Source organism: Planotetraspora sp. GP83 (genome assembly GCF_041262585.1).
Classification (GTDB): Bacteria; Actinomycetota; Actinomycetes; order Streptosporangiales; family Streptosporangiaceae; genus JAOEGB01.
Window position 1 is genome coordinate 1 of record NZ_JBGCBZ010000016.1, and the last position, 57,378, is coordinate 57,378.

Genomic DNA, 57,378 nt, shown 5'->3' on the forward strand with positions numbered 1-57,378 from the left:
CACCACCAAGTCCTCGAAGGCCAGGGCCACGACGCCTCCCCCGAAGCCCTCGCCACCGCCATCACCGACTTCTTCACCACCCGCTGACCTGGCGTGGAGTCCCACGCGAACGGCCGCCAGAATTCTCTGGCGGCCGTTGTCGTGCGGGTGGCGCGGCCAGCCGTACAGGTCAGACGGTGCCGAGCGGCACGTCGAGGTCGGTGAGGACACGGCGCAGCGCCTCGCCGAACCCCGACACCATGTCGCTGATCGTGTCGTCGTCGAAGAGGTTGGTGTTGTAGGCCATCGACCCGACCAGCTCGCCGTTCCGGTCGATCTCCAGGTGCCACATGGCGCCGTCCGGGACGTCTCCGCCCACCGGCTGCGACAGGAGCCGCCGGCGGATCACCGCGTACTCCAGATCCCCCACCGTGTCGCGCTCGTCGGCGAACGGCGAGCGGAAGACCTGGAAGGCGACCAGAGCCATGTCGTCCTCCATGGCGGGCAGCATGAGCTCCGGCGCCTGCTGGAGCACCAGGCCGAACGGCATGTCGTGCGCGTACGCCTTGACGCAGCTGGTCCGGGTCTGGACGACGACATCGCGGAAGGTGGCGCTGCCGGCCAGGTCGAGCCGTAGCGGCATGAAGTTGAAGAACGACCCGACCGCGTTGTGGAACCGGGCCTGTCCGCGACCGGAAGAGAACGTCGGGATGACGAGGTCGGTCGTCTGGGCCCTGTCCCGGAGGAACACCGCGTACGCCGCCAGGAGCACCATGAACGGCGAGCTGTGCGTCTCCTTGCCGATGCGCAGGACCGCCGCGGTGAGGTCCCCCGGGAGCCGGAACCGCTGCCAGGCCGTCGCCTTGGGCAGGCCGGCCGAGTGCGGGTGGTCGGTCCTGATCGTCAGCATGCGGGCACCGCTCAGCTTCTCCCGCCAGTAGGTCTCGGACCGGCTGACCACAGCCGGGTCGATGCCCGACCGCTCCCAGTCCACGTAGTCCCGATACTGCAGCACCTCGGCCAGGTCGGGCAGGTCGTGTCCGGTCCGTACGGCATAGCGGTGCACCACATCGCGCATGATGAGCCGCATCGACCACTCGTCGGCCGCGACGTGATGGGCCATCAGCGCGAGCACCCCGTCGCGCTCGTCGAAACGGCCCAACACGGCGCGCACCAGCGGGATCTCGCGGAGCGGGAACGGCTCCGCCTCGACGGCGTTGAGCAGCTCCTCAGCGGCCCGGTCACGGTCGCGCGCAGCCACCCCGGACAGGTCGCGGATCGTCAAGGACGCCGGGCTGGGCGGGACCACCCGCTGGTACCCGCCGCCCTCCCCGCGGACGACCTCCGTGCGAAGGGCCTCGTGCCGGGCCACCACGTCGTCCAACGCCTCCTGGAGCACAGCGGGGTCGATGGAGCCGGTGATCCGCCAGCCGCAGACGATGGTGTACCGGGGACCGAACGGACCCTCCTCGTCGCCCCTGTCGAATGCACAGAGAAACTGCTGGTTGGCCGAGAGCGGAATTCGATCCAGCCCACCGTTCGGAATGTCGCCCAGTAAATCCTGCGCCTCGGAAACGCTCATGACTTTTGGCTCCTCATGCCGTGGTCAGATCGGTCGTGAGTCCGTCGTGATGTCGAGTTGCCGCAGCCTGTCGCGGTCGATCTTCCCTCCGGCCGTGCGGGGCAGGCTGCTGACGGTCGTGAAGGTCACGGGCGGCATGGCCTTGCCGAACCAGCGGCGCAGGGCGGCACGCCAGGCGGCCGGGGCCGCGCCGTCGGCCGCCTGGGTCCGCGGCACGACGTACGCCGCCAGGCTCGCGACCAGCCGGTGCCTGCCGGAGACGGCCACCACCGCACACTCGGCGACCGACTCGTGTGCGGCGAGCGCGGCTTCCACATCGCCCAGTTCGAGACGGATGCCGTTGAACTTCACCTGGAAGTCCTGACGTCCCTCGAACTCCAGCAGGCCGTCTCCGGTCCGGCGGCCGCGGTCGCCGGTCCGGTAGTACCGGCACGACTCGTCCGAGCCGGCCGGCGGCCGGAAGGCGGACCGCTCCCCCGCGGCCGCGCCGACGTACCCGGGAGTGATGTACGGGCTGCGGATGACCAGGCTCCCGGTGACCCCGTCGGGGCAGGGCCGGTCCAGATCGTCCAGGACGAGCACCTCCCGCCCGGGGATGGGCCGGCCGATCGGCATCCTGCCGTGGAGGTCGCCGGACGGTGTCTCCGCCACCTCGTGCCAGGTCGCCAGGATGGACTCGGTCGGCCCGTAGAGGTTGACCAGCCGAATCGCGGGCAGCGCCGTACGCAGCCCGCTCACCAGCTCGCCGCTCAGCGGCTCGCCCGCCAGCAGCAGATGACCGAGCTGGTACGGACGTCCCGCGGGTCCGAGGTCGTTGATGCCCTCCAGGAGACGGCGCGCGAAGCTGGGAACGGTCTGCAGGTGCGTGATCCGTTCCGCGGCGAGCCAGTCGACGATCTTCTCCGGATTCGCCCTGATCCGCGAGGGCACGGGGCACAGCGTCGCGCCCGACAGGAGCGGCGCGAACATCTCCACCAGGCTCGCGTCGTACCCCGGCGCCGCCCATTGCGCCACCCGGCAACCGGACCCGATCCGGAACTCCTCGACGAACCACGACATGAACTGCGCGAACGTCCGATGCGTCTGAGAGATCCCCTTGGGCCTCCCGGTAGACCCGGAGGTGTAGGTCACGTACATCAGATCGTCGAGCCCGCCGGCTGCCGGTGCGGGCGGCGGCCACGACTCGGCGACGTGCCCGTGGGTGGCTTCGCTGGGTGAAAGCAGGTCGTCTATGTGGAGGACCGACCCGTTGAGGGTGTCGCGATGCCAGGTGACGAGGTCGTCCTCTCCCTCAGCACGGTTCGCTCCGCCACCGTCGATCAGAAGGATGGCCGGGCGGAGGTCCTCCAGCACTGCCCTGCCCCGTCCCCCGGCGCCGCCGGTGTCGAGGCAGAGCAGGTAGGCGCCGGCCGCGAGCACTCCGAGGACTGCCGCGGCCTGGCCTGGGCCGGGGTCGAGCCGCACCGCCACCGGCCGGCCCTCGACGTCTCCAGCCGCTCGCAGGGCGGCGGCGACCGCTGCTCCCTGGCGCATCAGCTCCAGGTAGGAGACGTTCTCATCGCCCTGGGAGACCGCGACGGCGTCCGGACAGGTTCCGGCGCGCCGCCGTACCAGCTCATGGACCGGCCGCTCGACGGACGCGACGGCCGTTGCCGCGCGCTCGGTCACGACACCGATGCCCCCGCCGTCTTCGCCTTGCCGTTGGCCTCCGGCTTGCCCTTGGCCGGCGCCTGGCTCTTGTCGGACGGCTCCGCCTTCGGCGCAGGCGTTTCGGCGGCCACGACCGGCGTCTCGGCCGGCGCCCACGGCGGCGGGGTCTGCGGCGGCTCCGGCTTGTCCTTGGCCCAGGGCAGCGCGTTCAGCAGGATGCGCAGCAGCATCGGGGGGCGCATGAGGGCCTCGGGGCCGTCGATGAGACCGGCTCCGCGCATGTAGGCGGCCGCGACCACGCTGTCACGCGTGGCGGCGGTCTGCACCAGGCCGAGGAAGGCCTGGGCCATCCGGACCTGCAGCGGGCGCTCTCCCTCGACACCGGGGAAGCTCAGGTCCACGATGTTGGTCATCTCCCACGGCTGGTCGATGACGTTGCTCGCGAGGTCCTTGAAGTACTGGAACGGGTCGGGCACCGCGCCGGTGTGCAGGTGCTGGCGGATGACCAGGGCCCCGAGGGCCGCGACGGTCATGCCCTGGGCGTACACCGGGTTGAAGCAGCACACGGCGTCGCCGGTCACGAGCAGCCCGTCGGGGAAGCGGTTCAGCTTCTGGTAGTGGCGGCGCAGCGTCGTGGGGAAGCGGAAGGCCACCGGCTCGTCCAGGGGCTCGGCGTGCTGGAGCGCGTCGTAGATGTCCGGCACCGCCAGGGACTTGATCCACTCGTACAGGCCCTCCTGGTCAGTCGGAGGGTGGTCGCCGAGGATGCCGTAGGTCGTCAGCTCGACCCGGCCGCCGTCCGTCTTGGTGAAGATCGCTCCGCGAGGCAGCGCGGGTGACGCGACGGGGTTGATCGACAGGTCGCCGTGGTAGGGGTCGGCGGTCAGCCGGTAGTGCTGGGTCACGTACCCCAGGCCGATCTTCTTCCGCTCCTCCTCCACCCGGGGATAGCCCAGGGCCTCCAGCCAGATGGGGGTGCGCGAGCCGCGGCCGGTGGCGTCCACCACGAGGTCGGCGCTGATCACCTTCTCCGCGGCGCCGTCCTCAAGGGGCTGCACCCGCACGCCGGTGATCCGGCTCCGGTCGACAGTGGTCTCCAGGCCGAGGATGTCGTGCCGCTCGGCGAAGACGATGTTGGGGAAGGCCCTCGTCCGCTCACGGACGTGGTGCTCCAGCTTCGGCCGGCTGGCGGCCACGCAGACCAGTCCGGCCTGCTGCTGCTTGAGCCGCTTGCCGTTGAAGTACCACCGCACGTGGCCGGCGAGGTCCCCGGTCGGCACGCCGTCCGCGAAAAGCTCCTGGGTGATGCCGGGGTACATCTCCTCCATGGCCTGCTGACCGCGGGCGAGAAACCCGTTGATGTGGCGGCTCTGCGGGCAACCGCGCCGCGGGCCCTCCACGCCGATCAACACATCGCGGTCGACGATGAGCACTTCGTCATAGGCATCGGCGAGCACCCTGGCCGCGAACAGCCCGGCAAGGCTTCCACCGAGCACCACCGCACGGGTCTTTGCCACATCACCCATTTGAGGGCCTCCTCGGCTACAGATTTGGTTCCGCGATCTGTTGTCACCGGTGCCGCCGGCTGACCAGATGCAGCCGAATCGCATGCACAGCGACCGCCCAGTCGCCTTTCACAAGCGGTGGGACCGCTTTTCCATCCGCTTCAGCGTCACACCCGGATTGTTATCGGGCATCTTCTGGAATGCTGCCTGACCGGGTCTGATTCAATGGCAGGACAGCAATTCAAAGGATGCTCGCGATAAAACGCCGTGTGATCCTGACCGCATGACGGAGTTTGCGAACAAAACAGTTCTCATCACTGGTGGCGGCAGCGGCATGGGGCTGGCCACGGCGCACAAGCTCGTCGCCGCCGGAGCGCGGGTCGTCCTCGCCGGACGCAGCGAGGAGCGTCTGGAGACGGCGGTCAAGGAGCTGGACGCGGGCGACCGCGTCCTGGCGGTGCCTACCGACGTGTCCCGCGTGGCCGACCTCGACCTGCTCGCGTCGCGGATCGACCAGACCTTCGGACGGCTCGACGGCGTGTTCGCCAACGCCGGGACCGCCGACTTCGGCCGCACCGCCGACGTCACCGAGGAGAGCTTCGACAACGTTGTGGGCGTCAACTTCAAGGGCGTCTTCTTCACCATCCAGAAGGCGCTGCCGTTGCTCCGCGACGGCGGCTCAGTCGTGATCAACGGATCGTGGCTGGCCCACCGCGGACTGGCCTTCACCTCGGTCTACGCGGCGAGCAAGGCAGCCGTCATCAATCTGGTCCGCACCCTCGCCGCCGACCTGGCGCCTCAGGGCATCCGGGTCAACACCGTCAGCCCCGGCTACATCGTGACGGACATGTTCACGGCGATCACCAACACCCCGGAGGCCCAGGAGGTCTGCCGCAGCCACGTGGCGCTCGGCCGGCTCGGGACCGCTGAGGACGTCGCGGACGCCGTGCTGTACCTCCTGTCGCCCCGCTCCGCGTACATCACCGCCCAGGAGATCGGGGTGGACGGCGCGCTCACCACCTCCATCCCGCTCTGATCGGTCCCCCCGATCCGCCTTTTGAGGGCCGCCGGCACAGCCGGCGGCCCTCATTGGTGTTCCTGCCCGGATCGCGTGCCTGCCTGGATGGCCTGCCTGCCCGGTTTCCGTACATGACTGAGGGCACGCAAGAGGTCGCCACCGCCGCCTCGGCCGCGGCGGTGGCGACCAGTCAGCGCGGGGCTCAGCGCAGGGCGGTGGCGGACGCCATGACGTCGTCCCGGAACCTTCCCCGGGGGTCCACCCGCTCGCGGACGCGGTCGACGGCGGCGATCCGGTCGGCGCTGAGATGCCCCTGCGGCTGCGCGAACGTCTCCACGAACGTGGGGGTCGTCCGCCCGGTGTCCCACGGGGCGAGCGCGGCCCGGACGGTCGCGATGTGCCGCGTGATGGCCTCGGCCGTACCCGACAGGTCCGGGACGCCGCCTCCCGAGTAGGCGTAGCGAGCGTCGAGGTGGTCGAGCGCGCCTCCCCGGGGGTCCGCGACCGCGTACGCGCCGCCGAGCTGACGCAGCCCTGCCGCGATCAGCGGCGATCGCGACCCTTCGCCGAGCACGCGGAGCAGCTCGTCGATGCCCTCGTCGCCGATCTCACCCAGCAGCATGTGATCGCCGATCACCGCGACCGGGTCGGAGGGGTCCATGTGGGTGTCGAGCACGCTCATGGGGGCGGTGAGCTGCCACGTGTCCATCACCGGCTCGGCGACCGAACGCAGGGGGCCCAGCAGCTCGTCCGCGTACCGCTGGGCGGTGGTCACGTCATCGGCCGTCTCGGCGAGCACGGCGCCGTCCACGCAGAGGATGGGCCCGGCGGACAGCATCGGCGGCACCTCGGGGATGGCCGGCAGGTTCAGGATCCGCACCGAGGTCGCCGCCTCCCAGGGGGCGTCGAGGGTCCACCGGCGCCAGATCCGCAGCAGCCGGGGAGCATGGACGGCGGGCCAGCAGGCCGCTCCGGTGACGACCTGGGCCACGGGGAACAGGCCGACCTCGACGGCGGTCACGATGCCGAATCCGCCGCCTCCGCCGCGCAACGCCCAGAAGAGATCCGGATCGGACGACGCGTCCACCCGGCGAAGCTCACCGTCCGCGGTGACCAGTTCGATGGCCGTGACGCCGTTGCCGGCCAGGCCGGTCTTCCGGCCGTAAAAGCTGAGCCCCCCACCGAGGAGATAGCCGACGACGCCCACGTTCGGAGACGAGCCGTGGGCGACGGCCAGCCCCTGCTCGGCCGCCGCCTTGGCCACCACGCCCCAGCCCGTCCCGGCGGGGATGCGCGCGACCCGGCGATGGGGGTCGATCTCGACCTTGCCGTCCATCTCCGTCCGGACCAGCAGCGCGTCGCGCATGGGCCGCCCGGCTGGGGATGCGTGTCCTGTGGTGTGCACGCGCAGGGAGAGCCGTTCCCCGTCCGCGAACCGGATCGCCGCGCGGATGTCCTCGACGGTCCGCACGGTGACCGCGGCCGCCGGCGCCGGCGGCGCGGCGAGGTTGAAGACACTGGTCGCCGCCTCGTAGCCCGGCTCTCCCGGACGCGCGACGCCAGTGCCGACGTCATTCCCGACACTCATGAAGGAGTCGCCTCCACCCGGTCTCGAAGTGCCGCCACGGCTCAGGCCACGCGCTCGGCGGTGATGAAGATGAAGGACTCCGGTCCCGACTGCTCCCGGATGACCATGTTGGCGTCGGCCAGCCAGCGCCTGATCTCGTCGGACTCGAACAGCAACATGCCGGCGGGGCGGCTGGGGAAGTAGTGGGACGCCTGGAAGTGCCGGACGACGGGATCGCGATCCCACACGAACGTCATCATCGTGAACGTGCCGCCGGGACGCAGGCAGCGGCCCACCTCGGCGATGGCGGTCGCCGCGTCGTCCGGGAAGGCCTGCAGGGCGTTCCAGCAGACCACCGCGCCCAGGCTCGCGTCCTCGAACGGCAGCGAGAGCGCGCTGGACCGGACCGCCGGTACGGCGGGGACCCTGCGGCGCAGCACGTTGAGCATCGGCAGGCCCATGTCCAGGGCGACCAGCCGCTCGGCGCCGACCGCCCCGGCGATCACGCTGGTCCACCGGCCCGCGCCCGCCGCGAGGTCGAGCACCGGCCCGTCCACCGGACGCACGTGCTGGGCGATGTAGGCGTCCTCGTCCGGCAGGGTCACGGCGCCGCCCCAGTTGCCTCCGGCCACCCGGAGGAACTCGGGACGGAGCCGGGACTCGTAGTAGAGCCCCATGCTCGGCATCTCCGCGAGCTTCTGCAGCAGGTTGGCCGTGGCCTCGTCGGTGGCTCCGGCCACGTCGCTCACGCCCTCGGTGAGGTCGAGGATGCCGCGGGTGACGGGGTAGGTGACCGCGCAGCGAGCGCACCGGACCCCTCCGGCGTGGAAGTCGAGCGACCCCTGGCAGGACGGGCAGCGGAAGGCGGCCGCGTGCCGGCTGAAGATCTCGATGCCGGGCTCGACGCCGGGAACAGAGCCGTCGCCGAGCTCCGGGGGCTGCGCGACTCCGCCGATCGTCACGGGCATCCCATGACGCACCGCCCAGTACGCCTTGGAACCGACATATCCCCAGACGGTCCGCGTGTCGTTGCGCCAGTTCGCGGCGACCTGCTCGGGAGTCAGGGCGCCGATCCACCCCTTGTCGAAGTCCCGCTCCTCGTCGGTGAGCCGCCACACCGACGGGGAGGGCCAGACCCGGCCCAGGTCGGGGGCGTCCGGGTCGAGCGTCCGCAGGCAGCGGTCCAGCCGCGACACGTCGCCCTCCTCCAGGCCCAGCGGCTCGATCAGGGGCAGGATGCGGCCGCGGTCCTCCGGGAAGTGGGCGAGCAGGTAGACCAGCGCCTGCGTCAGCGGCTCATCCGGGCCGACGCGGCTCAGCACGTCGAGGTAGCGGTCCATGCCCTGCCGTACGGCGTCGCGCACGGGACCGCCCGGGTCGGAGTCGGCCTCGGCGAGCAACCCCAGCAGGATGATCAGGTAGCCGGCCCGGTGGTCGTCGACCCGGCCCACCGACGCCACGAGCTCAGGGACCGCGGGCAGCGCGAGATCGGTCGGCGCGCCGGGCTCCCACAGCGCCGCTACCAGCCGCTCGTACGCCTCCGGAAGCTCAGCGGGCGGCGCGCCGGTGAATTTCTCCACCAGGGCGCCGGCGGACGCGTACGTGCCGGTCACGTACGTGCTGTCAACACTCATCTACGGGTCCTTTCGGATATCCAGTCGGAATGCTTCGAGGCGACGTGGTGGGGCGTGCCGGGGCATGGTGGGCGGTCAACGCCTTTCAGCATCACATTCCGGCGCCCATCGGACATCTCCCGGTGTGCGACGCGCATTCTGATGTCGTACGGCAGTGCCGTACCGCAATCGCGGAGATGCGATCGCGCCGTCGGCGGCAAATCATGGACGCTGGCAGGCCCTGTTTTCCGGTTGTTTCCGACGACCTGCTCTGTGCGCGTGATCAGCGCGCGAAACCTCCTCCGACCTTGTGCCGCGACAGCAGAAAGAGGTCAAATGAAGAGCAAGATTCCGATCGAAGTCTGGGTGCCGGACCTGACCTTTCCTGGTTGGATGGACCGGTGGTACAAACAGGGCGCGGAATTCGAGGAGGCGCATCCGGAATTCCAGATCAACGTCCGCGGTAAGGACTTCTGGCGATTTCCGCGTCAGGTCGCCGAGGCGGCCGCGGAGGGGCTCACCCCGGCCATTTCCGAGTACTACTTCTACATGACCCAGGTGGCGAGGGACTCGCTCGCCCAGGACGGCAGTCCGCTGTTCACCTCGGTGGAGAAGGCCATCGGCGGCCGGACGGAGATCCTCGGCGAACCCGTCGTGATCGACGACATCATCCCGCCGCTGCGCGACTACTACACCTACGACGGCGACCTCACGTCGATGCCGACGGTGGGCACGACGAGCCTGCTGTACGCGAACAAGGGCCTGCTCCGGCGGGCCGGGGTGTCGGAGCTGCCGCAGACCTGGGAGGACGTCGAGGCGGTCTGCCAGGCGGTGGCCCAGCTCGGGGACGGCCCGTCCCACGCCATCACCTGGTCGAACCACGGCACGTTCATCCAGCAGGCGCTGGCGTCGCAGGGCGGCCTGATCGTCGACAACCACAACGGCCGGACGGGCCGGGCGACGGCCGTGAACCTCGCCTCCAAGGAGATGCTCACCTGGGCGGAGTGGTGGCGGAAGCTGCACAAGGACGGCCACTACCTCTATACCGGCAAGATCCCGGACTGGGCGGGCACGCTCAAGGCCTTCGCCGACCAGGACGTGGCGATCCGGATCTCGTCGTCCAACGACGTGAACTACATGTGGCGGGCCGCCGAGGACAACGAGTTCGACATCGAGGTGGGGATCTTCCCCTACAACCACCGCGTGCCCTATGTCGGCAACGCCGTCGCGGGAACCTCCCTCTGGCTGGCCAACGGCCTCGACGAGGCCACCCAGGAAGGGGCGCTGGCCTTCCTGCAGTACCTGCACAACCCTGAGAACGCCGCGGAACGGCACAGGGCCAACAGCTTCCTCCCGCTCACCTACGCGTCGTACGCGCTGCTGGAGGAGGAGGGCTGGTTCGTCCGGTATCCCCACCACCGGCTGGCCTACGACCACGTTATGAAGTTCCCGGCCGGTGTCGTCCGCGAGCGGCCGGAGCTGGCGGGCCAGGTGCCGGTGTCCGAGGGCGCCCTGTTCGGAGACTTCGCCGGAAACCAGGACGTCATGACGCGGGCCATGGGCGACGTGCTGGCCCACGGCGTCGACCCGCTGGAGCGGTTCACCGAGGCGACCGCCGAGGCGCAGCAGTTGCTGGACACGTACAACGCCTACGCGCTCAGCTCGGGCTTCCGCGACCCGGAGAACAGCCCCACCCACAGCCTCAGCGTCGAGGCCTTCAGCGAGGCCGCCGCCGGCCGTGACTACTCGGCGGCCGACATGGAAGCGGTCGTGAAGCTCCACCGCTGACCCCGGCCGCGAACCGAACGGTCCGCGGACGCCGATGGCGTCCGCGGACCGTTTGTGTTTCGGGGGTGTCCGCCCTCAGACCGTGATGAGCCGGCGCCGGTACTGGGCGGTGAGCCGCTCCAGCTCCGAGACGATGTCGGACGGGCTCGGCTTGGCCAGCCACTCGTCGTGGAGCGACGCCGCGCCCGCCCGGTAGGACGGGTCGTCCAGCACGGAGACGATCTGCGACCTGACCTCGTCAACCGACTGAGTCTGGTGGTTCAGGCGGAAGCCCGCCCCGCGCGATTCGACGTACCGGGCCGCGAGCCGCGAGAGAATGTTCCGCTCGGCCATCTTGCTGTTCTCACCCTCGCTGACGACGATCCGCTGGGGCTCGTCGGTGTCGGCGATGATCTGGGGCAGGTTCGCGGCCACCGAAGCCCAGAAGGTGCCGCTGGAACCGTGGTTGATGCTCGCCGCGCACGTGGGCAGGAGCTGCACGAGCGGCACGTAGTCGACCGTGCGCACGTTGCCGGGGATGTTGTCGATGCCCTCGAGTTGATCGCTGTTGAGCGTCGCCACCACCTCGACGTCCAGGTCCGCCACCGCCTCCAGGATCTTGGGGGTGCGCCATTCCCCCTTGTGGTACGCCCTGGTCGACAGGCCCACGGACAGCGCGATCCGCGGCCGCTCCGGCCGGTCGTACAGCCACTCCGGCTTGACGCCGCCGCCGTTGTAGGGGCTCCAGCGAACGGGAAGCGAGGCGATGCCGGCGGACAGGCGCATCTCCTCCGGGATGGGGTCGACGGTCCACTGCCCGAGCAGCAACTCGTCGTCCACCTCGACGCCGTAGCGGTCGGCGAGTGGCCGCACCGCCCTGGCGAGCGGGTTCTCCGGGAGCTCCGCGCCGGTCTGGCGGGCGCGCTCGGCGAACTTCTCAACGGCCCATCCGCTGTAGTCCGGGGCCATCAGCACACGCGCGTGCGCCGCGCCCGCGGCTCGGGCCGCCACCGCTCCCGCGGGGAACCAGGGGTCCCAGAGAACCAGATCCGGCTGCCAGGAGCGGGCGAACTCGACCAGCGCCTCGTTCTGCGCGCTGGGCCGCCGAGGCAGGTGGAACCTGACCGCCATCATGTAGTACTGGAAGAAGACGTCCCAGTTGTCCCGCTCAGCGGGAGTGATCGCCAGGGCTTCGGCGAGACGCTCCATCTCCTCGAGGTCGGGATGGAGGTCGTCCCGGAGCCAGCCCTGCGGCTCCGGCTCGCCGCAGACGACCGCGGGCAGGCCCGCGGCCACGATGTCCTCGGCCGCGCCGGGCGGGCACGCGACGCAGACCTCGTGGCCCGCGATCTGGAGCGCCTGGACGTACGGCACGGCGGGATAGAGGTGACACATCTGAGGCCAGACACTGAGCATTACGCGCACTGCGATCTCCCTTGGAACATGGTTTCTCCCGAGAGCCGGCGGCTTCGGGCGTTGGCGGTCATCCGTGTGCCCGCACGAATTCCTTGATCGAGGAGACGACGTAGTCGATCATCTCGTCGGTCAGCCCCGGGTAGACGCCGACGTGGAACGTCTGGGTGGTGATGATGTCGGTGTTGGTGAGCTCCCCGACGATCCGGTACTTCTGGTCCTGGTAGGCGGGATGCCGGAGCAGGTTGCCCCCGAACAGGCGGCGCGTGCCGATCTTCCGGTCCTCCAGGAACGCCACCAGCTCCGCCGCGCCGAACGGCGCCTCCGGCTCGACCGTGAGGACGAAGCCGTACCAGCTGGGGTCGCTGCGCGGGGTCGCCTTGGGGAGCAGCAGGTGCGGCACGCCGTCCAGCCCCTCGCGCAGCCGGCGCCAGTTGCGCCGCCGCGCGGCGCAGAAGTCGTCGACCTTGTTGAGCTGGCTCAGGCCGAGCGCGGCCTGTAGCTCGGTCGCCTTCAGGTTGTAACCGACATGGGAGTAGATGTACTTGTGGTCGTAGCCTGCGGGGAGCGTGCCCATCTGGTAGCTGAAGCGCTTGAGACAGGTGTTGCTCTCGCCGGGCTCGCACCAGCAGTCGCGGCCCCAGTCGCGCAGTGACTCCACGATGCGCGCCAGCGCGAGGTTGGAGGTCACCACGCACCCCCCTTCACCCATCGTCATGTGGTGCGCGGGGTAGAAGCTGACGGTGGCGAGGTCGCCGAAGGTGCCGGTCGGCTCGCCGTCGTAGAAGGAGCCAAGGGCGTCGCAGTTGTCCTCGATCAGGAAGAGCTCGTGCTCCGCGGCGAGCCGGGCCATGTCCACGACGTCGAACGGGTTGCCGACGGTGTGCGCGATCATGATGGCCTTGGTCTTCGGCCCGATCGCCTGCGCCACCATGTCGACCGTCGGGTTGTAGGTGCCGAGTTCGACGTCCACGAACACCGGGACCATGCCGTTCTGCAGAATCGGGTTCACCGTGGTCGGGAAGGCCGCCGCGACCGTGATCACCTCGTCGCCCGGCTGAAGCCGCATGTCCTGAAGCCGGTGGGAGGTCAGCGAGGTGAGCGCCAGCAGGTTGGCCGACGACCCCGACGTGGTCAGGAGCGCCTTGCGCCGCTTCAGCTTGCGCGCGAAGACGGACTCGAAGGTCCGCGCCCGGTTTCCCGCCGCGACACGCAACTCCAGGGCCGCCTCAACGAGCGCGATGCGGTCCTCGACGTCGTGTACCGCGCCGGTCGGCCATATCTCGGTGACCCCGGGGACGAATTCTCCACTCGTCTGGACATCCTCGTGGTACTTGCGGACCTCATCCAGAATCAGCGCCTTATGGTCGTTCATCTCCGCTCCTTAAATCGACGGACGACGCATCGGCGAGTACCGCGGTGCGAGCAACCACGGCGCGAGGCGACGACGCCGTCGCGGCCCGGACCACCACCACAGCGGACGCGTCGGTTATGCGGTGCGGAGCGCCGCCGGTCCGGCGGTAGCTGAACGGAGAAATAATGCCTTTCCGGCCCGCACCGTCCCAGCATGGGCCTCGGCCGTTCCGCGGCGCATCTCCTGGATTGCCGGGCCACGAGGACGACCGCGCCGACCGGCCGTGACGCCGCCACCGCGGGCATTTCCGCTTCTTTCCCGGTCCGATTTGATTAATTCGGCCGTGTTCCGGCAATCCAGGAGATGCGCGGCCCAGCCGTCAAGAATGACGATGCGCTAGGAGAAGTATGTCAGGGACGCACCGCCATAAAATGGAATTAATAAGCACCCTGACCCCCCACAAAATAATGTCTCATTCTGAGATGGGAGCGTCAATGCGTTTCCTACCCGACCAGCGAGACCCGAAAGTGGCGATTGTCGGACTCGGCTACGTCGGCTCCTGCATGGCGGCGATCCTGACGGACCGCGGCCTGGACGTCACAGGCGTGGACATCAATCCCGACCTGGTGAGCGAGCTGACTCAGGGCCACTGCCGCTACCAGGAGGACGGGCTGCCCGACCTGCTCAGGAGCGCGACAGAGGACGGACGGCTCAAGGTCACCGCCGACTACGCCGGCGTCCGCGACACCGACGTCGTCATCATCGCGGTCAGCACGCCCGTACACGAGGACGGCTCCCTGCTCGACGACCAACTGCGCGACGCCTGCCTGAGGCTGAGCGCCCACCTGCGCGAGGGTCAACTGGTGCTGGTCAAGAGCACCGTGCCGCCGGGCACCACCAAGGGCTTCGTGCTGCCCCTGCTCACGGCGAGCGGGCTCGTCGCCGGCGAGGATTTCGGCCTCGCCTTCACTCCCGAGCGCTTCGCCGAGGGCACCGCGCTGCGCGAGCTGCGCGCCCTCCCGATCGCCGTGGGCGGGATCAACGCCGAGAGCACCCAAGCGGCGGCGGATTTCTGGCGGCGCGCCCTCGACGTCAGGGTGATCCCGATGGACTCGCCGGAAGCCGCCGAGATCGTCAAGCTGGCGGACAACTGGTGGATCGATCTCAACATCGCGCTCGCGAACGAGCTCGCCAAGTTCTGCGCGAAGTTCGATGTGGACGTGCTGGACGTGATCACGGCGGCGAACACGGTTCCCAAGGGCAGCAGCAACATCAACATCCTGCTGCCCAGCATCGGCGTCGGCGGTTCCTGCCTGGTGAAGGATCCGTGGATGGTCTGGCACACCGCCCGCCTGCGCGGCCTGGAGATCCACACCGCGCGGGTCGGCCGCGAGATCAACGCGGAGATGCCGGACTACACGGCGCAGCTCATCGTCAACGAGCTGGTGGGGGTCGGCAAGGACCCCACCGAGAGCACGGTGGCCATCCTGGGGCTGGCGTTCAAGAACGACACCGGTGACCTGAGAGCGACGCCGGTGGAGGGAGTCATCACGGCCCTGAAGAAGACCGGAATCCAGGTCCGCGCCTTCGATCCGCTGGTCGACCCGGTCCAGGCGGAGGAGCAGCTGGAGCTCCGGCCGGTCGGGACACTGGACGAGGCCGTGCGGGACGCGGACTGCGTCGCCGTGCTGGCCCATCATCGGGACTTCGCGAACATCGATTTCGCGACGTTGCCCGTGGCGTCGTCGTGCCTGGTCCTGGACGGGCGGGCCTACTACTCGAAAGAGAAGATCGCCGAACTGCGGCGCCTGGGCTACGTCTACCGAGGGATCGGACGGTGAGCCCCACCCGTGCCGTCGTGACCGGCGGCGCCGGCTTCGTCGGAAGCCACCTGGTGGAACGGCTCATCGGCCGGGGCGACGAGGTGACCGTCTTCGACAGCGGGCCGGTCCCCCATGACCAGCGGCTCTCCCGGGAGCATGCCCGGCACGTCGAGGGCGACATCCGCGACCCGGCCCGGCTCGCCGAGGCGATCACCCGCGGCGTGGACGTGGTCTACCACCTGGCGGCCGTGGTCGGCGTGGACCAATATCTGGCGCGGCCCCTCGACGTCATCGACATCAACTTCCTGGGCACCCGCAACGTCCTGGAGCAGGCCCTACGCGTCGGCGCCCGGGTCGTCGTGGCCAGCACCAGCGAGGTCTTCGGCAAGAATCCGGCGGTGCCGTGGTCGGAGGACGCCGACCGGGTGCTCGGACCGACCTCCGCCGACCGCTGGACCTACTCCTCGGCCAAGGCGCTGACCGAGCACCTGACCCTCGCGTTCGGCCGCCAGCACGGGCTGGAGGCGACGATCGTGCGCTACTTCAACGCCTACGGCCCGCGGCAACGTCCCGCGTTCATGTTGAGCCGGAGCATCCACCGCGCGCTCAACGGCCGCCCGGCCGTGCTGTACGACAAGGGCGAGCAGACCCGGTGCTTCACATTCGTGGACGACGCCATCGAGGGGACCCTGCTGGCCGCCTTCCATCCGGCGGCCGGCGGAGAGACGTTCAACGTGGGCAGCATGGTCGAGACCACCATGGGCGACGCCGCACGGCTGGTCGCCACGCTGACCGAGACCGATCTGGCGGGTGTCGCGGTGGACACCCGGGCGGCGCTGGGGTCGGCGTATGAGGACGTGCCCCGCCGCATCCCCGACAACTCCAAGGCACGCCGGATCCTGAACTGGGAGTGCCGCACCTCTCTCCGGGAAGGCCTCACCAGGACCATCGCATGGGCCCGCGCCAATCCCTGGTGGCTGGCCCATCCCGACAACGGCGCCGCTCTTCCGCTGGACGCCGCCACACGGTGAACGGCGGGAACCAAAAGATCCGGCCGGCGGAACCCCGCCGGCCGGATCTCTTTTGTGCGTGATATCAGTGGGCGCCGGCACCGGCGGGCACCGAAGCGGTGAGCCGCACCGGCAGGGCCCGGTGACCGTTCATGATGAACGTCGGCAGCGGCTGGAGGTCCTCCTTCGCCACCGCGAGGCTCAGGTCGGGGAACCGCTCGAACAGCGTGGACAGGCCGGTCGCCGCCACCGCTCGGGCGATGCCCACGCCGAGGCAGTAGTGCGGGCCGTGGCCGAAGGACAGGTGCTCCTTGTCGGCGCGGGTGATGTCGAAGCGCCCGGCGTCGTCGCCGTGCAGCGCCGGGTCCCGTCCCACGGAGCTGTAGTTGACGAGGATCGGGTCGCCCTGCGGAATGGTGACGCCGTCGAGGTGGATGTCGGTGACGGCGTAGCGGAGCGGCAGGTGCGCGAGGGGCGACTCCACCCGCAGGGTCTCGTCGATCACGTCGTCCCAGGTGGCCCCCCCGGACCTGACGAGGTTGAGCTGGTCAGGGTTGCTGAGCAGCGCGGTGATGGCGTTGTCGAAGAAGTTGATTGTGGTCTCGGACCCCGCGCCGAGGATGGCGAAGATCGTGTCGGTCAGCTCGACCTCCGACAGGCGCGAGCCGTCCTCGTCCCGCGCGGCCACCAGGTCGCTGGTGATGTCCTCGCCCGGAGCGCGGCGCTTCTCGGCGATGAGCTCCTCCATGGCGCCTCGCCAGCCGGCCAGGATGGACTGGGCCTGCGCGGGAGTGACGGTGGTGTCCACCATCATGTCGATGACCTTGGCCGTCTCGACCCGGGCCTCCTCCGACATCCCGATCAGGTCCGCCACCAGGCGGGCCGGCAGCGGGTAGGCGAACCGCTGCCGCAGGTCCACGACCTCACCCGGAGGAGTGGCGGCCAGCGCGTCGAGGAGCTCGTTGGTGAGCTCGACGATGCGCGGCCGGATCGCCTCGGTACGGCGCGGCGTGAACGCCTTCCCGACCAGCCTCCGCAGGCGGACGTGGTCCTTGCCGTACGCCGTGACCATGTTGTCCATGGCGATCCAGCTGATCATCTCCCAGTCCGCCGGGATCTCGCCGTTGAGAAAGGCCGGCCAGTGGTTGCGAGCGCTCTTGGTGACGTTGGGGTCGGTGAGTAGCTTCTTGATCACGTCATGGGAGTTGATGGACCACGCGACGACGCCTCCGGGGAGTTCTACCTGGGTCGCCGGGCCAAGCGACCGCAGGTGGTCCGTCTCGGCGTGGATGTTCTTACCGGTGGTGTCGAGGACGGGGCAGCGTTTTTCCATGGGGGATCTCCAGTTCGTTGGTAGAGCCGGTCGATGAGGGGCCGCGCCAGTGACCTGACGCGGCCTGTCACGTGATCCGCCGCCTAGCGCCCTCGCCCGTGAGGGACACCTCTTGTCGAGTTTCCTCGGTTCGGCCCTAGGCAGTTACGGGCGCGGAGGGACCGGCCTCGGCCTCGGACGCTGAGGCGCCGTCCGCTTCCCCGCCCTCCCCGGTCTGGGCCTGCCCCGAAGGCGGCACGTGCTTGAGCGCGATCACCGTCACCACGGCCAGCACCACGGCGAGCGCGGCGCTGACAGCGGTGGCGGAGTTCACGGCGTGGGTGTACGCCTCGCGGGCGGCGTTGAGCAGGTCGGCTCCGAGCTGACCGCCCACCCGCCCGGCTCCGACGACCGCGCCGGCGATTCCCTCGCGAGTGGCGTTGGCCGCCGCGGCCGGGACGCCCGCCGGGATCGTGCTCGCGATCTGGCTGGTATAGACGGCGGTGCCCACACTGCCCAGCGCGGCCACGCCGAACGCGATGCCGAACTCGCCGCCGGTCTCGGAGATCGACGACGCCGCTCCGGCCTTCTCGGGCGGGACGGATCCCAGAACCAGGCCGGTGCCCAGCGACCCCATCGGGCCGGCGCCGACGGCGCCGATGACGAGACCCGTCACCACGAGACCCAGCCCGGAGGAGCTGTCCACCTGGCTCAGCACCGTGTACCCGATCGCCGTGATCACCAGGCCGGCCGCGATGACGTAGGCGGGACGCACCTTCTGGGCGATGCCAGGGGCCATCATGACGCTGATGATGGTCACGAGGGTCATGGGCAGCGTCCAGAGCCCGGCGGCCAGCGGCGACAGGCCCTTGACCATCTGAAGGAAGATGCTGACCAGGAAGAAGCTCCCGCTCACGATGCCGCCCGAGATCATGATCACCAGGGCGGAGCTGAACGTGCGGTTGCCGAACAGGCGCAGGTCGAGAAGCGGGGTGGCCAGCGCGCGCTGCCTGCGTACGAAGATCACGCCGAACACGATGCCCACCAGGACGGCCGCGGCGAACTGCGGCGCCCAGCCGTTCCTCGCCAGTTCCTTGAGGCCGTAGATGAAGGGCAGGATGGCGAGCAGGGACAGCACGACGCTGAGCAGGTCCACGCGGCCCCCGTCGGGGTCGCGATATTCGGGCAGCAGCGCCGGACCCGCCACGAGCAGCAACGCCATGACCGGCAGCGCGAGCAGGAAGACCGAGCCCCACCAGAAGCTGCCGAGCAGCAGTCCGCCGACGAGCGGGCCGAGGGCGATACCGCCCATGAAGCAGCTCATCCAGACGGCGATGGCCATGCCCATCTGCTTGGGGTCCTTGAACATGTTGCCGAGCAGCGCCATGGTCGAGGGCATCTGCGTGGCGCCGGCGATGCCGAGCAGCGCACGGGCGACGATGAGCATCTCGGCGCTGGTGGAGAAGGCGGCCAGCGTCGACGCGGCCGCGAACGCGGCCGCACCTATGAGGAGCAGTTTGCGGCGGCCGATCCGGTCACCCAGGGTGCCCATCGTCACCAGGAATCCGGCGATGAGGAACCCGTAGATGTCGGTGATCCAGAGTTGCTGAGTGCCCGTGGCGCCCAGGTCGGCGCTCAGGTGTGGCAGGGCCAGGTACAGGACGCTCATGTCGAGCGCCAGGAGCAGCGTGGGCAGGGCGAGCACGGCCAGGCCCAGCCACTCCCTTCGACCAGCCCGCACACCGGACCCGGCGTCGGTGTTCGTGTCCATCGGAATCCTTCCGTCGGCGTTGTCTCGCAGTGATTTCACGAAGCCATGTGCGCACCGACCATTTTTCTGGTCGGTGACACCGACCATTTTCCCCGTCGGTGCATGGCTAAGCTTCCGCGAGAGTGCGCTCTTTTCCGGGCACGTTCAAGAGCGGACGTGGCCGGATCCGCCATCGGGCGCGGGCCCGGCCACTCGAATCAACCGGCGGGCGTGGACTCCGGCTGAGCACCCGCGGGGCGGGTAACAGGCTTTCTGGCCCTGCTCCAGTGGCGCATCGCGGGCATCTCGACGAGCTTGAAGAGGATCCAGCCGAAGACAATGTTGACGAGGATCTCCCCGATGATGAGCAGCGTGCCGCCCACGACGCCGTACTCCGCGTTACCCAGCACCTTGGGACGCAGCCAGAACAGCACGAACGACTGGGTCAGGTAGAAGGCGAAGGAGATGTTCCCGAGCCACACCATCGGCTTGGCGCCCATGACGGTGCGAACACCGCGGAGGTTGGCCGTGGCGTAGGTGCCGAGCAGCAGGCCGAACGGGATCGCTGTGACGAGCGTCTGGTTGAACGGCTCGGGAATGTAGAGGATCGCGGCGTACGCGATCAGGAAGAGGAGCACGACGGGAGTGTTGGGGATCCGCGGCCACCGGCCGCTGATCACGATGCGCGCGACGATCATGCCGAAGACGAACTCGACCAGGCGCACCGGCGGGAACATGTAGCTGAACCAGAACTGCGGCAGCGACTGCGACTCCCCGGGGAACATGGGAACGTCGCTGATGAAGGTGATGGTGACGAGGCAGAGGGCGGCCATGCCGACGACCATGACGCCCAGCCACAGCCACAGCCTGCTCTCGGAAATCTTTCTGACCGGGATGATCAGCAGGGGGAACAGCAGGTAGAAGAACATTTCCGGGCCCAGCGACCAGGCCGGCATGTTGGCCCCTCCCCACAACGCGACGTTCGGGGAGAAGGCGTTGATCAGGAAGAGGTTCGGCAGGCCCCAGTACGGCGTGTACACACCGGCGAACAGGATCATCGCGAGTGCCCAGGTCACGGCGTGGTTGGGCATGATCTTCACGACGCGGCGGCGCCAGTACGCCGTGACCCGCTCGCCGGGACGAGCCGACCACGTGATGATGAACCCGCTGAGAATGAAGAAGAAGGAGAGCGCGATCGGCCCGCCTGGGTTGAAGAACCACATCATCTTCTCCGTGACGGCCCAGTCGCTGTAGGGCTTCGCCGGATTCTGGTTCCCCATAGTCGCGGGGTACAGAGCATGGCATATGACGACCAGCGCCGCGGCGATGGCACGCATCCCGGTCAACGCTGGCAGATCGGGGCGACGCTCACCGAGAGCGTCGATACGGCTGGATGACGATGCCACAGACACAGCGGGGGCCTTCCTTTCTCTCGCATTGCCCTGGCCGGTGACGCGCGGAACCCGGGGGGATCACTGAAATGACATGGCCAGGCGACACCATGATTTGCGCCCGCCGCGTGCCCGTGCATCTCCCCGCGTGCTGACATGCGGCGCGCGTCGCGGAACGCCCTCAGACGATGCGCACGTCGGGCACATAGAGGATCCACCGCCCGCCACGCTCGGAGAACGAACGCTCCTTGGCCATGATCTCCTCGGCGTGATTCCAGGCGAAGAGCAGGGCGTAGTCCGGATAGTCGTCGGAAAATGCCGCCGGCGGCTTGACCGGAATATGCGAGCCGGCGATCAGGCGGCCCTGTTTGGACGGCGTTGAATCGCAGATGAAAGGAACCAGATCGGGGCCGATTCCGCAGTAATTGGTGACCGTCGTGGTCTTCGCGGGCGCGCCGTATCCGGCGATCCGCATGCCCTTCCCGTGCAGATCCCGAAGCAGGCCGATGAGGTCGTCGCGAATTCGTCGCGCCCGCCCGGCGAACTCCTCCAGCGTCGCGTGCTCGCCGAGCCGCTGGGAGTCCTCCCGGGCCAGCAGGTCGCCCACCCCGCGTGAGACCGGGCGTGCGCCCGGCTGAGCCAGGGTGTAGCGCATCGAGCCGCCATGGATCGGGTCGGGTTCGGCGTCGACGAGTTCGAGCCCGAAACGCTCCGCCGCGGCCTGTATCGCTCTGACGGAGAACACGAACGAGTGCTCGTCGTAGAGAAGGTCGAACGCGGTCTGCTCGACGACATCGCCCAGATAAGGCTCTTCAAAGACGAATATTCCGGTGGGCGCCAGCAAGCGTTTGACGCCCCGGAGCACAGACGCGAGATGAGAGATGTGCGCGATCACGTTGGCCCCGAACATGACGTCCGCCGGCCCGTGCTCGGCGAGGATCCGCGGCGCCGTCGACTCGTCGAAGAACTCGGGGAGCACCCGGACACCCTTGGCCTTGGACATCTCGGCCACTTCCCGGGAGGGCTCGATGCCCAGGTGACGCACCCCGGCCTGCGCGATCTTCGAGAGCATGACCCCGTCGTTGCTCCCGATCTCGACGATGAACGGGTCCGGGCCGGTCAGCTCGGTGTCGAGAAAATGCTGGGCGATGCCCTCGAAGTGCCCGCGGTGAACGGCCGATCCGGAGGCGTGGTACGGATATGCGTCGTGATATCTGATCTCCTGCGGAATGTCATCCAACAGCTGCACCATGGTGCATGAGTCGCACATTCCGACGACCAGCCGGTAGAAGAACTCGTCCGCGACGTCCCCCGGTCGCGGAAAAGCGTTACCGCGAGGCTGCGGCCCCAGGTCGATTGAGCCCTTTACTATGCCGCCGCAAATTCGACAGGTGCTGTCCATGAAACGACATTAACATCCCAGTTTCACGGAACCATTATCGGCGATTGCGATACACGGGATACGGAGTTAATCACGTCACCAGCCGGATCTAATGGTTTCCGCAATGTGCGCCCGGTCCTCGTCGGACAGCCACCAGCCGACCGGAATGGATGCGGCGGGCCTGCGGCAGGGGCCGATGACACCGGCCCCCGCCTGATGAGGGGTCACACCAGATCCGGGTCCTTCGGATCGGTGGCCGTGCGGTCGGTGATCGGAAGGCCGGTGCCGGTGGGCGCCGCACCCACCGGCTCGCGGACCGGGTGGCGGCGTGTACGCCGACCCGCGGGGCCGGCTCAGGTAGCGCATCGCGGACTGCTCCACGATTGAACAGCAGCCAGCCGCCGACGATGTTCGCGGCGGTGAGGGCGACGATGAGCGCGACGCCGTACTCGTCATCGCCCAGCACCTCCGGGCGCAGCCAGAAGAGCACGACGGCCTGCGTCGTGAAGAAGCCGAACGAGATAGTTCCCGAGCCACACCATCGGCCTGCTGCCCAGCACGGTGCGCTCGCCCCGGACGTTGGCCGCGGCGAAGGTGCCGATGGCCAGCCCGAAGGGGATCGCGGTGATCAGCGACATGTTGTACGGCGAGGGCAGTTCGAGCGTCCCGTAGTACGCGAGCGCCAGCAGGAGCACGATTACGATGCGGCGGCGCAGATAGCCCGTCGTCCGCATGCCGGGGCGGGCCGCCCAGGTGATGTCAATCACACGCGGCGTGCCGCCGCACGACGGCATGCGGCGGCACGGTGGCACGGCGTGGCGGCCCGGCGGCGGGATGCCGTGGCTCGACGGCGGCGGGCGGCGGGCCGGGACGTCTCACACGATGTGCACGTCGGGCACGTAGAGGATCCAGCGTCCGCCCCGTTCGCGGAACGCCTGCTCCTTCGCCATGATCTCCTCGGCGTGGTTCCACGCGAACAGCACCGCGTAGTCGGGGTAGTCCGCGGAGAACGCCCCGGGCTCCAGCACCGGAATGTGCGAGCCCGCGACCAGCCGTCCCTGCTTGGACGGGGTCGAGTCGACCACGAACGGGATCAGTTCGGTCCCGATGCCGCAGTAGTTCGTCACCGTCGTGACCTTGGCGGGCGCGCCGTAGCCGACCACCCGCTTGCCCTGCGCGTGGAGGTCGCCCAGCAGCCCGGTGAGGTCCTCCCGGATCTTCCGGACCGCGGCGGCGAACTTCTCGATCGTGCCGTGCTCCGCCAGCCGCTGCTCGCGTTCCCGGGCCAGGAACTCCGCCACCGCGGGAGCCGGGGCGCGCCGGGACGGCCGCGCGATCGTGTAGCGCATCGTGCCGCCGTGCAGCGGCACGGGCTCGGCGTTGACGAGCTCGAACCCGGCGAGTTCCGCCATGGCCTTGATCGACCGCACCGAGAAGATGTGGACGTGCTCGTCGTAGATCATGTCGAAGGCGTTCTGCGCGATGACCGACCCTAGGTAGGGCTCCTCGAAGACGAACACCCCGTCGGGCGTCAGGAGCGTGTCGATGCCCTGGAGCAGCCGCGGGAGATAGACGATGTGGGCGATGCAGTTGGCCCCGAACACCATGTCCGCGGGGCCGTGCTCCGCGCGGATGGCGGCCGCGGTGTTCTCGTCGAAGAACTCGCCGAGCACCCGGATCCCCCGCCCCCGCGCGATGTCGGCGACCTCCCGGCACGGCTCGACGCCCAGGTGCCGGACGCCGGCCTGGGCGATCGTGGCGAGCATGACGCCGTCATTGCTGCCGATCTCGACGATGAACGCGTCCGGTCCGGTCAGCTCGGTCTCCAGGAAACGGCGGGCGTTCCCCTCGAAATGCGCGCGGTGCACCGCAGAACCCGACGCGTGATACGGATATTCGTCGCGGTATTTCGCCTCTTGGGGAACATCGTCGAGCAGCTGGAACATCGTGCAGGAGTCGCAGGTCCCCGCGCTGAGCGGGAAAGACTTCTCGTGCTCGATCTCATGAGGCAACGGAAAACCGTTACCCGACGGCTGCCGCCCCAGATTGACGGTTTCCTTCACCGTGCCGCCGCAAATCCTACAGCGTCCATTCGACATGAGCCGAGGCTAGCCGCGGGCCCTCGCAGGGAACATCTCGAAGATTGCGCAGTTCCGCGGCGCCGCTGCGCAATCGGGAAGGTGCCCGGCGAACGCGGCGGATGTGAGACTCGCCGGGTGATCGAATCCACTGCGGAGGCGCTGATGACCACGGACATGTCGGCCATTGCCACCCGGGACGCCGAGGGCGCCCGGAAGGCCAACGTCTACAGCGCCGAGGTGAGCGAGGTCTACGACGCCGTCTACCAGGGGCGGGGCAAGAACTACGCGCACGAGTCCGCCGTCGTCACCGAGCTGGTGCGCGCCCGCCGCCCCGGGGCGGCCTCGCTGCTGGACGTGGCCTGCGGGACGGGGGAGCACCTGCGGACGTTCCGGCTCATGTTCGACGAGGTCGAGGGCGTCGAGCTGTCCCCGACGATGCGCGCGGCGGCCAGGGGGAAGGTACCCGGCGTGGCGATCCACGACGGGGACATCCGGCGGTTCGACACCGGCCGGACCTATGACGCGGTGTGCAGCCTCTTCGGCACGGTCGGCTACATGACCGACACGGCGGAGCTGGAGGCGGCGGTGGGCCGCATGGCCGCTCATCTGCCGACCGGCGGGGTGCTGATCGTCGAGCCGTGGTACTTCCCCGCCAGGTTCATCGACGGCCACATCGCCGGCGACTTCGTACGCGGCGCGGACCGTACGGTGGCGCGGGTGGCGCGGACGGCGCGGACCACGGGCTCCACCGTCTGGCAGGAGTCGCACTGGTCCGTGGCGGACGCGACGGGCGTACGCCACTTCGACCAGGTCCAGATCTTCACCCTGTTCGAGCCCGCCGACTACACGGCCGCGTTCCAGCGCGCGGGCTGCGACGCCGAGTACATCGAGAGCGGGGACATCGGGGACGGCCGTGGGCTCTTCATCGGCGTCCGGCACTGAACGGACCGGACGGAGCGCGCCGCCGATGATACCCCTGCTCAAGGCCGCGATCGGGCCGAACACCCTGGACCGGATCGCCGACGTGCTGCGCACCGGCATGATCGGGCACGGGCCGGTGGTCGAGGAGTTCGAGGCGGCGCTGGGCGCGCGCGTCGGGAACCCGTACGTGGCCACGGTCAACAACGGCACCTCGGGCCTGCATCTCGCGCTCCGGCTGGCGGGCGCGTCCGGCACCGGCGACGGACGGGAGGCCGGACGGGAGGCCGGACGGGAGGCCGGACTGGACGCCGCCCGGGACGAGGTGCTGAGCACGCCGCTGACCTTCGAGGCCACCAACTGGGCCGTGCTGGCCAACGGGCTGCGCCTGCGCTGGGTCGACGTGGACCCGGCCACGCTCAACCTCGACCTCGACGATCTCGCGAAGAAGATCTCACCGGCCACCCGCGCCATCGTCATCGTCCACTGGGCCGGGTATCCGGTGGACCTGGACCGGCTGCGGGAGATCCTCGACGCGGCCGAGGCCGCGCACGGCTACCGGCCGGTGGTCGTCGAGGACTGCGCCCACGCCTGGGGGAGCACCCTTCGCGGCCGTCCGGTGGGCGGTGACGGCGAGAACATCTGCGTGTTCAGCTTCCACGCGACCAAGCACCTCGGCACCGGCTGCGGGGGCATGCTCACCCTGCCCGACGAGCGGTCGTACGAGCGCGCCCGCAGGCTCCGCTTCTTCGGCATCGACCGGCGGGCCGACCGGGTCAACGGCGACTACGACGTGCCCGAGTGGGGCTACAACTTCTACATGGACCAGATCAGCGCCTCCATCGGGCTGGCGAACCTGGAGACGGTCGACGAGCGGGTGGAACAGCACCGCCGGAACGCCGCGTTCTACGACGCGGAGCTGGCCGGCGTACCGGGACTGGAACTGACCGCGCGGGAGCCGGACCGGGAGTCGTCCTGCTGGCTGTACCCGGTCAAGGCCGAGGACCGGCCCTCGTTCATGCGGAAGATGAACGACGCGGGGATCATGGTGAGCATGCTGGTCCGGCGCAACGACACGCACGGCGCCGTGCGGGACGTCGCGAATCCGGCGCTGCCCGGCCTGGACGCCGTGCACGACCGCATGGTCCACATCCCCGTCGGCTGGTGGCTTTCCGAGGCCGACCGCGCGCATATAGCGGACACGATCAAATCCGGCTGGTAATTCCCTTCTCTTTGCGTGCGCACTCCGCGAGTGTTATTACAAAGCGTAAGCGAGGATGGTGTCACCCTTGTCACGTGGTCACGCACGAGCTGGAAAACGAGGCCGGGCGGGGCCGTACCGGACCCCATCCGCGCGGCGGCCGACGGGATCGCGGTGTTCGGTCCCGGCTCGGCGGGCGAGGGCTGGGCACTGGAGGAGTGCGCAGCGCTGATGCGCGCCTCCGCCGAGCGGGGCCTGCGGTTCATCCCGGTGTCGTACGGCGGCGCGTCCGTCTCCGGGTTCGCCGCGAACTGGACCTGGCGCGACTTCGGTAAACCGGAGAAGAACACAGAGCCGGAGGAACTGGCCCGGTTGCGGGCGGAGAACAAGAAGCTCAAGGCCGAAGCGGCCAGGCTGGAAGCCAGGAACGAAAGGCTCAGCGGCGAGCTTGGGAAGATCAAACCGCACTGGATATCGCGGGAAAGCATTCGCGCTGCTGGACGACATCTCACGCAGCGCGGACTCCGGCGAGCGCTCCTCCCGGACGAGGTCGGACCCGATGTGCCCGTCGATGAAGTTCTCTCGCCGGTACCACGGCTCGACGATCAGTACGCCGCCGGGAGCCACGTGCCGGCCATGCTCGCCACGCGGCGTCCAGCTCGGCCGTCGTGGCCATGTACCCGACCCTGGCCCTAACGCCTGATTTCACGCGGTCGCGGTCACACGGTGAAAGAGGACAGGTCCTCCCTGTCCGCTTTCACCGTGTCAGTTCTCGGTGTTACTTGACCGTCTTGAGGTAGTCGTCGAGAGCGGCGAAGAAGTAGCCCCAGCCCTCCTCGGCCCGGGGAACCTCCTCCTCGGGGAGGTTGCCCTTCTGCACGAAGGTCATCTTGGTCCCGCCGTCGGCGTCCGCAAAGGTCACGGTCACCACCTCGGGCTCGTTCTCCTGCCCCGGGTGGGGCTCCCGGCCGCTCTGGTCGACCAGGGTGTAGGAGAGTCGCTCGTTCGGCACGACCTCCTGATAGACGCCCACGAACGGGACCTGGGTCTGCTCGTCGACGACGATGGTCGCGCGCCACTCGCCGCCCGGCCGGACGTCCAAGGAGATCGTGTCCAGCGGCGCACCCCACCAGTGCGTGAAGTGCTTGGGCTCGGTCCACGCCGCGTACACCAGCTCACGGGGGGCGTCGAAGATTCGAGTGAGCTCGATCGTCGAAGTCATCGTTTTGTCCTTTCTTGGGCTTGAAGAGCATGGCTTGTCACAAATGTGAAGCCATCTCGCGGATTCACCCGTCAATCCGCGTGACGGGAATCAGCACGAGCTTATGGGCCCAGCGAGGAGCCTGTCTCCGATTCTCCCGGCCCAATAAGGGCCGTGTCTTATTCAGAAATGCTCACTGTCCGCAGCGCCCGCCCCGGAGAACCGCAGGTGAAAGCAACCCGGGAGATGCGTCCGAAGAGCACGGATGTGACGCTGACGGCATGCCGAATTCGACGACGAGACCGTGAGGACCGCGTAGCAATGGGAGTCGCCACAAGAATTCCCGAGCACCGCTTTACGTCCCCGCCCGAGCCCGGCCTCACGCCCGACGAGATGGTCGCGAGGGCCGAGGCGATCGCGCCGACTCTGGTCGAACTCCAGGCCGAGACCGAAGAGCGCACCTTCTACGGCGAGGACGTCCACGAGCAGTTCGCGAGGGCCGGCTTCTACCGGATCCTGGTTCCCCGTCGCTACGGCGGCTACGAGTTCGGGATCGACACCTTCATGCGCGTGACCATGACGCTCACCCGGGGCTGCCCCTCGACCGGCTGGATGTACTGCCTGGGCGCCGCCCACGCGCTCGCCGTCGCCACGCTGTTCGACGAGCGGACGCAGGACGAGGTCTTCGGCTCCGGCGGCGACTTCATCTGCCCGGCGACGGTCGTCCCCAGCGGCACCGCCGAGCGCACGGAGGACGGGGGCTGGGTGCTCAACGGGACCTGGGGCTACTGCTCCGGCTCGCCGTACGCCACGCACTTCGTCGGCCACACGCTCGTCTCGCCCGAGGACGGCGGCCCGCCCGAGCCGATGATGTTCATCGCCCCCCGCAGCGAGTGGACCCGGCTGGACGACTGGGGGAAGGCGCTGGGCCTCAAGGGCAGCGGATCGCACAGCATCAAGATCGAAAACGGCCGCATCCCGGATCATTTCGTCATCCGTACGCACATGAGCCAGGTCAGCGTCCGGGAGGGGACGCCGGGCCGCACGCTGCACGGCAACCCGCTCTACGGCGGGGGGCAACTCAGCTTCATGGTGCTGGAGGACGCCGTCCTCGCCGTGGGCATGGCGCAGGGCGCGCTCGACGCCTACGAGGACATCATGCGCACGCGGATGACCCCGTTCCCTCCGATCGTGCCGCGCATCGAGGACCCCGACTACCAGTTCCTGTACGGCCAGGCCGCGGGAATGATCGCCATGGCCGAGGCCGCGACGGTGGACGCCATCAGGCAGTGGCGCGAGACCACCGACCGAGGCCCGGCCGCGGTGACCCAGGAGCAGGAGATGCGGCTCGCCGCGATCTGCAGCGAGGTCGTCCAGGTGTGCTGGCGCGCGGTGAAGGAGCACCTGTTCCCGACCGCCGGTTCGAGTGCGGTACGGCACGGCGAGCGCATCGAGCGCGTATGGCGGGACATGTCGATGTTCGCCACCCATGCCGGAGTCTCGACCTTCCTCGCCACCATCGCCAAGCGCGAACTGGCCCGAGCCCGGTTCGGCGTCGAGTAGGGCGCGGACCCCCGACCGTTCAGAAGGGAGAAGTCCGATGACGGAACTTCGGGACACCCCGCTCACCAGGGACACGACGACCGAGCCCGCCGGCGACGCCGCGCCGCGCAAGACACGGCCGATGACCGGCGCGGAGTACATCGACAGCCTGCGCGACGACCGCGAGATCTACCTGTACGGCGACCGCGTCAAGGACGTCACCACGCATCCCGCCTTCCACAACCCGGTCCGGATGACCGCGCGGCTGTACGACGCGTTGCACGACCCGGACAAGCGTGACGTCCTCATCGCGCCGACCGACACCGGAAGCGACGGGTACACCCACAGCTTCTTCACCACGCCGCACAGCGCCGAGGATCTGGTCGCCAACCAGCGGGCCATCGCGGCGTGGTCTCGGATGAGCTACGGATGGATGGGCCGCAGCCCCGACTACAAGGGGTCGTTCCTCGGCACGCTGGGCGCCAACGCCGAGTTCTACGAGCCGTTCGACGACAACGCCCGCCGCTGGTACAAGGAGTCCCAGGAGAAGGTCCTCTACTGGAACCACGCGATCGTGCACCCGCCCGTGGACCGCAACCGGCCGCCGGACGAGGTCGCCGACGTCTTCGTCCACGTGGAGAAGGAGACCGACGCCGGCCTGGTCGTGAGCGGCGCCAAGGTCGTCGCGACCGGCTCCGCGCTCACCCACTACAACTTCATCGCGCATTACGGCCTGCCGATCAAGGACAAGAAGTTCGCGCTGGTCGCGACCGTGCCGATGGGCGCTCCCGGCCTGAAGCTGATCTGCCGCCCGTCCTACAGCGCCACGGCCGCGGTCATGGGCAGCCCGTTCGACTACCCGCTCTCCTCGCGGCTGGACGAGAACGACACGATCCTCATCCTGGACAAGGTCCTCATCCCCTGGGAAAACGTGTTCATCTACGGCCACCTCGGGAAGGTCCAGCTCTTCACCGGGCGATCCGGCTTCCCCGAGCGCTTCACCTTCCACGGGTGCACCCGCCTGGCGGTGAAGCTGGAGTTCATCGCCGGTCTGCTGGCCAAGGCCGTGGAGATCACGGGCACCAAGGACTTCCGCGGCGTGCAGAGCCGGATCGGCGAGGTGCTGGCCTGGCGGAACCTGTTCTGGGCCCTGTCCGACGCGGCCGCGCGCAACCCCGTCCCGTGGGTCAACGGCGCGGTGCTCCCCAACCCGCAGTACGGCCTGGCCTACCGGTGGTTCATGCAGATCGGCTATCCCCGGGTCAAGGAGATCGTGCAGCAGGACATCGCCAGCGGCCTGATCTACGTCAACTCCAGCGCCGAGGACTTCAAGAACCCCGACGTCCGGCCGTACCTCGACAAGTACCTCCGCGGCTCGAACGGCGTCGAGGCCGTGGACCGGATCAAGGTCATGAAGCTGCTGTGGGACGCCGTGGGGACCGAGTTCGGCGGGCGGCACGAGCTGTACGAGCGCAACTACGCGGGCAACCACGAAAACACGAGGGTCGAGCTCCTGTCCGCGCAGCTCGCCAACGGCCAGGTCGACGGCTACAAGGCGTTCGTCGACGAGTGCCTCGCGGAATATGACCTCGACGGGTGGACGGTCCCCGACCTGTCGTCATTCGAGGATCTGCGGCAGATCAGGACGGGCCTCTTCGACACCTGACCTCTCGTGTAACAAGGAGCGCCGCCAGAAGACCTTCTGGCGGCGCTTCGGTATTCCCCGGCCGGCATTGACTGCGCCTCGCATCCGTCCTATGGTTCATTAGTGAAGTAATGAACCAGTGGAGCAAGGTGCCATGTTCGACGACCGAAGCCCGATCTACCGGCAGATCGCCGACCGCATCAAGGCCGATGTGCTGAGCGGCGCGCTGACGGCGGACGAGCAGGTCATGTCCACCAATCAGTACGCCGCCTTCTACCGGATCAACCCCGCCACCGCGGCCAAGGCGTTCCAGCAGTTGGCCGACGAGGGCGTCCTGTACAAGAAGCGAGGTATCGGCATGTTCGTCAGCCCGGACGCCCGGGACGCGCTCAGAGCCGAGCGCAGGAAGAGCTTCTTCACCGACGTGGTCGACCCGATGGTCGCCGAGGCCAGGGCCGTCGGGATCCCGCTCAGCGACGTGATCCGGCGCATCACCGAGCTGGAGGGGAAATGAGGATCGAGGTCGACGATCTCGTGCTCCGCTATGGCGACGTCACCGCGCTCGACGGGATGACGCTCAGCCTCGATGGCGGGAAGATCTACGGACTGCTGGGCCGCAACGGATCCGGCAAGACGAGCCTGCTGTCGATCCTGGCCGGTTTCCGCAAGGAGTCGGCTGGCGGCGTGCGGATCGACGGGCAGCCGGTGTTCGAGAACGCGGGCCTCACCCGCCACATCAGCCTGATCCGCGACGCGGGCGAGACCATCGACATCGGCAGCGCCGGCGACGTGCTCTACTTCGCCGAGTGGCTGCGCCCGAACTGGGACGACCGGTTCGCCCGCTCCCTGATGGATACCTTCGGGATCACGCCGAAGATGAAGGTCAAGGCCATGTCCAAGGGACAGCGGTCCGCGATGGGCGCCGTCGTCGGCCTGGCCGGGCGGGCGCCGCTGACCATGTTCGACGAGACGTACCTCGGCATGGACCCGGTTGCCCGCCATGCCTTCTACGACGCTCTGCTGGCCGACTACATGGCTCACCCCCGCACGATCATCCTGTCGACCCACCTCATCGAGGAGGTCAGCTCGCTGTTCGAGGAGGTTGTGATCATCGACCGCGGGCGGCTGGTCGTGCACGAGGACACCGAGACGCTGCTGTCGAGAGGCACGTCGGTGACCGGGCCCGCCGCGCAGGTCGACACGTTCACCGCCGCACTCACCGCGGGCGCCGTGACCGACGGGCCAACCGGCGTGAACGGCCTCGCCGTGCTCGGCGCCAAGCAACTCGGCTCGACCAAGTCGGCGATGATCTACGGCGATCTCGACGACAGCCAGCGCAGGAAGGCCGTCGAGGCCGGGCTGGAGCTCGGCTCGATCGCCATGCAGGAGCTGTTCATCCACCTGACGGGAGAGGCCCGATGAGATTCCCCAGCCGCCTCCTCGGCGCCAACATGCTGCTCGCGCTGATGGTGTGGGCGGGGTACTTCCTGGTCGTCACCGCGATCACGGTCGGCATCGCGGTCTTCGGCACGCTCACCGGGAGCGTGTGGGAATCGGCCACCCAGCTCACACGGTGGTTCGCCTTGTTCATCGGGGTGGGCCTGGTCCGGGAGTTCCTGCCGTTGTACATCGCGCACGGGCAGACACGCCGCCAGTTCGGCGCGCAGGCGGCCGTCACCGTCACCCTGTTCGCGCCGTTCCTGTCCGCCCTCATCACGGCCGGCTACCTGCTGGAGAAGGTTTTGTACGGCCTGGCGGGCTGGCCGCACGTGCTGGGGCGGAGCCACCTGTTCACCGAGCCGGCGCAGGTGCCGCTCGTCTTCGCCGAGTACCTGATCGAGTTCCTCGTCTGGATCGTGGCGGGAGCCTTCATCGGCGCCGGTTTCTACCGCTGGGGCGGAGGAGGCCTGCTGACCATCCCCGTCGGCGTCGGCCTGGTCGTGCTGGCCAACGCCGCTGTCGGCACGGATCTGCGCCTGCCGTTCATCCGGAACATCGGCCTGGACCTGCCGCAGTCGCCGGCGATGACGGTCGGCGTCGCCCTCGGCATGTTCCTGCTCGGCCTGGCCCTGACCTGGGCCGTCATCCGGGACGTGCCCCTGCGCAACAAGCCGTCCTGAGCCTGTCCTACGAGGGCGGGCCCGGCCAGGCCGTAAGAGCGGGAATGCGTGCATGATCACGCGCAGGGGAAGGGGGTCTTCCCTTATACGGCTATGGTGCCCAGGCCGGCGGCGCGCTGGGTCTCCTCGTCCTCCAGGACGATGTACGGATCGTGCATCTCGTACCAGCCCAGGCCCGGAGGGCAGCGGTCGTAGCCGAGCAGCCGCCGGACCTCCTCGGGGTAGGCCAGCACCTTCTCCCTGGGCACCGCGAGGTACTGGTTCTCCTCCTGCCGGAGGTTGCCCAGGTCCAGGGCGATGGTCATGCCGGTGCGCGGCACGTCGGTGGCGTTGGCCCCGCCGCCGTGATAGACACCGCCCAGCCAGATGAGGCCGGACCCGGCCCGCATCACGGTCGGGATGGCCTCCTCGGACTGCGGGGCGCGCTCGTCGTCCCAGTGGTGGCTTCCGGGGATCACCAGTGTGCCGCCGTTCTCGGCGGTGAAGTCGCTCAGGGCCAGCATGAGCTGCACCCGGCTCGTCGTGCCGGGATGCGTGCGCAGGTGCAGCGCGTCGTCGCGGTGCAGCGGCTGCTTGCCCTGGCCACGGTGGATCTGGATCACCTGCGTGGTGCTGATCTGGATGGTGGGCGTCATCTCCTGCCGCGACCGCCCGATCCACATGGGTATCGGCTTCTGCATGATGGCCCTGGCCGCGCCCAGGTACAGGCGCTGGGTGACGACCGGCGTCAGGCGGGTCGTGCGGGCGAACAGCGAGGACACCCGCCTGGTCCGATGGCCGTCATACCAGCTGTCGCTGTAGGCGCAGGCGTCCAGGGCCGGGCCGAAGTCGGCCCACAGCCCGGCGAGGGTGGTCTCGTCGGCGAATTCCTCGACGATCACAGCCCCGTCGCGCTCCAAGATCTGGACGACCTCTTCGAGGTCGGCGTCCGGCTTCACTCTGGTCAGGCCCGCCATCCTGCGTCACCTCTCTCCGCGATCCATTCCTACGAACATTGCCCGCCTGCCGTACAGGCGCGTCTTAGCGCAGCTCGACGTCGCCGCGCGTCACGGCGTCCACGAACTGTCCCCGGGACAGCGCCGCCGCGACCAGTTCGATCTCGTCGGCCATGTAGCGGTCGTGCCGCAGCATCGGCGCCAGGGACCGCACCATGTCGTAGGTCGCCTTGCCGGCCGGGCTGAGCTTGTCGTACCTCCCGGACAGGTCCACCGCCTGCGCCGCGGCGAGGAACTCCACGGCGAGGATCCGGGTGTTGTTCTGCAGCACCCGGCGGGCGTTGCGCGCCGCGATCAGGCCCATGCTCACGACGTCCTGGTTGTCGCCGTTCGACGGGACGCTCTGGGTGCTGGCGGGGCCGATGGTCCGGTTCTCCGCGACGAGCGCGGTCGCCGGGTACTGCGCGCCGGCGAAACCGCTGTTGAGCCCCGGGTCGCCGGCGACGAGGAACTCCGGAAGGCCGTTGCTGAGATGCCGGTTGAGCAGCCGGTTCGTCCGCCGCTCCGAGAAGACGCCGAGCTGGGTGAGGGCGATGGTGAGGTAGTCCATCACGAAGGCGACCGGCTGGCCGTGGAAGTTCGCTCCGTGGAAGACCTCCTTGCCCTCGAAGACCAGCGGGTTGTCGTTGGAGGAGTTGAGCTCGATCTGAAGCGTGGCCGAGGCGTGGTAGACCGTGTCCCTGACGGCGCCCACGACCTGAGGGATCGCCCGCAGTGTGTACGCCTTCTGCATGTACACCTCGGTCCGCTGGACTCCGCTGTCCGAGGCCGAGCGGTCGCCGCTGAGCTCCTGCCGCAGCTGGACGTGCTCCACGGCCAGCTCGCTGCCGTGCAGCAGGGCGCGCATGTTGGCGGCGGAATCGATCTGCCCCTGGTGCGGGCGGGCCACGTCGTGCCCGTCGGCCACGAAGGGGCTGGTCGAGCTCTGAAGGACCTCGCAGATCAGGGCGGTGACGATCTCGGCCTGCCGGATCTGGTCCAGCGCCCGGCCCACGAGCAGGCAGCCGAGACCGGTCATCGCGGAGGTCCCGTTGATGAGCGAGAGCCCCTCCTTGAACCGCAGCTGCAGCGGCTCGATGCCGAGCTCCCGCAGGACCGGCCCGGTCTCGACGCGGCGGCCTTCACGCAGGACGTAGCCCTCGCCGATGATCGTGGACGCGACGTGCGCCAGCGGCGCCAGGTCGCCGCTGGCTCCAAGCGAGCCGATCTCGGGGATCGCGGGGGTGATCCCCAGGTTGAGGTAGAGCGCGAGGCGCTCCAGCAGCTCGGGCCGCACCGCGGAGTAGCCCTTGGACAGGGCGTTCAGCCGCGCCGCGACGATGGCCCGCGCCTCGTCCTCGGCGAAGAGCGGGCCGACTCCCGCGCTGTGGCTGCGGACCAGGTTGGTCTGCAGCTCGATCTCCTTGGCGGTGTCGACCAGCATGTAGATCATCTCGCCGTAACCGGTGGTCACGCCGTAGACAGGGATGCCCTGCCGGATGATGTCCTCGAACAACTCCCTGTTGGCCGCGGCCTTGGCCAGCGCGGAAGGAGCCACGCCGCACATGACCTGGTTCTCGGCGATCCGCCGTACGGCCCCGATGTCCAGGGTCTCGCCATCGAAATCGACTGACGTTGCGGTCTCGACCAGAGTCAAATCTCTCACCCGCCATAGGTTGGGTAACGGCATCAATACACAGCTCGCGAGTCGAAAGGCGAAATCCCGGCTGAATACCCCGGCACCACGCCGGCGTCATTACCGGCGGATGTGGCTGCGCATCACATATACGCGATCCTCACCACGACATCGTCACGTCCGGCCACGGTTCCAGGCATCTCCTAAGATGCTGCGTCGGATTCCCCCGTGAACTGCGCGGTATTTCCAGGCGTAGCCCCGGGCCCCGATATTCGGCCGGACCATTGCCGCCGTGTTTGATATCTCCGGGCCGCCCGCCGATTTCTTATTTCGCGCTCACTTGGCACCGGGCGGGCCGGGGGGATGGGAGACGAGCAGGCCGGCGTCCGGGAACGGCACCTGCGGTGGGCGACGGCCACCGCGACAACGCTGGAGAGCCGCCTGACCACGCGTCGTTCGCGACGTTCGTGGACGCGCGCGTCGCCCTCCACACCGGACGGTTCGATGACGCGGCCGGGCTTGTGGACCTGCTTTCACGGACTTCCGCCAGGGGCGCTACCAGACGTACGCGCGCCCCGCCGGAGCCGAGCTGGCCGTCGCCGCCGGGCTGCCGGACACCGCTCAGCGGCTCTCGGTCGCCGCCTCCGCCGCGGATGAGAACGACTGGGCGGCCGCCTGCCTCGCGCGGGCCGAGGGCCGGTTACGAGGGGACACGGCCGCGCTGGAATCGGCCGTCGATGGCTGGGAGCGCGTCGGTGCCCGGTTCGAGCGCGCCTGCACGCTGCTGCTCCTCCCCGGTCACACCGCCGAGGGCCGCGCCGAGCTGGCGGCTCTGGGCTGCCCCGGCCCGCGGGGATGAACAGTTCCCACCCACGCGTACGGCCAGGCCCGGCGGCGTCTCGCGCCACCGGGCCTGGCCATCAGAGGCAGTCGGGGTCAGGTCGTGCTGGTGAGCACGGGCATGCTCGGCTGGGATGAGGCCTTGCCGAACGTGTTCCGCAGCCGCAGGGCCGGCTTCTCCACGAGGTAGTAACTGACGAGGGCCGCCAGGAAGCTGCCGCCCAAGACAATGACCAGCGTCAGGGGGTAGTTGGGGAAGGTGCCGTCCATGCTGAGCAGGCCGCCGGCCCAGAAGTAGAGGAACGGGATGTGCCAGAGGAACATGCCGTAGGAGATCTTGCCGATGAACTGCAGCGGCTTGACGGTCAGCACGGTGTTGAGGGCCTTCGAGCGCACGCCCGGCACGGTCAGCGGCGCCATCAGCAGGAAGACGAGAAGGAGGTCGATCGGCTGGTCGAACAGGATGTTGGCCACTGTGGGATAGTCCGCCGTGCCCTGTCCGCCGACGGGCGAGAAGCAGAACAGGATCGTGACGATCAGCGCCGCGCCCCAGCACCAGCCCGGATACTTGGCCACCAGGCGGTAGGGCCCCAGCACCGCGTTCGGTGACGTCTCGGCGGCGGCGGACAGCGTGGCCAGCGCCATGCCGACCGCGAGGTAACCGATCCACGCGGGCGGCCACTGGCCGTCAGGTGACCACGGGGGCAGGGACGCCCTGTGGGTCCAGACGCTGAACGCGTAACCGATCAGGATGAGGAGGCCGATCAGCACCAGGATCCGGCGTGCCCGGCCGGCGGGGTCTGCCGTCCGGCGCGCGAACTTGGCGGCGAGCCAGGCGAACGGCGGCAGGAAGACGTAGAACGCGACCTCGGTCGTCATGCTCCAGGTCGATTCCAACCCCGAGGGAATGGCGCCCTGCCAGGCGTGCTGCATCAACAGCACCTTCACCGCGAACCAGAAGCCGGTGACCATGTCGCGGCCGATCGTCAACATCATGATGATCGCGACCAGCCAGAAGGCCGGGACGATGCGCAGCGTGCGCCTCCAGGCGTACGCCCCCAGGTCGGGTTTCTTGGCGTCCGCGATGGCGTTGAGCGCGAACGGACGGTAGAGCAGGAAGCCGGACAAGGCGAAGAGGATCGGCAGCGACTCTCTGGTGAACCGTTCAAGCACGACGGCGAAGGCCATGCTCGACGGGCGGTAATTCATGAAGCCGAGCTCAAGTTGCCCGGCCGTGAGGCCCGCGTGAACGATGATCACTGCCAGCACGGCAATGGCGCGGATACCTTGGAGCTCCGGGAAGTACTGGCGTTTCGTGTTACGGGGGTGCGTGGGCTCGCCGTCCTTCGCTCCTGGTCCGGATCCGCTGACGATATCTGCTGCCATAGCCGCTCCTTGAGGAGTTAAACGACACCATCAGCTTGGTTCTGTGTAATTTCTGGGACATCTCCCAAATTGCGGAATTAGTGGCTTTGCAGCCGAACCGCTAGCGGCCCGTGGCCGTCGGTGCTTGGCCCTTCGAGGACCGCCCGTCGAGGACCTGGGCAAGATCGTCCGCCACGGACGCGGCCAGCGCGGGAAGATGGTCGCGCAGGAAGAAGTGACCGCCGGAGAACAGCCGCAGCCCCAGGAAGTCGTCCGTGTGGTCCTTCCACTCGGTCAGGCTCTCGGGCGGCGCCACCGTGTCCTCGGTTCCGCCGAAGGCGGCCACCGGAACCGGCAGCGGCGGCTCAGGGCGGTAGGCGTACGAACGGCACAGCGCGAAGTCGGCCCGCGCGACGGGCAGGGTCAGGCTGAGGGCCTCCGGATCCTCGGCCATCTCCGGTGGCAGCCCGCCCAGGGTGCGCAACTCCTCGACGAAGCGGTCGTCGGGACTCGCGGGGTCCGGCATGCCGGCCTCCGCCACGCCGCGTACCGGCCACGACGCCAGAGCCAGCAACACGGGCAGCGTCCCCCCGCCTGTCCCCCCGCCTGTCCCCCCGCCTGTCCCCCCGCCTGTCCCGCCGTCTGTCCCGCCGTCTGTCCCGCCGTCTGTCCCGCCATCGCCATGGAGCAACCTCGTCAGGCGGTAGCTCAGCATCGAGCCCATGCTGTGCCCGAACAGGGCCCACGGCACGTGCCCCCCGGCCGCCCGGTCCTCGGCCGACTCGCGGGCCAGCGAATCGGCCAGCCACCGCGCTGCCTGCTCGCAGTCGGTGAACGCCGCCTGGCGGTGCCGTCCCTGGCGGCCCGGCAGGCGGACCGCCCGAAGCTCCACCCACGGCGGCAGGTGCCGCGACCACTGGCGGAACATGGAGGCGCCGCCACCCGCGAACGGCAGGCCGTACAGGCGGACCCGCGCGGCGGGCCGGGACTCGAACGCCAGGTACCACGAGGACTGCCTCACCATTTGTCGCTCCGGTTCCCTCGAACTGCCCGGCCGCCGCCGGCCGCGCATGCCGTACAAGGCCACCTCGGGCTACGTCGGGCTACGTCGAGCCACGTCAGATCAGCGAGTGGCCGATCATCTCTTTCATGACCTCGGTCGTGCCGCCGTAGATGGTCTGCACGCGGGTGTCGACGAACGCCCGGGCGACCGGGAACTCGCGGACGATCCCATAACCTCCGTGCAACTGGAGGCAGCGGTCCACGACCTTCTGGCACAGCTCCGTGTTCCACCACTTGGCCATCGCCGCCTCCTCGGCGTCGAGCCGTCCGGCGTCGTGCTCCACGATGCACCGGTCGGTGAACGACCGCGCGACCGTCAGCGCCGTCGCCAGCTCCGCGAGCACGAAACGGTTGTACTGGTGGCGTCCGATGGGCCGGCCGAAGACCTCGCGGCCGCGGCAGTACACCAGCGTGTCCTCGAACACCTTCTCCGCGGCGGCCAGCGCCTCGACGGCGATCATCATCCGCTCCTGCCGGAGGGTGCGCATCATGGCGGCGAAGGCCCGGCCCTCCCGCCCGATCAGGTTCTCGGCCGGGACCTCCACGTCGTTGAAGAACAGCTCGACCGTGTCCATCGCCCGCATGCCGATCTTGTCCAGCTTGCGCCCGCGCTCGAACCCGGCCCGGCCGGACTCCACGACGAACAGGCTGGCCTCCGGCGCCCGCGTCCCCGAGCCGGTACGGGCCACGACCAGGACGAGGTCGGCGATGGAGCCGTTCGAGATGAAGGTCTTCTGGCCGTTGATGACGTACGTGTCCCCGTGACGCGTCGCCTTGGTCCGCAGACGCTGCACGTCGCTCCCGGCGTCGGGCTCGGTGATGGCGATGGCGGTCACCAGCTCGCCCGAGCAGAACCCGGGCAACCAGCGCCGTTTCTGCTCCTCGGTGGTGAGGGTGCGCAGGTAGAGGCCGGCGATCTCGTTGTGCAGGGACAGCGCCGGGGCGTACACCCCGGCGCGCGCCAGCTCCTCCGCCACGATCACGTGATGGCGGTAGTCCGGGTGGCCGCCCCCGCCGTGCTCGGCGTCCACGTCCATCCCGAGCAGGCCGTACTCTCCTGCTTTGCGCCAGATGCCCCGGTCGGCCGCGCCCTCCTCCTCCCAGCGGGAGTAATGGGGCAGGATCTCCTTGCTCACGAACGTCCGCACGAGGTCGCGGAACGCGTCGTGCTCCTCGGTGAAGATGTCACGGCGCATCGAGCGCTCCGGCCACCACGTCCGGGACCACCGGCGCCCAGACCGGGAGGATGTCACGCATCCGGTTCATCATCACCTGGCAGTACGCGGCGTTGTGGTCCAGGCTGCGCCGGCGGGGATAGGGCATCTTGTGCCGGCCGCCGTGGTCGAGGCGCAGCCGGACCGGGTCGACGGCCGGAAGGCCGTCGACCGTCTCAAGCGACGTCAGCAGCTCGGCCGCGGCCGCCGGAAGCTCGACCTCGAACTGGTAGCGCTCACGGGACACCACGCGCAGGTGCCGCAGCGGCACCGTCGGCTCGACCACCGCCTCGCGGTACACGTACGGCCGGGCGAGCAGGTCCAGCTCGAATGCCATGCGGACACGCGGATCGGCCAGCCAGCCCTGCTCGGCCAGGAAGTCTTCCAGCAGTCTGTCCATCTCACCGCGGTGAGACTGGAGCACGTAGTGCAGGACCTTGCCGATGTTGTTGATGTCGTAGTTGCCGAGGCTGCTCACCGAGTCGGCGAAGAACCGGCAGATGTCGGTGTCCGTCCGGGTCTTGTAGTAGTCGGCGGCCCGGGACAGGAAGTCGACATACGAGCAGACGCCCGATCGGTCGAGCTGCCGCGCGACGTAGAAACCGGCGCGGGCGTTGTAGAGGCTGATGACGGCGTAGTAGAACCAGGCCCCGGCCTGGAACTCCTCCTGGGTCACCCAGTTGGTCGCCACGACGACGTCGGCCTCGGCCACCGGGTCGTCCACCCGGACGGTGACGATGCCGAGGGACTCGCGGCGCTCGTACATCGGCGTGTTGCGCAGGAGAAGCTGTGGATAGGCCACCACCGCGTCGGCTCCCGTGGCGCACAGCTTGGCGATGCCCTCCTGGAAGGACTGCAGCGTCTCCCCCGGCAGCGGCCAGATGAGCTCGGTGTAGGAGCTGATCTTCTTCTCTTTGAGCTGGAGCTGCAGCTCGACGTAGGTGGACTCCTTGATGTTGGCGCGCTGCACCAGGTCGAGCGCCTGCGGGCTGAGCGTCTGCAGCGAGACCGGCTGGCTGGTCAGCATGCCGCCGTCGACGAGGATCTCGGTGATCTCGGTGACCCGGTCCGGCCGGTTCTTGGCCGCCTGGATGGTGACCATCATCGGGTAGCCGTACCGCTCCTTGCACTCGACGAGATGCCGGGTCAGCTCCACGTCGCGGGGCAGCGCCCCCCAGTTGGCGTCGGCGATGAAGATGCTCTCGATGCCCTGCTCGCTGATCCAGGTGAGGTCCGCCTTCACCCGGTCGAGCTCCCAGCGGTGGACCTTGTCGTTGGTGGCCGCGCCCCAGTAGCAGTACGAGCAGCGGAACGGGCAGCCGCGGTTGGTCTCCACGACCGCGAAGACGTACTCTCCGCCGTCGAAGATGCCGGCGGCGAAGGGCGACGGGATCTCGTCCAGCTCCTTGATCCGGGTGGGCTTGTCGGTCGTCACCAGCTCGCCGTCCGACCAGAAGCTCACCCCCGGCACCTGGCGGAAGTCGGGACCCGAGGCGGTGGGAGCGGCGAGCTCGCGCAGGAACGCGGTGAACGGCTGCTCGCCCTCCCCGTTACAGACCACCACGTTCTCCCAGGACGGGGGGACGTACTCGGCGGTGTAGTTCATCACCTGCGGGCCGCCGAGGATGAAGTAGGCGTCCGGGCGGAGCCGCACCAGCTCGTCCAGCACCTCCTTCATCCGGCGCATGTTCCACAGGTAGCAGCTCATCGCGTACACGTCGGCCTCGGCCGCCAGCATCAGCGCGACCAGGTCGTCCACCGAGGTCCGCACCTCGGGCGCGTGGATGGTGAAGTGGCAGCTCCGCGCGACGTCCGGGTCCTGCTCCGCGTACGCCTGAAGGTAACCGGCGGCCAGCGGAAGGGTGTTCGCGTAGAGCGGCAGCTCCAGGAGGCTGACCTTCAGGCTTCTCATGAGTCCGTCCCCGTCGTATCGGCGATCTCGCCGACCTCGGCGATCGACGCCGCCAGCTCGTGCAGTACGTCGTACTCGAAGACGTCGTCGGCCCCGAGCCGGATGCCGCGTTCCTTGGCCCGTCTCGCCAGCCGCATCGCGTGCAGGGAGTCGCCGCCCAGGTCGAAGAAGCTGTCCTCACGGCCCACCGAGCTGATTTGGAGCACCTCGCACCACAGCTCGCTGAGGACCCGTTCGGTGTCGGTACGGAACACCTTGCCGCCGGCGCCGGCGGACTGGCCGGGCAGCGGAAGCGCGGCCAGCGCCCTGCGGTCGACCTTCCCGTGCGGGGTCAGCGGCAGGGCGTCCAGAAGCGCCACCGTCTGCGGCACCATGTAATCCGGAAGCCGCTCGGTCAGGTCGCGCCGGAGCTGACCCACCTCGGGCGGATTGCCGGGATCGGCGGGGACGACGTAGCCGACCAGCCGATCGCCGCGATCATGCTTGACGACGGCCGCTTCCCGCACCTCCGGGAGCTGGTTGAGCGCCGTCTCCACCTCGCCGAGCTCGATGCGGAAGCCCCGCAGCTTCACCTGGTCGTCGGCCCGGCCGAGGAAGCTGAGCGAGCCGCCGGGCAGCTCGCGGACCAGGTCGCCGGTGGCGTACATGCGGGCGTCCCCGTCGAGGACGAAAGGGTCGGTCACGAACCGCTCGGCCGTGAGCTCGGGCCGGTTGAGGTAGCCGAGGGCCACACCGGTGCCCCCGACGTGGAGTTCACCGACCTGACCCGGCGGCACCGGCCTGCGCCGCTCGTCCAGGACGTAGGCCCGCATCTTCGGGAGCGGCAGCCCGATCGGAGGCGCGTCCTCCCCCGCCGCGCCGTCCCGCGCCGCGCCGTCCCGCTCGGGGGCTCTCGTCAGCTCGGCGTAGGTCGCGACCACGGTCGTCTCGGTCGGGCCGTACAGGTTGTAGACCTTGAACGGCAGGTCGGCGGGCGGGTAGCGGTGCAGCTTCTCGCCGCCGGTCAGCAGCGCCCGCAGCGCCCCGCCGTACGTCGTCCAGGGCTGGTCGAACATCTCGACGGCGAGCGCGGTGGTGAGGAAGCAGACGGTGATGCCCTCGGCGGCCAGCCACCGGGCGAAGTCGACGGGCGAGTCCGGCAGGCGGCCCTCAACCAGGCAGAGCGTCGCGCCGTTCGCCAGGCACGGCCACACCTCCAGCGCCCAGGCGTCGAACGACGGCCTCGCGAGCTGGGTGATCCGGTCGCCCGGCCGCACGTCGAACGTCTGCCGATACCAGGCGACCAGGTTCGACACGCCCCCGTACGGCACGAGCACGCCCTTCGGCGTTCCGGTCGAACCGGAGGTGTAGACGACGTAGAACAGGTCGCCCGGCGTGGGCTCGGCGCCCTCACCGGGCTCTTCGTCCCCGGCCAGTGCCTCCTCCACGGGGAGCACCTCCGCCACGCCGCCGGCGTAGCGATCGACCATGTCAGCTCGCGTGATGACCAGTGGAGCGCCGGAGTCACTGAGGATCGCGGCGAGCCGCGCATCGGGCTCATCGACGTCGGTGCCCACGTAGGCCCCGCCCGCGAGAAGCACCGCCAGGGCGGCGATGACCAGCTCGGGCGAGCGCTCCAGTGCGAGAACCACCAGCGTTCCACGGGTGACGCCCCGGGCGCGCAGGACCCCGGCCATCCGGCAGGAGCGTTCGTGGAGCTCGGCGTAGGTAAGCACCGTGCCCGCGCGGACGATCGCCGGCTGATCCGGCTGCACCTGCGCCCACCACCCGACGTACGCCGGAACGGTCGCAGGCGCGGCGCGTACGGCAGTGCTCAACTCGGTCAATTCTGCCTCCAAGTTCCGATATCCCGCTTCCGAAGGCTTGTGCCTCGCCCGTCGGACGACGGAGGCGGCGGCCGCTACGACGCGATCAGAAAAAGAGCACCCGCTCGGCCGCGGAGAACATCCGGCGGGTTTTCCCGAGGCTGTTATTTCTCATTCGGTGGGCCTCCGGCTCGCGGGTGAAACAATTCTTTTTGGAGCACGGGTGGGTCTTTATGACGTGCGGATAGTCACCGTCGTATCGTCTCGGCACGCCGCCGGGGAATGCATCTCCTGAATTGCCGTCGGACCTGCGAACCACGACCTGCGCATATTCGGACGCGACCGCTCAGCAATGTGAAAGATGCGCCCGGACTTTGGCGCTGTCATAATCATGTGGCGCGATTCGGTGAATGACACGGACACGGATGCGGGCGCGGACATGGTCCCGCGGTTTCGCGCCGCCGAGCATGGGGCTGGGACATGACGGTTGTGCACGGGTCACTCGAAGCTCGGACGGCGACTCCCGGGCCTTCGGACGAGCATGGGCCGCTTCTGGACGATGAGACCGTGGCCGCCTATCTCGGGCGGATCGGCGCGCGGCGCCCGGAGCGGGCGACCGCCGGCGCGCTGCGTGAGCTGCACGAACGGCATCTCATGTCCATCCCCTTCGAGAACATCGACTTCCACCTCCGCAAGCCGATATACATCGGCGCGGACGCCATCGAGAAGATCGTCGGCAGGCGGCGCGGCGGCACGTGCTACGAGCTCAACGGGGCCTTCTTCGAGCTGCTGCGCGCCCTGGGCTACGACGCCACGGTGCTCGCCGGGCGGGTGGCCGAGGACGGCGAGCTCGGCCCGGTGCTCGGCCACATGCTCCTGCGGGTGGTCGCCGAGGACTCTGCGGAGCCGTGGCTGGTGGACGTCGGCTACGGCCGCGGCGCCCGCCACCCGCTGCGCTTCGACGCACGGGAGCCGCAGGACGACCCGCAGGGCACGTTTCAGCTGTTCGCGGGGCCGTTCGGCGACCTCGACCTGCTGCGCGACGGGGTGCACCAGTACCGCATCGAGACCCGTCCCCGCACGGTCGCCGATTTCCTCCACATGTGGTGGTGGTATCGCCATTCGGGCGAGTCACCCCACATCACCCACCTCTACTGCACGGTCCCGACGGCCACCGGCCGCGTCACGATCAGCGGAAACACTCTGATCGTCCGGGAGACCGGGAGGCGGACGAAGCAGGTGATCGAGGACGACGACGAGCTGCGCGCGGCCTACCGCACGTGGTTCGGCCTGGAGATCGACGAGCTCCCGCCGCTGCCCGAGTCCCGGGCGGCCGAGGCGTAGGCCCGCCCCCGGGACAGGGCGGCTACCACAGGGGCGGCTACGACGCGGCCGGTTTGCGGGCGAGGAGGTAGGCCTGCGGGACCTTCTCGGGCGCAGCGGGCTGGCGGAGCAGCCGGGCGAAGACCTCGATCCCGGCCTGGCTCAGCAGCTCGGCGACGCGGTCGGGCGACAACCGATGGAATTCGAGCGACACATCGTGACCGAACGGCTGGGTCACATGCAAGGGCTCGTCGCCGACCTGGAAGGCGGTCAGCAGGTGACCGCCCGGGGCCAGCACCCGGTGGAACTCGGCGAACACCTCGGGCAGCCGCTCCGGTGGGGTTCGGTCATAGCCGACGACAGTAGCCCCCCGCATGAGCCCCCCGCATGCACCCGGCGTCCCCGGCCGGCGCGGGGGACGGAGGTCACTCGTCCTGGAGGGCGCGGCGGTTCAGCTTGCCGGAGGCGGTCTCGGGCAGCTTGTCGACGAAGCGGATGTCCCGCGGATACTTGTGCGGCGCGAGCCTGGCCCGGACGAAATTCTGCAACTCCTCGGCGGACACGTCGTCGCGGGTCACCACGAACGCCCTCGGCAGGGTCAGCCCGTCGACCTCGTAACCGACCACGGCGCACTCCACCACGGCCGGGTGTCCGATGAGGCAGTTCTCCACCTCGGCGGGCGCGACCCACCGGCCGCCGACCCGCAGCAGGTCGTCCGACCGGCCCTTGTAGTAGAAGAAGCCGTCCGCGTCCCGGCTGAACAGGTCGCCGGACCGCACGGTGTGCTCGGCGACGAAGGTCCGGGCCGACTTCTCGGGCGACTGCCAGTATTCCAGCGCGGCCGTCTCGCCGGTGATCTCCAGGAGGCCGACCTCGCCGTCGGGCACGGACGCGCCGTACTCGTCGACGACCCGGACGTGATACCCCGGCACCACCTGGCCGAGGCTCCCCATCCGGACCTGGCCCGGCCGGTTGCACACGTACCCGTGGAACATCTCGGACGAGCCGATGCCGTCGATCACCTCGACGCCGAAGGTGTCGAGCCACCGGCGGTGCAGCTCCAGCGGCAGGGCCTCGCCCGCCGAGATGCACACCCGGATCGAGCTCAGGTCCTGCTCGGACGCCCTGGGATGGGCCACCATGGCGCTCATCATGGTCGGCACGTTCACGAGGATCGTCGGCCGATGCTCGGCGATCAGCTCGAAGATCTTGTCCGCTGTGCTCCGCTCGGGGAACACGATCCCGGCCGCGCCGACGCCGAAGGGGAACAGCGCCGTCATGTTGTTCGCGTAGCCGAAGAAGAGCTTGGGCACCGGCAGCACCACGTCATCGGGGCGGATGTCGAGCACACCACGGGCGAACCACTCGAAGCTCAGCGCCGTGCTCCGGGCCGCGATGACGCAGGCCTTGGGCGTGCCCGTGCTGCCCGTGGTGAACCGCCAGATGGCGACGTCGTCCGGGGTCGTTGCGGCGGGCTCCAGCTCGGCCGGCTGAGCGGCCGCCAGAGTCTCGAAGTGGTGTTCGCCCTCCCGCAGTTCGTCCGCGGGCACGCCCACCACCAGCAGGTTCGGCACGCCCGCCGCGCGCAGCTTGTCCAGCGTCGCCGCATCGGCCACGACGACGGCCGGGGCCGCGTAGTCGGCGTAGAACCGGTAGTCCTTCGGCTGGAGGTAGGTGTAGGCCTCGGCCGTCACCGCGCCGATCTTGTGCACGCCGTACCACGTGGCGACGAACTCGACGCCGTCGCCGAGCGCCAGCAGCACCCGGTCGCCCTGCTGTACACCGAGATGGCGGAGCACGTTGCCGGCCCGGTTCGCCAGCGCCCGTAACTCCGCATAGGTCGTACGGCCCGCGGGGGTGATCAGGGCCGTACGGTCGCCCTCGTTGCGGTCGAGGAAGTGCGACGCGATGTTGAACTCTCGAGGCAGATCTCCGTAGCGCAAGAGGCTGGCGGGGTGCCGGTCACCCGGGTCTCCTTCGAGCAGCGTTGAGCGGGTCTCGGCCACATCGCCCCTCATGGGTCCCTCCTCGAAACGGCGGCTCGATCGGCCGGCGGCTCACCCGACACCAGTCCCCCATCGTCCGACGGGATCAATTGGGGGCGCTTCTTCTGAAATGCCGTTTTCCATCGCAGAGGCGGCGGGGCGGGACGGCACGTCGCAATACGGGAGATGCGGGGGCGAACCGCCCGGATGAAGCTGGTTGAGGCGTTCGGCGGAAGAAGACCGCCTCGGCGAGGCAGGCACCGTGACCTTAAAACCGTCTGACCTGGAAATCCGCCTGACCTGGAAATCCGTCTGACCTGGAAACCTGCGTGACCTGGACATCTGCGTGACCTGGACATCTGCGTGGACTGAAATCTGAGGGAGCTTCGTGGGAGGTCGGAAGGTGGACGTCCGGGAGGGACCGTCGCCGTTGGGAACCGCGCAACTGCTCGCGGAGGTCGACGCCGCCGAGCGGGAGCTCACGGCTCACGACCGGTCGTCGGGCGAACGCGGCGCCGACGAGCCGACGCCCGCTGACGCCGGCGAGTCCGCCTTCACCGGCGTCACCGGCGAGTCCGCGCTCGCCCGGTTCGAAGCGCTGATCGCGTCCGACAAGCGGATCGAGCCGAGAGACTGGATGCCGGACGGCTACCGCAGAAGCCTCCTCCGGCAGATCGCCCAGCACGCGCACTCCGAGATCGTCGGCATGCAGCCGGAGACCAACTGGATCACCCGTGCGCCCACTCTCAAGCGCAAGGCGATCCTGATCGCGAAGGTGCAGGACGAGGCGGGCCACGGGCTCTACCTGTACTCGACGGCGGAGACGCTTGGGGTCGACCGCGAGTCGTTGCTGGACGCGCTGCACGCGGGACGCCAGAAATACCTGTCGTTCATCAACTATCCGACGCTGACGTGGGCCGACGTCGGGGCCCTCGCGTGGCTTACGGACGGGGCGGCCGTCGTCAACCAGGTCTCCCTCTGCCGCACGTCCTACGGCCCGTACGCCCGCGCCCTCGTACGCATCTGCAGGGAGGAGTCCTTTCACCACCGCCAGGGCTTCGACCTGCTGTACGAGATGTCGCGCGGGACGGCCGCCCAGCGGAAGATGCTGCAGGACGCGGTGAACCGGTGGTGGCAGCCCGCCCTGGCGATGTTCGGACCGCCGCACGACAGGTCCACCCACTCCGACCAGTCGCTGGCGTGGCGGATCAAGCGGGCCACCAACGACGAGTTGCGGCAGCGATTCGTCGACATGTGCGTTCCGCAGGCCGAGGCCCTCGGAGTCGTCCTCCCGGACCCGGCGCTCCGGTGGAACGCCGAGCGGGGGCACTACGACTTCACGCCGCCCGACTACGAGGAGCTCATGCGGGTCGTCGCCGGGAACGGCCCCTGCAACCGCCAGCGTCTCGCCCACCGGCGCCGCGTCCACGAGGAAGGCGCCTGGGTCCGCGAGGCCGCCACCGCCTACGCCGCCAAACACGGCCTCTCCCACACGGACGGCCCCCCGGCGGATAAGGCGGATGAGGTGGAGGGGAGCGCTTCGGCCGACTGGCCGCTGTGGGAGGTCTTCGTGCGCCCGCGCCGCGGGTTCAGCCATGCGCACGCGGGCAGCCTGCACGCGGCGGACGCCGCGATGGCGCTGCGGAACGCCCGTGACCTCTACACCCGCCGAAGCGAGGGCGTGTCCCTCTGGGTGGTGCCCTCGACCACGATCACCGTCTCCAGCCCGGACGAAAAGGACGCCTTCTTCGACCCGGCGGCCGACAAGGTCTACCGGCATCCGTCCTTCTTCCAGCCGCCGGAGGGGGTCGAGCACCTGTGAGCAGCTCCGATCTGTACGGGTATGTGCTGCGGCTCGGGGACGACGCACTCATCGCGGCGCAGCGCATGGCGGAGTGGGTCACGCGGGCGCCGCAGATCGAGGAGGACGCGGCCCTCGCCAACATCGCGCTGGACCTGCTCGGCCAGGCCCGGGCGCTGCTCTCCTACGCCGGGGAGCTGGAGGGCCTCGGCCAGAGCGAGGACGACCTGGCCTATCTCCGCGACGAGCACGAGTTCCGCAACGTCCAGCTCGTCGAGCTGCCCAACGGCGACTTCGCCACGACCATCGCCAAGATGCTGTTCTTCGCCGCCTACCAGCACCTTCTCTACACAGGACTCTCCGCCGCCGGCGACCCGACGCTGGCGGGGATCGCGGCCAAGGCCGCCAAGGAGACGGCCTACCACGTCGATCACGCCGTCACATGGACGCTCCGGCTCGGCGACGGCACCGCCGAGTCCCACCGCCGGATGCAGGCCGGAGTCGACGAGGTGTGGCCCTTCACGCACGAGCTGTTCGAACCGTCATGGTTCCCGGCCGGAACCGGAGACATCGACCCGGGCGCCCTGCGCGGGCCATGGCTGCGCCTCGTCGAGCGAGTGCTGCGGGACGCGACGCTGCGCCGTCCCGAGGACGGCTGGCGGCCGGCCGGCGGCCGTCAGGGCATCCACACCGAAGCGTTCGGCTACCTCGTCGGAGAGATGCAGTCCCTGCATCGGGCACACCCGGGAGCCCGCTGGTGAGCGAGAGTGTGCGAGCCGCCGTCGCCGCCGTACGCGACCCCGAGCTCCGGGTGCTGTCGATCGAGGAGCTCGGCATCCTCCGGGACGTACGGCTCGGCCCCGGCGGCCGGGTGGTCGTCACGATCACTCCCACCTATCTCGGCTGCCCGGCCCTGGACGTGATCCGGGCCGACATCGCCGCGGCGGCGCGGGAGGCGGGCGTCGCCGACGTGGAGATCGTCACCTCGCTCTCGCCGCCGTGGACGACGGACTGGCTGACCGACACCGCGAGGGCCAAGCTGTGGGCCGCCGGCATCGCGCCACCCGGGTCGTCGCCTGGGTCGCCGCCGGGCGCACGGGTGCTGCCGCTGCTCGGGGTGCCTGTGCTCGGGGTGCCGGTGCGCTGCCCGCGCTGCGGGTCCCGCGACACGGCGGAGATCTCACGCGCCGGTTCCACGGCGTGCAAGGCGCTGCGGGCGTGCCACGCGTGCCGTGAACCGTTCGAGCACCTGAAGGACCACTGATGTCCGCCGTCATGGCCGGCCGCCGGGCCCCTTCGCGGCTGCGGTTCCACTCGGTGACCGTCGCCGCCGTCGAGCCCGCTTCGGCGGACGGCAGCGCGGTGGTGGTGACCTGCCGCGTCCCCGACGACACGCGGGAGGCGCTCGCCTTCACCCCCGGCCAGCACGTCACCGCGCGGGCGACCATCGGTGGAGCAGAGGTCCGCCGCTCCTACTCGCTGTGCTCGACTCCGGAGGAGCTGGAACGGCACGGCGTGCTGAGGATCGGCGTTCGCACGGTGCCGGGCGGCGTCTTCTCCTCCTACGCCAACGGAACGCTCAGTGCCGGAGACGCGCTCGACGTGCTGCCACCCGTCGGCAGCTTCGGCACCGCCTTCGATCCCGCGCGCCGGCGACGCTATGGGGCGATCGTCGGCGGTTCGGGCATCACTCCCGTCCTGTCCCTCATGACCGCCGGGCTGGCCACCGAGCCGCACAGCGCGTTCACCGTCCTGTACGGCAATCGCGACGCGGACTCGATGATGTTCGCCGAGGAGCTGGCCGACCTGAAGAACCGCCATCCCGACCGCCTTCAGCTCGTGTACGCCTTCTCCCGGGAGGACCCGCGGCTCGGTCTGGCCGGGGGCCGCCTCGACCCGGCCACGCTGGCGGATCTCTTCACGCGGACCCTCGAACCCGCGGCCGTGCAGGAATGGTTCCTCTGCGGCCCGGCGGGGCTCGTGCGCGACGCGCGGCGGACCCTGTCCGAGCACGGCGTGGGCGGCGTGGGCGGTTCCGCCGTACATGCCGAGCTGTTCCATCCCGACGACGGGCGGGCTCCCGGCGCGCGGCCCGCCGCCGGTCCGCCGCGTGACGCGCAGGCGAGGGAGCTGAAGATCCTGCTCGGCGGACGCGTGACGACCGTGCGCACGCGGGATGACCGCCCCATCCTCGACGCGGCTCTGGAGGCCCGGCCGGAGCTGCCGTACTCGTGCAGAAGCGGCGTCTGCGCGACCTGCCGTGCCCGTGTCGTGGCCGGCGAGGTCAGCATGTCCCGCAACTGGGCGCTGACCGAGGACGAGCTGGCCGCCGGTTACGTCCTCACGTGCCAGTCCGTCCCCGTCACCGGCCAGGTGACCGTCGACTTCGACGTCCTGTGAGCCGTCTGAATGTCAGGAGTGCCCCATGAGAACCGCGCATCGGACCTGTCCCATCTGTGACGCCGTCTGCGGACTGCGACTTGAGCTCGACGACACGGGCCACGTCACGTCAGTCAAGGGCGACCCCGACGATCCCTTCTCCAAGGGGTACGTCTGCCCGAAGGGCGCCAGCCTCGGCCGCCTCGACGAGGACCCCGACCGCCTGCGTGTCCCGATGATCCGTAAGAACGGCGAGTGGTTCGAGGCCACCTGGGACGAGGCGTTCCAGGCGGTCGAGCAGGGTCTCAGCGGGGTGATCGAGCGATACGGCCGCGAGGCGCTGGCGGTGTACTTCGGTAATCCGACTTTCCACACGATGGCCGGCTTCATGTACCGGATGCCGCTGACGCAGTCGCTCGGCACCCGGAACGTGTTCTCCGCCAGCACGATCGACCAGATCCCCAAGCAGGTGGCCTGCGGCTACCTGCTCGGCGACCCGTTCGCCATCCCGGTGCCCGACCTGGACCGCACGGACTACCTGCTCGTCATCGGCGCGAACCCGGTCGAGTCCCACGGCTCGCTGTGCGCCGCCCCCGACTTCCCCGGCCGGCTCAAGGCGCTGCGCAGGCGCGGCGGCAAGCTCGTCGTGGTCGACCCGCGCCGCACCCGCACCGCCGCGGTCGCCGACGAGCACCTGTTCGTACGGCCCGGCACCGACCCCTACCTGCTGCTCGCCATCGTCCACACGCTGCTCGCCGAGGACCTCGCCACACCTGGCGTCGAGGTGAACGGGATCGACGAGCTGCGGCGGCTGGCGGCGGACTTCACCCCGGAGGCCGCGGCGCGGGTCTGCGGCGTGCCGGCCGAGGACATCGCGCGGCTGGCCCGCGAGCTGGCCGCGGCTCCCACGGCCGCCGTGTACTCCCGCATCGGCACCTGCACCGCCGAGTTCGGCACGGTCTCGCAGTGGCTCGTCGACGTGATCAACATCCTGACGGGCAACTTCGACCGGCCGGGCGGGGTCATGTTCCCCAGGCCCGCCATCGTCGAGATCTTCCGCACCGGCCAGCCGTACGCGTCGGGGCAGTGGCACAGCCGCGCCCGAGGGCTGCCGGAGGTGATGGGCGAGCTGCCGGTGTCCACGCTCGCCGACGAGATCGAGACGCCGGGCGAGGGCCAGGTCAGGGCGCTGGTGACGGTCGGCGGCAACCTGGTGCTGTCGGCCCCGAACGGGCCCCGGCTCGACCGGGCCTTCGCCGACCTCGACTTCATGGTCTGCGTGGACCCGTACCTGAACGAGACGACCAAGCACGCCGACGTCATCCTGCCGCCGCCGCGCATGCTGCAGTCGCCGCACTACGACTTCCTGCTGCTGATCGTGTCGGTGCGCAACTACGCGAGGTTCTCGCCCGCGGTCCTTCCGCTGGAGCCCGGGCAGCTGTCGGAGGCCCAGATCCTCTCGCGGCTGACGCTGATCGCCTCAGGGCAGAGCGCCGACGCCGACCCGGCCATCCTCGACGAGATGATCGTCGGCCAGGTGCTCGGCATGGCCGCCACGATGCCCGGCTCGCCGTTCGAGGGCAGGGACGTGGCGGAGCTGCGCGCCGAGCTGGACGGCGACAGCGGCCCCGAGCTGATGCTGGACGCCATGCTCAAGCTCGGCCCCTACGGCCTGTCGCTGGCCGACCTGCGGGACAAGCCACACGGCATCGACCTGGGCCCGCTGCGACCGCGCCTGGCCGAGCTGCTGTGCACGCCCTCGGGCCGCGTGGAGCTGGCCGCGCCTCAGCTCGCCGAGGAGGTCGTACGGCTGCGCGAGCGGCTGGCCACGCCCGCCGCGGACGTCGTGCTGATCGGCCGGCGCCAGCTCCGCTCCAACAACAGCTGGCTGCACAACGTCCCGACGCTGGTCGGCGGGAGCAACCAGTGCACGCTGCAGATCAACCCGCAGGACGTGACGAGGCTGGGTCTCGGCGACCGGGCCCTGGTGCGCTCCGCCGTCGGCGAGCTGGTCGTTCCGCTGGAGCCCACTGAGACGATCATGCCGGGAGTGGTGAGCCTGCCGCACGGATGGGGACATGTCGCGACCGGTCAGCAGGTCGCCGCCCGGCACGCCGGGGCCAACGCGAACACCCTGACGGACGAGTCCGTCATCGACGTCCTTTCGGGAAACGCGGTGTTCAACGGCGTTCCCGTCACGCTCAGCCCGGCCGGTCCCAGCACTCAGCCCTGACATCCGCACGGCCCGCCGGCCAAGCCGCGTACACCGTTCGCTACACGCGGCTCCCGGCGGGTCACGATGCGCGTGAGGAGCCTGGCGAGCTGGCCCGGAGCGGAGATCATGGGCCAGTGCCCGGTCTCCAGCGTGTAGAAGTCCCAGGTCGGCGCGGCCCGCATGGCCGACACGTCGGCGGAGACCCGGCCGGCGAAGTGCTCCATCGAGCACACGATGTAGGTGGCCCGCTGCCGCGTCAACGGGTGCTTCAGGACGGCGGGCTCCGCGATGGTCCGCCCGGGATGGCCGACGAACCGGCTGGCGAGCCACCGGGCCTGCTGGGGGGAGAGTCCCTGACCGTCGGCCACCACGGACGCGTCGGGGGCGGGCCAGCGGCCCTTGTTGTCGGCGATCAGCCGGAGCTCCTCGTCGCGCTGGCGCTCGGGGAAGGCGTGCAGCATGGACTTGCCGTGATGCGGCAGGAAACCCTCGACGAACACCGTGTGCGCCACCCGGTCGGACGCCCGGTCGGCGACCTGGCCCGCCACGATGCCCGAGTAGCTGTGCCCCACGACCACGACGTCACACAGGTCCCTGTCCTCCAGGACCTGCAGGACATTGTCGATATGGGTCTGCAGGCCGACGTCCGACACGTCCGCGTCGGGGGTGGCCAGCCCCGGCAGCGTGATCGGCCAGGCGGGATGCCCGTGTCTGCGCAGGCGACGGGCCACGGGCTCCCAGACCCAGGCCCCCATCCAGGGGCCCGGGATCAGGACGAAGCCTCTCTTCATGAGACTCAGCACCCCCTTGCGGCTACCCGGCCGATCGGGTCTTGCACCGTTATTCATCAACCTCGCACTCGGCGTCGTCAACAATCCTCAGGCGGCTTCGCGTACCGTCGGGGCGACGGGCAGATGGAGGTCCGTCACATGCGCTTCCGAGATCGTGATGTGCGGCGTCTCGGTGAGCACTGCCACGACTCCGACATATCCGTCACCGGGGTCGAGCGTGCGGATCCGTACGGTTCCGGGGGAGATCTCAAGCGGCCAGCTCAGCAGCGCGGGGCTCTCCTCGGGGCCGCTGACCTCGACCCGGTGCGGCGATATGCGCAGCCCGTGCCCAGTGGCCTTGAGCGCCGCCTCCTTGCGGACCCATGTCCTGGCGAACGCCTCGTAGCGCTCGGCCTTGGGCAGCGCCTCCAGCACCTTGCGCTCCGTCTCCGTCAGCGCGATCCTGACGAGCTCCTCCACCGGAGCCGCCGGCACCGACTCCACGTCGACGCCGAGCGGCCCCTCGGTGGTCAGGGCGACCGCGACCCGGTTTCCCGAATGCGAGACCGACACGTGCAGCGGAGTGTCGACACCGCCAATGTACGGCTTGCCATGATGTCTCGTGCAGTCGGGGCAGTTCCGCTCCACCACCACGTCCTCGGGACGGATGCCCAGCTCGCCGCCGGCCGCCAGCCGCAGCAACCAGGATCCGGTCAGGAACCGGCGGCGGTCCGGCTCACGGCGGAAGCGCGCGGCCCGCTCCAGCTCGGGCTCGCTGAGCACCGCGGAGAGCTGGTCGACGGTCCGGTGCCGCGGGTCGGCCCACAAGATGCGGCACTCGCCCGGGGCCAAGGCGGAAGCGGTCATCGCTCTTCTTCCTTTCTCAGGGTCCTGGGTCCTGGGTCGTGGTCGCGGTGCTTCGCGGGCAGGGTGTGGCAGGTCACCAGCTCCCAGTGGCTGACTTCAGGATTGGTGAGGATCTCGACGACCTGGGCGCGGATCTCCGCGCTCGTCGTCTTGTCGCCGGCGCGGACCCTGATCACGATGTCGCCGGTGGCCTGTTTGAGATCCTTGTGCCATCGCCCTGGTAGGAGCGCCATGATCCGGATCCCGTCGACCAGCGAATGGGGAATCCGTCGCCCGCCGGTCTGGCGCATCGTCAACTGAACCAGCATGACTCCACGATCCTCGTCCTGCGTCCGGCCGGTTCCGGTGCCGGTCCCGGCCCCGGAACCGCCTGCCGTGACGGTCGGCTCGACGACGACTCCGGAGCTCACCGAGAAAGCGACCAGGCTCTTCATTCCGCGCCTCCCTGAGCGTCGGTCTCGCGTGGCGGTTTGTGCTCGCACCACCAACTCTGCGGCGTGGGAAGACCGGGAACCAGGCTTGCCGGAGGCAGCAAGCTGCACGGGGGTAGCCGCATGCTGTCAGCCCGTCCCCCCACCCAGGTAGTGATCACGCACGGGTTCCCTCACCGCCCTTCCGAGCCGGGCGCAAAACGTTCGTGACCTTGCACTCCGAGCGAGTGCAAGGTCACGAAGAAAGAAACCGCAGGCCACCAGGCATCTACGGGAAGGCGCGCGTGATCATCAACCGAGAAAAGGCTGATCGCACACCATGATCGAGAATCTGTGCATGATCACGCCGGGGTTATAGGGGGACGTTGCCGTGCTTGCGTGGGGCGCTGGCCGGTGCCCGGAAAGCCCGGCACGTCCACGTCCGGACGGCCCGCGACGATCCGCTCACGGAGCCGCTTCCGCTCCTCACGCAGCGAGCGCATGGAGCGCGGCTCAGGCTCCGAACTCCGGGGCTCCGAACTCCGGGGCTCCGGGGTTCCATGGCTGCGGCTCGGGCTCCCGTCATCGGGCGAGCGCGGACGGCACGCTCGCCCCGCCGAGACCGGCCTGCCGCTCGGACAGGCGACCGCTTTCGTACAGCCAGCGCACGGTGTCACGGACGGTCGCCGCCAGGGGCCGCGGGTCGATTCCGTGGGTGTCGACGCTCTCGGCGACGCGTACGGCACAGGCGCAGGTGTAGATGGCCCCGTGCTCGGCGGGAATGTGCCACGGCCAGATCCGCTGGACGAGGTCGGCGAGCCACCCGACCGGGATCATCGCGCGGGCCGGCAGGAACAGCGTGGGCAGCGCGCGGCCGGTGACCTCACGCAGGACCCTCATGTACTCCCGCGTCGGCACGTATCGCCCAGGACCGAAATATCGGTTGGCTGTGCCGCCGCGTGCGGTGATCAGCCCGGCATGCAGCGCCGCGGTGTCGCGCACGTCGCCGAGCGGGAACCCGCCCAGTGGCCACATGGGCGTCAGCCCGCGTAGCACGCCGCGCAGCCGGTTGACCTGGTCGCCGAGGTTGGGATCGTGCGGGCCGAGCAGTGCGGGAGGGTAGGTGATCACCACGGGCGCGCCCTCGGCCTGATGCCGCCGGGCTATCACCTCCGCCGCGGCCTTCGTCGCCATGTACGTGTCGCGGGGGCGGCCGACGGGCGAGTGCTCGTCGATCACTCCGCCCCGCGCGGGGAACATGGCCGCCACGCTGGAGACGTGGATGATCGGGTCGGCGCCCACGCGACGCGCGACGTCCAGCACGACCCGGGTGCCCTGCTCGTTGACCCGGCGCATCTCCGCGTGGAGCCTGCTGTCGAAGGAGTAGATCGACGCCGCGTGCAGCACCGCGTCGGCTCCGCGCAGCCCCCTGTCCACGCTCGTCTCGTGGGTGACGTCGCCGGCCACCACCTCGACGGCGGCGTGGTCGATCCCGAAGGGCGCCAGAGCGCGCTCGGCCTTCGCCGGATCGCGGACGAGCAGGCGGACCCGGTGGCCCATGCTCACCATCGCCGCGACCGAGTGGGCGCCGACGAATCCGGTGCCTCCGGTGACGCTCACGAGCATCGGACCATCCTTTCTCCAATTCTCACCAGTCAATGACCACACGCCATTCCCTGTCATCTCCTCATGTGCTTCACCCTTGGCACGCCGTACCGGGGGTTGGCAGGAACTGGTAACCGAGATGCAACTTGCTGCCCCCGTAAAGCCTGGTGGGAACCCTTCCGGGAACGCATAATCGGTTGTGCGAGGACAACAACTCGCAAGCGCAACAAATGACCTGAGAAAGAGGAAGAGAATGCAGAGCCTGGTTGCTTCCCCGGCAAATTACAAGAACGCCGGCAAGTGGGCCGTCGCTCTTGTTTCGGGCGCCGTGGCATGGGGCTTCGCGGCAGGTTCCTACGAGATTCAGCCGGCCGTCACGGGCGGCTCGCACC

The 57,378-nt window shown here is 69.3% G+C and carries 46 protein-coding genes and 1 pseudogene (1 of these 47 only partly in view); 20 read left to right on the plus strand and 27 right to left on the minus strand.

Features of this window, described 5'->3' with window-relative positions; all coding sequences use genetic code 11:
* Positions 1 to 169: 169 nt before the first annotated feature.
* Genes ABH927_RS21925 through ABH927_RS21935 form a run of 3 tightly spaced genes read right to left on the minus strand, consistent with a single transcriptional unit; the run spans position 170 to position 4,737 of the window.
* The gene (locus tag ABH927_RS21925; RefSeq protein WP_370024129.1) at positions 170 to 1,561 is read right to left on the minus strand and encodes a condensation domain-containing protein; all 1,392 of its coding nucleotides are present in this window, start codon (positions 1,559 to 1,561) and stop codon (positions 170 to 172) included.
* Positions 1,562 to 1,585: 24 nt separating this feature from the next.
* Positions 1,586 to 3,229, minus strand: a complete 1,644-nt coding sequence (locus tag ABH927_RS21930) for an AMP-binding protein (RefSeq protein ID WP_370024130.1) — start codon at positions 3,227 to 3,229, stop codon at positions 1,586 to 1,588.
* Positions 3,226 to 4,737 carry an FAD-dependent oxidoreductase gene (locus ABH927_RS21935; RefSeq protein WP_370024131.1) on the minus strand — a complete coding sequence of 504 codons (1,512 nt, stop codon included), beginning with the start codon at positions 4,735 to 4,737 and terminating at the stop codon, positions 3,226 to 3,228. The genes ABH927_RS21930 and ABH927_RS21935 overlap by 4 nt, the downstream gene beginning before the upstream one ends.
* Positions 4,738 to 4,999: 262 nt before the next feature.
* Between ABH927_RS21935 and ABH927_RS21940 the strand changes: the two genes are divergently transcribed.
* Positions 5,000 to 5,752 carry an SDR family NAD(P)-dependent oxidoreductase gene (locus tag ABH927_RS21940; protein WP_370024132.1) on the plus strand — a complete coding sequence of 251 codons (753 nt, stop codon included), beginning with the start codon at positions 5,000 to 5,002 and terminating at the stop codon, positions 5,750 to 5,752.
* Between the two features lie 184 nt (positions 5,753 to 5,936).
* On the opposite strand, the gene ABH927_RS21945 is transcribed toward ABH927_RS21940, so the two are convergent.
* Both ABH927_RS21945 and ABH927_RS21950 read right to left on the minus strand, forming a co-directional pair.
* Positions 5,937 to 7,322: an FAD-binding oxidoreductase gene (locus tag ABH927_RS21945; RefSeq protein ID WP_370024133.1), complete on the minus strand. Its 1,386-nt coding sequence runs from the start codon at positions 7,320 to 7,322 to the stop codon at positions 5,937 to 5,939.
* A 41-nt stretch (positions 7,323 to 7,363) separates the two neighbouring features.
* Positions 7,364 to 8,935: a class I SAM-dependent methyltransferase gene (locus ABH927_RS21950; RefSeq protein WP_370024134.1), complete on the minus strand. Its 1,572-nt coding sequence runs from the start codon at positions 8,933 to 8,935 to the stop codon at positions 7,364 to 7,366.
* A 315-nt stretch (positions 8,936 to 9,250) separates the two neighbouring features.
* On the opposite strand from ABH927_RS21950, the gene ABH927_RS21955 reads away from it, so the two are divergent.
* A complete protein-coding gene (locus ABH927_RS21955; protein ID WP_370024135.1) occupies positions 9,251 to 10,702 on the plus strand; it encodes an extracellular solute-binding protein in 1,452 nt (483 codons plus the stop codon).
* Positions 10,703 to 10,777: 75 nt separating this feature from the next.
* Here the strand turns inward: ABH927_RS21955 and ABH927_RS21960 are convergent, their stop codons facing one another.
* A complete protein-coding gene (locus ABH927_RS21960) occupies positions 10,778 to 12,097 on the minus strand; it encodes a nucleotide disphospho-sugar-binding domain-containing protein (protein ID WP_370024288.1) in 1,320 nt (439 codons plus the stop codon).
* Between the two features lie 67 nt (positions 12,098 to 12,164).
* Positions 12,165 to 13,469: a lipopolysaccharide biosynthesis protein RfbH gene (gene rfbH / locus ABH927_RS21965; RefSeq protein WP_370024136.1), complete on the minus strand. Its 1,305-nt coding sequence runs from the start codon at positions 13,467 to 13,469 to the stop codon at positions 12,165 to 12,167.
* Positions 13,470 to 13,975: 506 nt separating this feature from the next.
* On the opposite strand from rfbH, the gene ABH927_RS21970 reads away from it, so the two are divergent.
* Positions 13,976 to 15,289, plus strand: a complete 1,314-nt coding sequence (locus tag ABH927_RS21970; protein ID WP_370024137.1) for a nucleotide sugar dehydrogenase — start codon at positions 13,976 to 13,978, stop codon at positions 15,287 to 15,289.
* Positions 15,286 to 16,302 (plus strand): NAD-dependent epimerase/dehydratase family protein, encoded by a 1,017-nt coding sequence (locus ABH927_RS21975; protein WP_370024138.1) that lies wholly within the window; start codon positions 15,286 to 15,288, stop codon positions 16,300 to 16,302. Before ABH927_RS21970 ends, ABH927_RS21975 begins: the two co-directional genes overlap by 4 nt.
* Before the next feature lie 64 nt (positions 16,303 to 16,366).
* Here the strand turns inward: ABH927_RS21975 and ABH927_RS21980 are convergent, their stop codons facing one another.
* The 6 genes from ABH927_RS21980 to ABH927_RS22005 form a co-directional block, all read right to left on the minus strand.
* Positions 16,367 to 17,614, minus strand: a complete 1,248-nt coding sequence (locus tag ABH927_RS21980; protein WP_370024139.1) for a cytochrome P450 — start codon at positions 17,612 to 17,614, stop codon at positions 16,367 to 16,369.
* A 136-nt stretch (positions 17,615 to 17,750) separates the two neighbouring features.
* A complete protein-coding gene (locus ABH927_RS21985) occupies positions 17,751 to 19,364 on the minus strand; it encodes an MFS transporter (protein ID WP_370024140.1) in 1,614 nt (537 codons plus the stop codon).
* 197 nt (positions 19,365 to 19,561) lie between these two features.
* Positions 19,562 to 20,680, minus strand: a complete 1,119-nt coding sequence (locus ABH927_RS21990; protein WP_370024141.1) for an acyltransferase family protein — start codon at positions 20,678 to 20,680, stop codon at positions 19,562 to 19,564.
* A 235-nt stretch (positions 20,681 to 20,915) separates the two neighbouring features.
* Complete coding sequence (locus tag ABH927_RS21995; protein WP_370024142.1) at positions 20,916 to 22,136, minus strand: methyltransferase domain-containing protein; 1,221 nt, start codon at positions 22,134 to 22,136, stop codon at positions 20,916 to 20,918.
* 431 nt (positions 22,137 to 22,567) lie between these two features.
* Entirely contained in the window at positions 22,568 to 22,882 is a 315-nt protein-coding gene (locus ABH927_RS22000) for a hypothetical protein (protein ID WP_370024143.1), read from the minus strand.
* A gap of 108 nt (positions 22,883 to 22,990) precedes the next feature.
* Positions 22,991 to 24,214: a class I SAM-dependent methyltransferase gene (locus tag ABH927_RS22005; protein WP_370024144.1), complete on the minus strand. Its 1,224-nt coding sequence runs from the start codon at positions 24,212 to 24,214 to the stop codon at positions 22,991 to 22,993.
* 117 nt (positions 24,215 to 24,331) lie between these two features.
* Between ABH927_RS22005 and ABH927_RS22010 the strand changes: the two genes are divergently transcribed.
* Genes ABH927_RS22010 through ABH927_RS22020 form a run of 3 tightly spaced genes read left to right on the plus strand, consistent with a single transcriptional unit; the run spans position 24,332 to position 27,011 of the window.
* A complete protein-coding gene (locus tag ABH927_RS22010) occupies positions 24,332 to 25,138 on the plus strand; it encodes a trans-aconitate 2-methyltransferase (protein WP_370024145.1) in 807 nt (268 codons plus the stop codon).
* Between the two features lie 25 nt (positions 25,139 to 25,163).
* On the plus strand, positions 25,164 to 26,336 hold the full coding sequence (locus ABH927_RS22015; RefSeq protein ID WP_370024146.1) for a DegT/DnrJ/EryC1/StrS family aminotransferase: 1,173 nt from the start codon (positions 25,164 to 25,166) through the stop codon (positions 26,334 to 26,336).
* Positions 26,337 to 26,351: 15 nt separating this feature from the next.
* Positions 26,352 to 27,011, plus strand: a complete 660-nt coding sequence (locus tag ABH927_RS22020; RefSeq protein ID WP_370024147.1) for a hypothetical protein — start codon at positions 26,352 to 26,354, stop codon at positions 27,009 to 27,011.
* Between the two features lie 82 nt (positions 27,012 to 27,093).
* Here ABH927_RS22020 and ABH927_RS22025 read toward each other — a convergent pair whose 3' ends face one another.
* The gene (locus tag ABH927_RS22025) at positions 27,094 to 27,537 is read right to left on the minus strand and encodes an SRPBCC domain-containing protein (RefSeq protein WP_370024148.1); all 444 of its coding nucleotides are present in this window, start codon (positions 27,535 to 27,537) and stop codon (positions 27,094 to 27,096) included.
* A gap of 300 nt (positions 27,538 to 27,837) precedes the next feature.
* Here ABH927_RS22025 and ABH927_RS22030 point away from each other — a divergent pair, with 300 nt between their 5' ends.
* The 5 genes from ABH927_RS22030 to ABH927_RS22050 all read left to right on the plus strand — a co-directional run bounded on the left by ABH927_RS22030 (position 27,838) and on the right by ABH927_RS22050 (position 32,823).
* A complete protein-coding gene (locus ABH927_RS22030) occupies positions 27,838 to 29,079 on the plus strand; it encodes an acyl-CoA dehydrogenase family protein (RefSeq protein ID WP_370024149.1) in 1,242 nt (413 codons plus the stop codon).
* A 37-nt stretch (positions 29,080 to 29,116) separates the two neighbouring features.
* Positions 29,117 to 30,724 (plus strand): 4-hydroxyphenylacetate 3-hydroxylase family protein, encoded by a 1,608-nt coding sequence (locus ABH927_RS22035; protein ID WP_370024150.1) that lies wholly within the window; start codon positions 29,117 to 29,119, stop codon positions 30,722 to 30,724.
* Positions 30,725 to 30,857: 133 nt separating this feature from the next.
* Complete coding sequence (locus ABH927_RS22040; RefSeq protein WP_370024151.1) at positions 30,858 to 31,217, plus strand: GntR family transcriptional regulator; 360 nt, start codon at positions 30,858 to 30,860, stop codon at positions 31,215 to 31,217.
* Entirely contained in the window at positions 31,214 to 32,125 is a 912-nt protein-coding gene (locus tag ABH927_RS22045) for an ATP-binding cassette domain-containing protein (RefSeq protein ID WP_370024152.1), read from the plus strand. Before ABH927_RS22040 ends, ABH927_RS22045 begins: the two co-directional genes overlap by 4 nt.
* The gene (locus ABH927_RS22050; RefSeq protein WP_370024153.1) at positions 32,122 to 32,823 is read left to right on the plus strand and encodes a hypothetical protein; all 702 of its coding nucleotides are present in this window, start codon (positions 32,122 to 32,124) and stop codon (positions 32,821 to 32,823) included. Before ABH927_RS22045 ends, ABH927_RS22050 begins: the two co-directional genes overlap by 4 nt.
* 83 nt (positions 32,824 to 32,906) lie before the next feature.
* Here ABH927_RS22050 and ABH927_RS22055 read toward each other — a convergent pair whose 3' ends face one another.
* The 7 genes from ABH927_RS22055 to ABH927_RS22085 all read right to left on the minus strand — a co-directional run bounded on the left by ABH927_RS22055 (position 32,907) and on the right by ABH927_RS22085 (position 43,652).
* On the minus strand, positions 32,907 to 33,779 hold the full coding sequence (locus tag ABH927_RS22055; RefSeq protein WP_370024154.1) for a phytanoyl-CoA dioxygenase family protein: 873 nt from the start codon (positions 33,777 to 33,779) through the stop codon (positions 32,907 to 32,909).
* Positions 33,780 to 33,843: 64 nt separating this feature from the next.
* Positions 33,844 to 35,463 (minus strand): tyrosine 2,3-aminomutase, encoded by a 1,620-nt coding sequence (gene cmdF / locus ABH927_RS22060; protein WP_370024155.1) that lies wholly within the window; start codon positions 35,461 to 35,463, stop codon positions 33,844 to 33,846.
* Positions 35,464 to 36,369: 906 nt separating this feature from the next.
* Entirely contained in the window at positions 36,370 to 37,659 is a 1,290-nt protein-coding gene (locus ABH927_RS22065; RefSeq protein ID WP_370024156.1) for an acyltransferase family protein, read from the minus strand.
* A gap of 100 nt (positions 37,660 to 37,759) precedes the next feature.
* Entirely contained in the window at positions 37,760 to 38,662 is a 903-nt protein-coding gene (locus tag ABH927_RS22070) for a thioesterase II family protein (RefSeq protein ID WP_370024157.1), read from the minus strand.
* Positions 38,663 to 38,756: 94 nt separating this feature from the next.
* The gene (locus ABH927_RS22075; protein WP_370024158.1) at positions 38,757 to 39,896 is read right to left on the minus strand and encodes an acyl-CoA dehydrogenase family protein; all 1,140 of its coding nucleotides are present in this window, start codon (positions 39,894 to 39,896) and stop codon (positions 38,757 to 38,759) included.
* Positions 39,886 to 41,826 carry a radical SAM protein gene (locus ABH927_RS22080; protein WP_370024159.1) on the minus strand — a complete coding sequence of 647 codons (1,941 nt, stop codon included), beginning with the start codon at positions 41,824 to 41,826 and terminating at the stop codon, positions 39,886 to 39,888. The genes ABH927_RS22075 and ABH927_RS22080 overlap by 11 nt, the downstream gene beginning before the upstream one ends.
* Complete coding sequence (locus ABH927_RS22085) at positions 41,823 to 43,652, minus strand: amino acid adenylation domain-containing protein (RefSeq protein WP_370024160.1); 1,830 nt, start codon at positions 43,650 to 43,652, stop codon at positions 41,823 to 41,825. The genes ABH927_RS22080 and ABH927_RS22085 overlap by 4 nt, the downstream gene beginning before the upstream one ends.
* A gap of 459 nt (positions 43,653 to 44,111) precedes the next feature.
* Between ABH927_RS22085 and ABH927_RS22090 the strand changes: the two genes are divergently transcribed.
* Entirely contained in the window at positions 44,112 to 44,975 is an 864-nt protein-coding gene (locus tag ABH927_RS22090; protein WP_370024161.1) for an arylamine N-acetyltransferase, read from the plus strand.
* A gap of 37 nt (positions 44,976 to 45,012) precedes the next feature.
* Here ABH927_RS22090 and ABH927_RS22095 read toward each other — a convergent pair whose 3' ends face one another.
* Positions 45,013 to 45,330: a hypothetical protein gene (locus ABH927_RS22095; RefSeq protein ID WP_370024162.1), complete on the minus strand. Its 318-nt coding sequence runs from the start codon at positions 45,328 to 45,330 to the stop codon at positions 45,013 to 45,015.
* Between the two features lie 49 nt (positions 45,331 to 45,379).
* Positions 45,380 to 46,972 (minus strand): benzoate-CoA ligase family protein, encoded by a 1,593-nt coding sequence (locus ABH927_RS22100; RefSeq protein WP_370024163.1) that lies wholly within the window; start codon positions 46,970 to 46,972, stop codon positions 45,380 to 45,382.
* A 565-nt stretch (positions 46,973 to 47,537) separates the two neighbouring features.
* Here ABH927_RS22100 and paaA point away from each other — a divergent pair.
* From paaA to ABH927_RS22130, 6 genes and pseudogenes are all read left to right on the plus strand, one after another.
* Positions 47,538 to 48,419 (plus strand): annotated as a pseudogene (paaA, locus tag ABH927_RS22105) (1,2-phenylacetyl-CoA epoxidase subunit PaaA); the annotation flags it as partial.
* 45 nt (positions 48,420 to 48,464) lie between these two features.
* The gene (gene paaB, locus ABH927_RS22110) at positions 48,465 to 48,761 is read left to right on the plus strand and encodes a 1,2-phenylacetyl-CoA epoxidase subunit PaaB (protein WP_370024289.1); all 297 of its coding nucleotides are present in this window, start codon (positions 48,465 to 48,467) and stop codon (positions 48,759 to 48,761) included.
* On the plus strand, positions 48,758 to 49,501 hold the full coding sequence (gene paaC, locus ABH927_RS22115) for a 1,2-phenylacetyl-CoA epoxidase subunit PaaC (RefSeq protein WP_370024164.1): 744 nt from the start codon (positions 48,758 to 48,760) through the stop codon (positions 49,499 to 49,501). The genes paaB and paaC overlap by 4 nt, the downstream gene beginning before the upstream one ends.
* Entirely contained in the window at positions 49,498 to 50,004 is a 507-nt protein-coding gene (gene paaD, locus ABH927_RS22120) for a 1,2-phenylacetyl-CoA epoxidase subunit PaaD (RefSeq protein ID WP_370024165.1), read from the plus strand. The genes paaC and paaD overlap by 4 nt, the downstream gene beginning before the upstream one ends.
* Positions 50,004 to 51,140: a 2Fe-2S iron-sulfur cluster-binding protein gene (locus tag ABH927_RS22125; protein ID WP_370024166.1), complete on the plus strand. Its 1,137-nt coding sequence runs from the start codon at positions 50,004 to 50,006 to the stop codon at positions 51,138 to 51,140. The genes paaD and ABH927_RS22125 overlap by 1 nt, the downstream gene beginning before the upstream one ends.
* 25 nt (positions 51,141 to 51,165) lie before the next feature.
* A complete protein-coding gene (locus ABH927_RS22130) occupies positions 51,166 to 53,352 on the plus strand; it encodes a molybdopterin oxidoreductase family protein (protein WP_370024167.1) in 2,187 nt (728 codons plus the stop codon).
* Here ABH927_RS22130 and ABH927_RS22135 read toward each other — a convergent pair.
* The 4 genes from ABH927_RS22135 to ABH927_RS22150 form a co-directional block, all read right to left on the minus strand.
* A complete protein-coding gene (locus ABH927_RS22135; RefSeq protein WP_370024168.1) occupies positions 53,343 to 54,125 on the minus strand; it encodes an alpha/beta fold hydrolase in 783 nt (260 codons plus the stop codon). The two genes, ABH927_RS22130 and ABH927_RS22135, sit on opposite strands and share 10 nt — an antisense overlap.
* A gap of 87 nt (positions 54,126 to 54,212) precedes the next feature.
* Positions 54,213 to 54,971, minus strand: coding sequence for a 4'-phosphopantetheinyl transferase superfamily protein (locus ABH927_RS22140; protein ID WP_370024169.1), 759 nt, complete (start codon positions 54,969 to 54,971; stop codon positions 54,213 to 54,215).
* Complete coding sequence (locus ABH927_RS22145; RefSeq protein WP_370024170.1) at positions 54,968 to 55,405, minus strand: hypothetical protein; 438 nt, start codon at positions 55,403 to 55,405, stop codon at positions 54,968 to 54,970. Before ABH927_RS22145 ends, ABH927_RS22140 begins: the two co-directional genes overlap by 4 nt.
* A gap of 558 nt (positions 55,406 to 55,963) precedes the next feature.
* Positions 55,964 to 57,007, minus strand: coding sequence for an NAD-dependent epimerase/dehydratase family protein (locus ABH927_RS22150; RefSeq protein WP_370024171.1), 1,044 nt, complete (start codon positions 57,005 to 57,007; stop codon positions 55,964 to 55,966).
* A 232-nt stretch (positions 57,008 to 57,239) separates the two neighbouring features.
* Here ABH927_RS22150 and ABH927_RS22155 point away from each other — a divergent pair, with 232 nt between their 5' ends.
* Positions 57,240 to 57,378, plus strand: the 5' portion of a protein-coding gene (locus ABH927_RS22155) for a hypothetical protein (RefSeq protein WP_370024172.1). The gene runs 38 nt beyond the window's last position; 139 of the gene's 177 nt are visible here — the first part of the coding sequence; the start codon lies at positions 57,240 to 57,242; the stop codon falls past the right edge of the window.

Excerpts from the sequence above, each read along its gene's own strand:
- ABH927_RS21925 (WP_370024129.1), bottom strand. The coding sequence starts at position 1,561 with ATGAGCGTTTCCGAGGCGCAGGATTTACTGGGCGACATTCCGAACGGT.
- ABH927_RS21935 (WP_370024131.1), bottom strand. The coding sequence starts at position 4,737 with ATGGGTGATGTGGCAAAGACCCGTGCGGTGGTGCTCGGTGGAAGCCTT.
- ABH927_RS21940 (WP_370024132.1), top strand. The coding sequence starts at position 5,000 with ATGACGGAGTTTGCGAACAAAACAGTTCTCATCACTGGTGGCGGCAGC.
- ABH927_RS21945 (WP_370024133.1), bottom strand. The coding sequence starts at position 7,322 with ATGAGTGTCGGGAATGACGTCGGCACTGGCGTCGCGCGTCCGGGAGAG.
- ABH927_RS21950 (WP_370024134.1), bottom strand. The coding sequence starts at position 8,935 with ATGAGTGTTGACAGCACGTACGTGACCGGCACGTACGCGTCCGCCGGC.
- ABH927_RS21955 (WP_370024135.1), top strand. The coding sequence starts at position 9,251 with ATGAAGAGCAAGATTCCGATCGAAGTCTGGGTGCCGGACCTGACCTTT.
- ABH927_RS21960 (WP_370024288.1), bottom strand. The coding sequence starts at position 12,097 with ATGCTCAGTGTCTGGCCTCAGATGTGTCACCTCTATCCCGCCGTGCCG.
- rfbH (WP_370024136.1), bottom strand. The coding sequence starts at position 13,469 with ATGAACGACCATAAGGCGCTGATTCTGGATGAGGTCCGCAAGTACCAC.
- ABH927_RS21980 (WP_370024139.1), bottom strand. The coding sequence starts at position 17,614 with ATGGAAAAACGCTGCCCCGTCCTCGACACCACCGGTAAGAACATCCAC.
- ABH927_RS21985 (WP_370024140.1), bottom strand. The coding sequence starts at position 19,364 with ATGGACACGAACACCGACGCCGGGTCCGGTGTGCGGGCTGGTCGAAGG.
- ABH927_RS21990 (WP_370024141.1), bottom strand. The coding sequence starts at position 20,680 with ATGCGTGCCATCGCCGCGGCGCTGGTCGTCATATGCCATGCTCTGTAC.
- ABH927_RS21995 (WP_370024142.1), bottom strand. The coding sequence starts at position 22,136 with ATGGACAGCACCTGTCGAATTTGCGGCGGCATAGTAAAGGGCTCAATC.
- ABH927_RS22005 (WP_370024144.1), bottom strand. The coding sequence starts at position 24,214 with ATGTCGAATGGACGCTGTAGGATTTGCGGCGGCACGGTGAAGGAAACC.
- ABH927_RS22015 (WP_370024146.1), top strand. The coding sequence starts at position 25,164 with ATGATACCCCTGCTCAAGGCCGCGATCGGGCCGAACACCCTGGACCGG.
- ABH927_RS22025 (WP_370024148.1), bottom strand. The coding sequence starts at position 27,537 with ATGACTTCGACGATCGAGCTCACTCGAATCTTCGACGCCCCCCGTGAG.
- ABH927_RS22030 (WP_370024149.1), top strand. The coding sequence starts at position 27,838 with ATGGGAGTCGCCACAAGAATTCCCGAGCACCGCTTTACGTCCCCGCCC.
- ABH927_RS22035 (WP_370024150.1), top strand. The coding sequence starts at position 29,117 with ATGACGGAACTTCGGGACACCCCGCTCACCAGGGACACGACGACCGAG.
- ABH927_RS22040 (WP_370024151.1), top strand. The coding sequence starts at position 30,858 with ATGTTCGACGACCGAAGCCCGATCTACCGGCAGATCGCCGACCGCATC.
- ABH927_RS22045 (WP_370024152.1), top strand. The coding sequence starts at position 31,214 with ATGAGGATCGAGGTCGACGATCTCGTGCTCCGCTATGGCGACGTCACC.
- ABH927_RS22050 (WP_370024153.1), top strand. The coding sequence starts at position 32,122 with ATGAGATTCCCCAGCCGCCTCCTCGGCGCCAACATGCTGCTCGCGCTG.
- ABH927_RS22055 (WP_370024154.1), bottom strand. The coding sequence starts at position 33,779 with ATGGCGGGCCTGACCAGAGTGAAGCCGGACGCCGACCTCGAAGAGGTC.
- ABH927_RS22065 (WP_370024156.1), bottom strand. The coding sequence starts at position 37,659 with ATGGCAGCAGATATCGTCAGCGGATCCGGACCAGGAGCGAAGGACGGC.
- ABH927_RS22070 (WP_370024157.1), bottom strand. The coding sequence starts at position 38,662 with ATGGTGAGGCAGTCCTCGTGGTACCTGGCGTTCGAGTCCCGGCCCGCC.
- ABH927_RS22075 (WP_370024158.1), bottom strand. The coding sequence starts at position 39,896 with ATGCGCCGTGACATCTTCACCGAGGAGCACGACGCGTTCCGCGACCTC.
- ABH927_RS22080 (WP_370024159.1), bottom strand. The coding sequence starts at position 41,826 with ATGAGAAGCCTGAAGGTCAGCCTCCTGGAGCTGCCGCTCTACGCGAAC.
- ABH927_RS22090 (WP_370024161.1), top strand. The coding sequence starts at position 44,112 with ATGACGGTTGTGCACGGGTCACTCGAAGCTCGGACGGCGACTCCCGGG.
- ABH927_RS22095 (WP_370024162.1), bottom strand. The coding sequence starts at position 45,330 with ATGCGGGGGGCTACTGTCGTCGGCTATGACCGAACCCCACCGGAGCGG.
- ABH927_RS22100 (WP_370024163.1), bottom strand. The coding sequence starts at position 46,972 with ATGAGGGGCGATGTGGCCGAGACCCGCTCAACGCTGCTCGAAGGAGAC.
- ABH927_RS22125 (WP_370024166.1), top strand. The coding sequence starts at position 50,004 with ATGTCCGCCGTCATGGCCGGCCGCCGGGCCCCTTCGCGGCTGCGGTTC.
- ABH927_RS22130 (WP_370024167.1), top strand. The coding sequence starts at position 51,166 with ATGAGAACCGCGCATCGGACCTGTCCCATCTGTGACGCCGTCTGCGGA.
- ABH927_RS22135 (WP_370024168.1), bottom strand. The coding sequence starts at position 54,125 with ATGAAGAGAGGCTTCGTCCTGATCCCGGGCCCCTGGATGGGGGCCTGG.
- ABH927_RS22140 (WP_370024169.1), bottom strand. The coding sequence starts at position 54,971 with ATGACCGCTTCCGCCTTGGCCCCGGGCGAGTGCCGCATCTTGTGGGCC.
- ABH927_RS22145 (WP_370024170.1), bottom strand. The coding sequence starts at position 55,405 with ATGAAGAGCCTGGTCGCTTTCTCGGTGAGCTCCGGAGTCGTCGTCGAG.
- ABH927_RS22150 (WP_370024171.1), bottom strand. The coding sequence starts at position 57,007 with ATGCTCGTGAGCGTCACCGGAGGCACCGGATTCGTCGGCGCCCACTCG.